Raw genomic sequence first — 57671 nt, 5'->3', positions numbered from 1 at the left:
ATACAGCGCAACGTCGGGAAGGGGCGCAAAGCGGACTTACTCCTTCAAGTCATCAAGGCGCATTCCCGTTCGGCCGTCGACCCTGAAGACTTGGCTTTCGCAATCCGGATCACCGATCTGCATCCAGGTCTCTTCCCATTCCACCGGGTCCTCCTGAGCCAACAGAAAGTCAGCCAAGGCTCTTGAGACGCTAGCGTTGCCCCGTTCGGCGAGCTGAAAGGCAATCAGAACCAGCAGCTCTGCCCTAGTGCACCACCGCGCCTTGCCTCCGATCTCAACCCGCAACTCTTCTCGCAAGATCATTGCGAGCAACTGCGCCCTGCTCTTGGGCTTCGCTGATTTTGGCTTGCGTGGTGGTGGCTTCTGACCCGGTTTAAACTGATGCTCGACCGGCGGTCGCTTGTAGCCAACGTCTCGGCGCTTCTTCTGGTAGGCCGGCATGAGCCCCTCCCCCTCAAGCGATCGCAAGCGCGCCGCCAATGTGAATGACCGTAATGGTGGGTGACTTTGCGGCGAGGCCCGGATCCTTGGCCATCATCTGCAGGAGCTTGATGAGCTCCCTAGTCTTCTGCGAAGCTGCTCGGTCGACCATGGCACGGAGAAGCGCCTCGACCCGTGTGATGGTTACGTCCTTGCCGTCAATCTTGCCCCGTCTAGGCTCGTCAGCAATCAGCGTTAGAAGGTCACCGAACCCTCCGTAATCTACTGTCTTGGCGTTGTGAGGCTTCCGGGCAGCACCGTGCCGGCGTCGTGTCTTCGTCATGCTCGGCCCTCCCTTTCGACTTGGGCGAACGAGCGACCATCGTTGAACAGAACGGCTTTCCCGCCGGTGTCAGCCTCCCAACGGCGAACAATTAGGTCCACGTACGCCGGATCGAGTTCCATCAAACGAGCGCATCGGCCGGTACGCTCAGCAGCGATGAGGGTGGAGCCTGAGCCGCCAAAGCAGTCGAGAACCACTCCTCCCTTTTTTGAGCAATCCTTGAGCGCTTCGCCGATCATCGCCACGGGCTTCACCGTGGGATGCATGCCAAGCTCGTCTGATCGACCTGGTGACCAGCCCGCCAGACCAGGATGGTCCCACACATTCGTGCGGCTTCGGCCTTTCTCTCCCAGCCCGAAGTTGTTGATGTGTCGTGCAGACCCCTTCTTCATGACCCAGATGAGCTCGTGCTGGGATCGATAGAAGGTGCCCATGCCAGCCGATTGCTTGTTCCAGCAGATGAGGTTCTTCATCTCGGCATACTGAGCCGTAGCCGCGGTCATCTCCGAAAGATGCCGCCAATCCATGAAGAGGTAATGGATCGAGCCATCGGCACTAAACTCTATGAGATGGCCGAAGGCACTTGTGAGAAAGATCGTGAAGTCGTCCTTCGTCATCTCACCTGAGGCCATGACAAACTCGCGGTGCTTGCCGCGGCCCGCGACATTTCCGTTGATCTTCACGTTGTAGGGCGGGTCGGTGAGTACGAGCTGAGCCCGCTCCTGACCCATAAGTGTCTCGAAGCTGCTCTTCTCGAGAGCGTTGCCGCAAAGAACCTTGTGCTTGCCCAAGCACCACAGGTCACCAACGCGGGTCACAGCTTCACCGTCACCGGGCGCCGTGACCTCGTCCTCGCCGCAGGAGGTCAGCCCGTCGATCATGATCTCGATGTCGTCCAAGCTGAAGCCGGTGTTGCTAATGTCGAACGAAGGATCGAGCAGGCGAATGGCTTCGTGCTCTAGGGCAAGGATCTTGCGATCCCAACCACCCGCAATCTCGTTCATGCGGTTATCTGCGATGATGTAGGCGCGCTTTTGAGCGGCAGTCATGTGGGCAATGCAAATGGTTGGTACCTGGGGCATGCCCAAGAGCATGGCAGCAGCAAGCCGGGCATGTCCGGCAATGACGCCACGCTGCTCATCTACAAGGATGGGGTTGGTCCATCCGTATGTCTGAATGCTCTTCGCAACAGCACGCACCTGCGCGGGCGTGTGGGTGCGAGCGTTCCGGTCGTATGGCTTCAGATCAGATGGGCTCTTGTACACGACGCCTAGCCGGGCGGAGTTTTGAACTGTCATAAGCGGCTCCCTTGTTGGCACGCCCAAGGACGTGACCTCGCGAATGGGCGGGCCCGCCGCGGAGGCAGGGACTTCAAGAGCAGCCACTCACTTTCCCCGTAGTGTCAGCGCTAAAAAAATTTTGTGCCCGCCGATGGGGCTCGTTTTTCGAGCCGCGGTGCCGTGACGGCTACCCCCGTGGTGCTCGCATTGGCGATCGTCAGGTTGTGAATTGAAGACCAGAATACGCTACAAATCGCGGCTTCCCGTGACTTCCAGACGAAATCCCGCTTGAAGCGGGGCCAATTCCCGCAAGGTCGGAAGCGGCTTCGGCCAACAGATTGGCGCATTTGAGCCGTTGAGCATGGAGCTCCATGCAGCCGCCATGGCTCAATTCACCGAAAATTCCCGCTAAAACGGCTCACAAGGGGAATTTACAGAGACCGGTTAGCCATGGAGTGGCTGCGTCACCATTTCCCAGATTCCTTTCGAGAATAAGGAAATGCCTGCAAGTCAGCGCTTCCTTCACCGCCCTTTGGTGAGAGATGAGGCGTAGGTTGACGCATTCCCATAGGCACGGCGCCCTGATGGAGCTTTGGCTACAAGCCCACGCGTGTGAGGCGCCGGATAGTGGCGAATAGTTGAAACCGGTCGCTCTCGCCTGAGAGCTCGATCAGCCTTGATCACCTTGCGATTGCCGCTGCCAGGAACCACCCGAGCCTTGCCGCTGCGATTGTCGGCTACGCGCCACGTTTGTCACCTGTACCTCAACGGTCATCTCCTCCTCGCCGCCACCACGGCGGGTACCCACGACGGGTGACACGTCGGCAAAATCGAGTCCGGACGCGACCCGCACGTACGCATCGTCGGCACAGATGCCATTGGTCGGATCGAACGCCACCCAGCCAAGATCATCGACATAGGCCTCGGCCCAAGCGTGGCTGGCAGGTTGGGTGCCGGCTCCGTCGCGGCGATACAGGTGGCCGGACACATAGCGGGCGGGAATGTTGCCGACGCGCGCTGCCGCGATGAAGATGTGGGCATAATCCTGGCAAACGCCGCGGCCGGCGGCGAAGGCCGTCGCCGCGTCGGTCGATATCGCCGAGCTGTCGACTTCGAACTTCATGCGCTCGGACAAGCTCGCGCTCAGGGCATGAAGGCGGTCGAGTGGGGCCGGCACCTTTGCCGCGATCGCTTGCGAGAAGTCGCGCAAGGCCTCGTCGGGAGTGGTCAATGGCGTTGGACGGAGGAACACGCCCGGCGGAAGGTCACTCGGCAGCCCGGATACGATCCCGGCGCGATCCTCGGTCACCACCTGGCCCTTGGCGGTGATGGTCAGGGTCGTGACGGGCTGGTCGACGTAGAGGGCCGTGAGGCAATTGCCGTAGCCATCGCGCGAGTCGCGCAGGCGGGCGTCGCAATCGACGTCGATCCGCCAATCGAGAACGGTTTGATTCAGGCTGCTGAGCGGGGTCAGGCGCAGCATCTGGATGGCGTCTGCAATCGGCCGGGTGAAGCGGTAGCGCGTACGATGACTGATCGTGAGGCGCATCAAGGAAACCGGAACTGGTGCGAGATGGCAGCGTCGATTTTCGCGTTCTCCTCGATCGAATCCTTAAGAAACTCGTGAAGCCCGCTGCGGAAGACATTGTCGATGTTGGTGTCGGTAAGCCGCGAGTGACGCAGGCGCGCGAGGCGGTCGGCTTCACCCTGCCGACCCGTGCGCCCACCGATCTCGGCCAGCAGATCCACGACTTCCGCGGATGAGCCGATAACCGAGCGCGGCAGTTCACTGCGGAACAACAGCAGGTCCGCGACCAGCCAGGGTTTCAGCGTGTCCTGGTATAACAAGCGGTAGGCGTTGCGCGCCGACACCGTGTGCAGGATCGCGGTCCACTGGTCGCGATCGAGCACGCCGCCGACCCTCTGTCCCTTGGGCAGGAGAAGATAATATTTGACGTCGAGCAATCGGGCACTGTTGTCGCCGCGCTCAACCGCCGAACCGAGGCGCATGAACCAGAAGCCTTCGTGGCGCAGCATGCGGACCAGCGCACCTTCGAACCCGCGGCTGTTGGCACTCAGCGAGTCGACCAGGGCCAGGGTATGCTGAACGCTACCGGGGCTGGTCCGCTCGGCGACGTCCAGCCAGACGCGATTAATCGCCTGCCACACTTCGGACGTGAGCGCGTTGCGCGCGGAACGGGCGTTATCGCGGGCCCGCGACAGGCAGGAGCGGATCGAGTTGGGGTTATCGAGATCGAGCGCGAGCGTTCGGCAAACATTGAAGGCGGTCGCGCCCGGCGCCGCTGTCTCGCCGGGGGCGGGGCCGCGACCGACGACCGCAAGCGCGCTTTCCCAAGCCGCGCTGGCAGCGTCGGCACCATAGGAGAGCGACGACAGGCGCAGGGTCGCCTCGATCAGCCGGGTGGTGAACTCGGCGCGCTCCATGTAGCGCCCGATCCAGTAAAGGTTAGCGGCTGTACGGGAGAGCATGCTGCTCCTCCTCGCCCGGTTCGCCAGGCGGGGCGATGATCAGACTGTCCTTGGTGCCTCCGCCCTGGCTCGAGTTGACGACGAGCGAACCCTTCTGGAGCGCGACGCGGGTGAGCCCGCCTGGGACGATGGTGACGCGCTCGGCGCCGCTCAGCACGAAGGGACGAAAGTCTACGTGGCGCGGTGCGACCCCGCTATCGGTCAGCGTCGGGACGGTCGACAGCGCCAGCGTGGGCTGAGCGATATATCGATGCGGCTCGGCGATCAGCGCAGCCCGGAAATCTGCGATCTCCCGCTTGGACGCGGTCGGTCCGACCAGCATTCCGTAGCCGCCCGAACCGTCGACCAGCTTCACCACCAGCTGCTCGAGATTATCGAGGGTATAGCGAAGCCCCTCCGGTTCACGGCAGCGGAAGGTCTCGACGTTGGGAATGCGCGCTTCTTCGCCCATGTAATAGCGGACGATTTCCGGCATGAAGCTGTAGACCGCCTTGTCGTCGGCAATGCCGGTGCCGGGCGCGTTGACGATGGTTACGTTCCCCGCGCGATATGCCGCCATCAGCCCGGGGACGCCAAGCCCGCTCTCCGGCTTGAACACCAGTGGATCAAGATAAGCATCGTCGATCCGGCGATAGATGACATCGACCCGCACGCGCCCTTCGATGGTGCGCATGTAGACGATGTCGTCCACCACTTCGAGATCGCGCCCTTCGACCAGTTCGATCCCCATGCTGTCGGCGAGGAAGCTGTGCTCATAGAAGGCGCTGTTATAGTGTCCTGGTGTCAGCAGCACGCACACGGGGGTCTGAGCGCCACGTGGGGCGACCGAATAGAGCATGTCGCGCAGCAGGTCGGGATAGGTGTCGATCGGCTGCACCGCGAGTTGCGCGAACAATTCGGGGCAGAGCCGCAGCATCGCCTCGCGATTTTCCAGCATGTAGGACACGCCCGACGGGGTGCGCGCATTATCTTCCAGGACGAAGAAGTCGTCGGCGCCGGTGCGGACAATGTCGATGCCGCAGATGTGGGTGTAGATGCCATGCGGCGGAGCGGCGCCGTTGGCAGGAATGCAAAATTGCGGATTGCCGAGGATGACGTCTTCGGGGACGACCTTGTCCCTGAGGATATGCCGCGGCCCGTAAACGTCGGCGACGAAGGAATTGAGCGCGCGTACCCGTTGCTCGAGCCCGAGCGACAGGTTGGACCATTCGGCGGCGGTGAACAGCCGGGGGATGATGTCGAACGGGATGATCCGTTCGCCCGCCTGCTCGTCGCCATACACGCTGAAGGTGATACCGAGGCTGCGGAAGGCAGCTTCGGCCATGGCCTGGCGGCGCGAAAGTTCGTTGACTGGAGTTTGGCGGAGCCAGTCGCCCAATTGCTCGAACCCCGGGCGTGAGGCGTCGCCTGACCCCTGCCCCCAAAGTTCGTCAAAAGCCTTGCGCACGGCCATGGTCAGGTCAGGCAGCGAGCACGAAGGAGCGCGCTTTCGTCCGGCTCACGGCCGCGAAACGCGACGAACGATTGCATCGGGTCGCGCGCGTCGCCCTGCGCCAGCACCTCGCGCCGGAGCCGATCGGCAAGTTCGGGATCGAACAGGTTGCCGGTAGCGGTGAACGCTTCGAAGACATCGGCATCAAGCACCTCGGCCCACATGTAGCTGTAGTAGGCGCTGGCGTAGCCGCCGTCGAAGACATGGGTAAAGTAGGCGAGCCGGTGGCGCATGCCGATGGCCTCGGGCACCTGAAGCGCGGCCAGCATGTCGTCTTCGAACGCGGCGATGTCGATTGGCGGCGGATCGGCTTGGTGAAGTTTCAGGTCGACGATCGCAGAGGCAAGAAATTCGACCGTCGCGAACCCCTGCCCGAAGGTTTCCGCCCGAGCCACGGCCTCTGCCAGTTCGGCCGGGATACCGAATGCCTGCAAGGCCTCGGGGGAGGCAACCCAATGCTCCATCAGCTTGCTCGGGAATTCGACGAAGTCGCGGGCGACGGCCGTCCCGGCAAGGCTGGGAAAGGTGACGTCCGACAGCAAGGCGTGAAGCGCGTGGCCGAATTCGTGAAACAGGGTGCGAGCTTCGTCCAGCGACAGCAGCGCGTCGTCTTCGCGCTCGGCGCGGGTGAAGTTCGCGACGGTGTAGACGATCGGGCGCACGGGAGCGTCGATCCTTTCCTGCACGCGCAGGCTCCCCATCCAGGCCCCGCCATGCTTCTCGGGACGGGCGAGATAATCGGTGAACAGCAGTCCGACCGGCGTGCCATCCTCATTGTCGACCGCCCAGGCGGTGACGTCGGGATGATAGACGGAAACATCGGGCTGGCGGGTGAAGCGCAGGCCGTAAAGGCGTTCGGCGGCAGCGAAGGCAGCAGCGCGGACCTTGCCGAGCGACAGGTGCGAGCGGATGGCGCCGGCGTCATAGGCATAACGCTCGCGCCGCACGCGATCGGAAAAATAGCGCCAGTCCCATGCCGCCAAGGTAAACTCGCCGCCGTCCCGATCGACGATCTGCTGCAGCGCCGCGGCTTCCCGTTGGGCTTGGAGCAGGCTCGGTCGCCAGACCCGGTCCATCAGCCCGGCCGCCGCCACCGGCGTCTTCGCCATCGAGTCCACGAGCGCGAATTCGGCGTAGGAGCCATAACCAAGCAGTTGCGCCTTCTCATCACGGAGCGCGACGATCTCGGCGATGAGCGGGTAATTGTCGTGAGGCCCCGACTGGCAGCGGCCGGTAAAGGCACGCCACACCCGCTCACGCACTGCTCGCACGTCGGCGAAGGTGAGCAGCCCCTCGTACGTGCCGCGATCGAGGCCGAACACGAGCTGACCTTTGAGGCCCCTGCTGGCAGCGGCGGCAAGGGCCATGGCGCGCAGGTCGCCGGGAATGCCCGCAGCCTCGTCTTCGGCGACGACGACCTCGGTCGCGTTGGTCGCGGCGAGAACATTCTGGCCGAATTTCACCCCGAGGGTGCCAAGCCGCTCGTTGATCTGGGCCAGCCGGCGCTTGGCCGCCGCATCGAGCGCAGCGCCACCGGCGACGAACCCCTTGTAGCTGTTGTCGACCAGCCGCGCCTGCTCGGGAGCGAGGCGATCACGGTTCTTCCAGACCTCGGCGACGCGGGTGAAGAGGGCGGGATCATGGCTGACCTCGGTCCCCCACGCGGTCAATCGCGCCGCCACCTCGGGCTCGATTGCGTGAATGCCTGCGTCTGCGTGCGCCGAGGACAGCATCCAGAAAATACGCCGCACGCGCGCCAGGACGGCGCCCGAACGCTCCAGGGCAGCGACCGTGTTGTCGAAGTCGGGCGCCGCTGGATTGGCGGTGATCGCCGCAAGCTCGGCGCGGCTGAGTGCAATGGCTTCATCGATCGCGGGCAGGAAATCCTCGGCGCGTACCGCCGCGAAATCGGGCGACTGTGCCGGTCCGGCCCACTCTTCCAGCAACGGGTTAGTCAATGCTGTCGACCTCGTCGGTGTGGACGTCGAACCCGGTCAGGATCGCCGAGCCGAAAGCGGTCGTCAGCGCGCAGTCGGTGGCGTCGCGCCCGCGGGCCATCAGGATCCGGCCGATCCGCGGGAAATTGTGCCGGGCATCGACCGTATGCCATTCGCCGCCGAGATAGGCTTCGAACCATGCGGAAAAGTCCATCGGGGCGTCGGCCTTAGGTACACCGATCTCACCAAGGAAGCCCGTGCAGTAGCGCGCCGGAATGTTCATGCAGCGGCACAGCGCAATCGCGAGGTGGGCATAATCGCGGCACACGCCACGCCGCTCCTGATGCGCTTCCCACGCGGTCTTGGTCGACCTAGCGTGCTGGTAGCCGAACTCGATCTGCTGGTGGGTGAAGTCGAGGATCGCCTGAAGCCGGTTCCAGCCCGGTTGGACGTGCCCGAACAATCCCCAGGCGGTGTCCGACAGGCGGTCGGTCTCGCAATAACGGCTGCCGAGCAGATAGACGAGAACATCGTCCGGAAGCTCTTCCACCGGATGCTGGATCGCATTGGGCGTGACCCGGTCGGGCTCGCCGCTGTCCTCGATCACAAACGTATTGGACAGCAAGGTCTCGCCTTCGGGCAGGACGAAGCGGGTCGCCACGTTGCCGAAGCCGTCCTTGTAATCGTGCATCGGGATCGCGGGGTCGCTCACCAGCCGGGGCTGGGTCTTGAGGTCCTGGTGGCGCGATTCATGGACCCCGAGAAGCGCCATCATCGGCGTCGGCTGGCGGCAGGTGAAACGGATATCGTAGCCGGCGCGGATCAACATCGTGGTTCTTACTTTCTCGAAACAGCGGCGGGGACCGCCGGGATAACAGGCTCGACTAGCTCATCGAGCGTGACGTCGACGGTGACTTCCATGCCGAGGTCGCTGGCCGGAAAGCCGCTCCACGTTCCGGAAATGGGAATGGCCTGGGCGGGATCGCGCGCGACGGCGACCCGGATCAAGCCCGAATTCCCGACGATCCCGTTGGTCGGATCGAACTCGACCCAGCCGGAACCGGGCAGGAAAATCCGCACCCACGCATGTGTACTGCCACCCCCAATGCGACCCGAAGTTCCTTTGGGATTATACAGATAGCCGGAGACGAAGTGGGCGGCGAGTCCCAGCGCGCGGCACGCTTCGATCATCAGCACCGCAAAATCGCGGCAGGTGCCCTGGCGCTTGTGCAGCGTCTCGATCGGCGACTGGGTGCCTTTCTCGGCGCGCGACAGATAGGTGAAGTCGCGGCGGATCGCGTTGGTCATCGCGGTGAGCATGGCCAACGTGTCGGTCTCGGCGCTCTTCTTGACGAAGCCGCGCGCCCAATGGTCGAGGATTCGCTCGGGGTCATGATGCTGCCGCTCCATCGAACGCAGCAGGTCGGGCAGTTCGTCGGGCGAGTAGCCGAAAGGGTAGCGCCGGGCGTAGGGCTCGATCTCGACCTCGCCGCGCAGCAGCGGGGAGTGCTTGAGGCGGATCCAGCTGTCGATCCGCAGCTCCTTCGCCCGCCGGTTGAAGGTCGCAAGCGCGAGCGAATTGCCGAACACATCCTGCGTCCAGCGCAATTCGGCAGGCTCGGGCGTGATATCCAGCCGCGCTTCCAGGAGATGCTGGTCATAGCTTTCGCGCGGACGCACGAATATGCGATGCTCGCCGAACGCCACGGGCTGCCGGTAGGTGTAACGCGTCACATGAGAAATGGTCAGGATCGTCATGCAAAATGGGCCCACCGTGGCAGCGTCACCCGTTTCTCCTATCTTGGCTGCCGATGAGCCGCCACCCGTCAATGTGCTGAACCCCGCGGCGCCTTCGCCGTTCCTGCTGCTGGGCGACCATGCCGGAAACCGCATCCCGCGGGGAATGGACGACCTCGGCCTCGACGAGGCGGAGCGGACCCGGCACATCGCGTGGGACATCGGCATCGCCGCCCTCGGCGCCGCGCTCGCCGAGCGGCTCGATGCCACCTTCATCCACCAGACCTATTCGCGGCTGGTGATCGACTGCAACCGTCGTCCCGGCGCCCCCGATTCCATCCCGCCGGTCAGCGACGGCACCGCCATCGCCGCCAATGCCGAGCTCGATCCGGCCAATGCCGCGGCGCGCGCCGAGGCCATCCAGGCGCCCTATCAGGCGGCGATCGGCAGCGATATCGAGCGCCGGCTCACGGCAGGTCAGGAAACAATCCTCATCTCCCTGCACAGCTTCACTCCCTCCATGCGCGGCATCGACCGGCCATGGCAGGTCGGCATCCTCCACGATAAGGGAGACAGCCGGTTCGCGCGGGCCATGCTCTCCTTTTTCGCACAAGATCCTGAGCTGCACGCGGGCGACAACCAGCCCTACTCGATGGACGTCATCGACTTCACCATCCCCTTTCACGCCTACGATCGCCGGCTGCCCTACGCCGAGATCGAAGTTCGCCAGGACCTGCTTGCCGACGAGCTCGGCATTGCCGACTGGTGCGACCGCATCGAGCAGGCGCTGAACTACGCTCGGCGAGAGTTCACTCGGCTTTGACCTCGCGCTCGGAACGCACGATCAGGTCCGTGCGCTTCGCGGCACAAGCCCAACATCATGCTCAAGAGCGAGACTGCGATTGTCTGACCGCCTGAAGGTGCTGCTTCAACATCTGCTGCCCAAGCAGGGCCTTACGTCCCTGGCGGGGCGCGTGGCCGGCGCGCGGGGCGGTCCGATCACGCCCCGTCTGATCCGCTGGTTCGTGAGCAAATATGGGGTGGACATGAGCGAGGCCGAGAATCCGGACCTCGGCAGCTATCAAAGCTTCAACGAGTTTTTCACGCGCCCGCTGAAGGCCGGGGCTCGACCGCTGGCCTCGGCCGACTTCATCTGCCCCGTGGACGGTGCCATCAGCCAGTTCGGCGCGATCGACGACCATCAGATCGTGCAGGCCAAGGGTCATCGCTTCACGACCACCGAATTGATTGGCGGCGACAAGGACTTGGCGGCCCAGTTTCGCCACGGCAGCTTTGCCAATCTCTACCTGTCGCCCAAGGACTACCATCGCCTGCACATGCCATGCGATGGCCGCCTGACGCGCATGATCTACCTGCCGGGGACCCTCTTCTCGGTGAACCCGGTGACCGCGCGCGGCGTACCCAACCTGTTTGCTCGAAACGAGCGTGTGGTCTGCGCCTTTGAATCGCCTGAGCACGGGCCGTTCGTCATGGTTCTGGTCGGGGCCACCATCGTCGGCAGCATCGCCACGGTCTGGCACGGCGTCGTCAATCCCAGGCGCACGGGCCGTATTTCGCAATGGGAATATGCCGACCAGGATATCGCTCTCGCGAAAGGCGAGGAAATGGGTCGCTTCCTCCTCGGCTCCACGGTCGTTCTGCTGTTCAGGAAGGACGCGATCACGTTCAACCCCAGTTGGGCACCGGAACGCCCTGTCCGCCTCGGCGAGGCGATGGGCGACCGCCCGAGCTGAAGACATCGAAACGCATCCGCGGCATCGCGGAGCATGTCGGAAGACTTTCTTGAGGCTGCTTTGCCAATCGAACAGATGTGACCGTTTCAGCGCCCTAAAGCGCAATAAACGTCCCCTGCTTCTTCTGGAAATCGCAGGGTGAGGCATCGGGCATGGCGGCCAAGAGGCGCACATCGCGGGGATGTGAGGACGTCCGCTCGAAATGAGATGCGAAGTTGGGCTTTCTCAAAGCGATACGAAAGGCCGACAAGGCCCGCTGATGGCGCGGGGTGGAAAGGGCGTCGTGCAACGTGTCGAGCCCTTGCTGGCCGAACCAATAGGCAGCCGCATCAGCCATCAGCAGGCGCATGTCCATATAATCGATGAGGCCGTCAGCATTTGTCTCGCCAGCGACCGGCGGCACCTCCACCCCTTCGATCGGCTGCTCCGCCCAACGACGGTAATAGCCAAGGTCGGTAGAGGATTCGCCGCCCGAGGAGAGCCGTTGGTCCCATGGTTTGAGCGTGAAGGGGAAACACCGGTTCGCACGGTAGGCGGCATCGCGCTGCGCTTTTTGCTGTTCCTCCTGGCGTTGACGGCTGGCGATGTTGGCGGCCAGCGCTGCCCTCGCCATGTCCGCCTCTTTCTGGGCAAACTCCTCGCTGCATTCGGCCGGTATCGCGCCTCCGCCAACAATCTTCTCGGCCCCGTGCAACTGGCATCTCGCCCCCAGCCAGGCGGCGTTCGCCATCTCCCGCGTTTCCTGGAAGCCAAGCGCTTGGCCGGTCATGTACCAACTGCCGCCCCATAGCGCCGCCGCGCCCGTCACGCAGACGAGTAACGCTCGCCGGGCGCGCCGACTCAATCCGAAGAGATCAAGTTCCGGATCGCGAGTTTGACGGAAGATCTGCCAAAAGCTCGGCCGCGACGCACTGGTGATCTCGGATAGAAGATCCTTGTCATTCGCACGGCGAAGGTCATCACGCTCGCGCTGCTCGGAGGGCCGGGTGTCGCGGCGTGACGGAGCATAGGCCATCGCCGGCCCGGTGGTCTGGATCAGGGCAGCAATCCGGTGAGCGATGCTGGGGTGGGTCGCATTCGGTCCACTTACGGCACCGGAAATCAGCATGGCATCGTGGCTCTCGGCCATGTCGGCAATGCGGTCATGACCGTCGATCTTCCTCAGGGCAGAAGTGAGCGCGGCCGGATTCTGGGTCAGTCGAACGGCCTCGGCATCGGCGATGAACTCGCGCGCGCTGCCAATTGCTGCGCGGGAGAAGTAGCCGATACGAAAGGCCAGCTGGCTGAAAAAGGTCATCAGCAGCACGACCGGGATGAACATCGGCAGCAGAACCAGCCCGGTAATGGAGCGACCCTCTTCGAGCTTGCGGCCGTTCCAACCCCGCTGATGCAGCCATTGCAGATTGCCGATGAAGGCATTGGCCGCCGCCATGAGCCGCGTGTCGCGGCACCTGATGTGGATCAGCTCGTGCGCCAGCACCGCCTCGAGCTCTTCGTCGTCCAGGCCCTCGATCAGCCCGCGCGTGACCACCACGACCATGTGGTCGTCGCGCACGCCCACCGCGAAAGCGTTGAGGGCCGGGCTCTCGATGACGCCGAGAAACGGCCGCCTGACGCCGGCCGCAAGGATCAACGGCTCGATCAGCCGAACCAGGCGCGGCTCATCGGTGCCATCGACGTATCGAAAGCCCGTCTCCCGGTGAACGGCGCTCACGTGCCACCAGTAGCGGAGGCCGAAAAGGACGGCGCCGGTTGCCGAAACCGGCAAGAAGTAGCGTGCCAGGTAGCTGGCTCTGCCCAGCAGCGGCAAATGCGCGGCATCGATCACGATCAACAGCGGCGTAAGCAGCGCCGCCGACATCAGGTGGAAAGCTAGCAGGAAGCCGGCAAACAGCTTGAGCGAGCGCCAGTGGTTGGAACGAACATGCTCATAAAGCCCGACAGGGCTGGCCATCGCCCGTACCGAAGACATCCGATTCATGGCCGCCCGAATTCCGGACTGGTCAGAAGTTTGCCGCGACGGGTTCGTCGATGAGGACTCGTTCAATGCCGAGGTCAAAGGGCCGGCGGGTGCTCAGCCGGCGCCGCTGGGCGATCTGGCTACCCGGGAATTGCCGGATCGAGGTGTTATACTCCTCCACCGCCAGATTGTAGAAGCGGCGCGAGGCTGTGACGCGGTTCTCGGTGTCGGCAAGCTGGGCGGCCAGGTCTCGGAAGTGACCGCTGGCCTTCAGTTCGGGATAGGCCTCCGCGACACTCAGCATCGTGTTGATCGACTGGCCCAGCTGTTGCTCAGCCTCCAGTCTCATCGCTGGTGAAGAAGCCTTGAGCGCCGCTGCTCGGGCCTGGGTGACCTTGTCGATTGCGTCTGTCTCGTGCCGGGCGAAGCCGCGAACCGTTTCAATGAGGTTGGGTAGGAGGTTGTGACGGTGCTTCAGATGCACGTCGATGTCGGCGAAGGCCGTGTCGCAACGGCTGTCGAGCGCCATAATCCGATTGTAGCTCGACCAGGTCAGCCAGATCGGCCCGACCACCACCAGCAACAACGCCACCAGCAAGATGGTGATCAGCATCGTCATCCCCCACGCACTCCAATCCTGTTCGTCACAAGCTGATGAGCGCAAGAGGTTGCGAATTGGCAAACGCCTTCGACTTAAGAACTTCTTAGCGCTTGCTGACCATGTTGGTGGCCTTGTCTTGCATGGGGCTAGTTGAGATGGCTGAATCCGTTTTCGCTCGAGTACGCCGGTTGCTTTCCGCACGGATCGAGGACACCGTCGATCAGATGGAGACCAATGGCGGCGACACCGTCATGCGCGAGGCCATCCGCGAGGTCGATCGAGCCATCGACGAGGTTCGTGGCCAGCGCGAAGCCTCGATGGCGCGACGCCTGCAGGCAGCCAAGCAGCAGGCCATGGTCGAAAAGCGCATTGCCGAACTGGGCGAAAAGGCGCGCTTCGCCATTGCCGAAGGCCGCGAAGACCTGGCCGAGGCCGCGCTGACCCGCCAGGTCGACTTCGAGACCGAGATCGGCAAGCTGGTCGCGGTTCAGCAGTCCACCACCACCGAGGAAGCAAAGCTGGAAGACAGCCTCGCCTCCCTGCGCTCGCGCAAGAGCCAGATGGAGGACGCGCTGCGTGCCTACACCGAGGCGCAGGCCGAAGCTGGCCTCGGCGGTGACAAGGGCTTCGAGCTGCAGCGCACCACCGAGCGCAAGGTAGAGCAGGCCGAGGCCGCGTTCGACCGCGCCATGGGCGGCGCCGGCGGCGTCAACTTCACCCGCGCCGACGCGAAGACCATCAACGCTGTCGCCGAACTCGACAGCATGCAGAAGTCAGCCAGCGTCAAGGATCGCCTCGCCGCGCTCAAGGCCGAAGCAGCCGGCAAGGCGGCGTGAGCCAGATCCGCAAGCCCACGTCGGCGGAGCGGGCCAGTCAACTCCGCCGCGTGGCCGATGCGACGATCGATACGGCCCAGGATCTGAAAGCGGGCGCGCAGGCCACCGCCAGGAAAGCCCAACGCGTCTTTGCGATGTTCATGCTCGGCATGTTCACCTTTGGCGCTCTGTCGGCCAGCAGTTTTGGCGCAACCCTCCTCGGCCTGCTGCTGCTCAGCCCCTTCTACTATCTCGCTTACCGCGGTTGGCGCAGGATGACCGCGTGAACCGCGCCTTTGGCAGGGCAACTCCTTCTGCGCTGCAAGCTGAGCCGAGGTTGATTACCAAGCCAGGCGCTTCGCCGCAGGACTCCGGCGCACGCAAGGCGGCGGGGCTGGTCATGCTGGCTACTGGAGCGACGGGACGCGGCTTGCGCTGGCTCGTGCTCGGAAGCCTCAAGCTTGTGCTCCTCTTTATCCTGTCGATCATGTTGTTCGGCTGGATGACAGGCTTTCTCTACCAGCTGCTCGAGACCGACAAGCCGATGGCCGCCATCAACGGTCTGCCAGTCGTCGCCGTCCTTGCTTTCCTGCTCTACCTCTTCCGTCCGAATTTTCTCCGTCGCGGCAAGACCAGGGCTTGATGGAAGTCGGGCGGCGTGGCCTGACTTCAGACACCAAGAGCAGGGTTCACGCCCCCTCTTTCAGCCTTCGGAAAGGCGCACCCTTGGTGATCAGGTCACAGGGCACGGCATCGGGCATTTCCGCCAGGATGCGGGCACTTTGCCCCATGCTGCCCTTGCTCTCGACGTAGGCGAGGAAAGCCGGCACGTTCAGCTTCTCGCGGAACAGCGCCACAGCGCGCTGGTGACGCGGATCCTCGTAGATCGCGAGGTAGGCCTTGTAGCCGTCCTCCCCAAGGAAATAGCGCGCCCGCTCCGCCCAGATCACTCGCGTTTCCATGTAGTCGAACAGCGCATCGGCATAGCTCTTGCCCGGTGCGAGTGGCGTCTCGATCCCGGGGATGGGATCCGCGGCATTCTCCTTGTACCAGCTCACGTCCCAGGTGCTGCGCTGCGAATAGTCGCGACTGCCGTCAGGGGTGCGATCCCAGCTGTAGTTAGACGTGTTGTAACAGCGATTCTCGCGGGAGAAGCGCCATTCTTCCTGGAAAGCAGCCTGCGCCTTCTCCGCCCGGGTCGTGTAGGCAAATCCAAGGCGGGCTGCCTCTTCCTTGATCTTCTTGTCGAGGTTTTCCTCGCTGCACTCCGCCGGGACGGTAGTCAGTTCAAGGATCATGCCGAGCACATGCGCCTGGCACGTCGTCTGGATGCGTACCGATTCCCCGGCCACCCGCAGGTATCGGAAGTCCACTTCTCTGCCCGTAAGCATGTAAACGCCGCCCCACAGCCCCACGAACCCAGCTGCGCCCAGCGACATGATCTTGGCCCCTTGCGGTCGGAGGCCGAAGATGTTGCGTTGCGGGTCTCGCGTCAGGCGAAAGAGGCCAGCCAGGCTCGGCCTTTGCGCGGCCCGCACGTCTTCGATCAACGACGCCCCAAGCGCCTGACCGAAGCCTGACTGCCTCCGCTGCTGGGGCGTCCGTGTGTCGCGGCGTATCGGCGCATAGCTCATCGCCGGGCCGGTGGTCTGGATGAGGGCGGCAATCCGCTGCGCCATGCTCGGGTGGGTCGCCGCCGGACCTTCCACCGAGCCGGCGATCAGCATCGCGTCATGGCTATCGGCCAGACCTGCAATGCGGTCATGTCCGCTCACCTTGCGCAGCGCGGAGGCGAGCGCGGCCGGGTTCTGCGTCAGCCGCACCGCTTCCGCGTCGGCGATGAATTCGCGCGCGCTGCCGATCGCTGCCCGGCTGAAGTAGCCGATGCGATGGGCCAACTGCCCAAGGAAACCGGTGAAGAGCAGCAACGGTAGCAGCCCGGGCAGAAGAGCCAGGCCGATGACCGCCGACGGCTCCTCGATCTTCTCCTCCTTCATCGAATGCCGTCGCAAACGCGACAGATTGCCGAGGAACGCATTGGCGGCCGCCATCAAGCGCGTGTCGCGGTTCCTGATGTGCATCAGCTCATGGGCCAGCACCGCTTCGAGCTCTTCATCGTCCAGGCCATCGATCAGCCCACGCGTGACCACCACCACCATGTGCTTTTCGCGCACGCCGATGGCAAAGGCGTTCAGCGCCGGATCTTGGATGACGCCTAGGAAAGGAGCTCTCACTCCCGCGGCAATGATGAGCGGGTCGATCAGCCGCACCAGCCGCGGCTCGTCCGTCGCGTCGACGTAGTGGAAGCCGGTGTCCTTGCGGACCGCCGACACGTGCCACCAGTAACGTACTCCAAAAATCAAGGCGCCGAACAGGGCCAGCGGCAGCAGGTAGCGCCCGATATAGCCGACGAAACCGCTGATTGGCGCATGGCTTTGGTCAAACACCTCCAGCGGAACGACCAGCACTGCCATGCTCATGACCTGTACGGCGATGAGAAACCCGCCAAAGAGCAGCAAGGAGCGCGCATGATTGGAGCGGACATGGGCGTAGAGCCCGACTGGAGCCGACATCGCTCGTGCCGGCATGCTCATCAGGTTCATCGGGTTACGCTCCAGGCAAACTGACAGCTGCTTTGGTGCCAGCGCGTGCGGACGCATCGGTGCGACGCAGGCTTAAAGGGCCGCGCAAAAGGCACTTGTGTCGCGGCCGGTGCGGCAAGCGCCGCCGACTGATCGAGATTTCCCAGGTCAGGGAACCAACGATTGTACTCTACCACCCAAGCCGCCCCCTCACGTTGAGGATAGAAGGCGGTGATTACCTTTTTGCGAACGCTTGCTTTGCTTGCGGCGATCCGGACGCTGGTCGACGTCGAATTTGACTGAGCCGCACCCGGCATCTCTGCCACTTCGCTCTAAGTCTTGAAGAGGTAAGTGCTGCCCAACGCGGCGGCGACCAACCTCACGTCGCAGCGCGTGTCCCGCCTATCTCGGCGGCGAGGAGACCATGCACCTGCCCCCGCGGCGGCTTGCAAGTTCGTCCCGCGCCACCTTCTGCAGTGCAACCGCCTGCTCATCGCTGAGGCCAAGCTCGTCGGCGGCCCGCTCGTCCTTGCCGAGGCTGGTCGGATCGAGCCCGCTGATCGCCCCGAAGACGACCAGCGCTTCGAGATAATAGCCGGCGACGCTGCCATGATAATGGTCGTACGCCCACAGCCCCATCGTCCCGAACCCGATCCCGTCATAAGGGTTCGGATCGGCAATCCTGGCGTCGAAGGCGCGGGTCCAGGCAGTCCCGACCGGAAGCACCCGCTGCACCGCACCCACTTCGCGACACACCGCTTCGCTGGCCTTCTGAAGGTCGCCCGCCATGGCCGCGATGTTGGTCCCCGACCAGCGCGAACCGGGCTTGTAGACAAGGTCCGCACGGCTCCACGTCGACATGAGGTTGATCCGGACCCGCGGGTTGCGGCGCTGGAACAGGTCGGCAAGCCGCTTCGTATCACGCGCCGTCGCCGCAGGATTACCGGGCTTCTCGCGATTAAGCGTGCTGAATTCCTGCAGCACCACCTCGTCCCAGGGCTTGTCGAACAGCGCGCGCCGCTCATCAAAGTGGAAGCCCAGCGACTTCCCGCCCTGCGTCTCGAGGCTGACCGCGTAATTGAGCCCAGCTTGCTCGGTGAAGGCCTTGAACAGGGCCGGGACCCCGCCATAGCCCGCACCATTGAGGTCGGTCACCGACCCTGCACGCCAGTTGCGCACTGCCGAATGCGCCCCTTGCGTGAAGCTGTTGCCGACGAACAGGATCGTCCGGGCCGGCGCGGCTGCCTGTTGTGTCGCCGCCGGCGCCGCGCTCGCCAGCAAGAGGGCGCCAAAGGTCGCAGCAAGGCCCAATTTCATTCTCAAAACTCCGTCGTCAGCGAGGTGTAGAGGTAACGGCCATAAGGATTGTAGAGCGACCCCAGATACCCCTCGGACGTCAGTGGCGGCTTTTCGTCGGTGATGTTGCGCGCACCGATGCGCCAGCGCACGTCGGCGCCTTCCTTCGCCCGCAGCAAACGGGCCTCGACGTAGAGGTTCGCGGTCAGCTGCGACTTGACCCGCCACGGGTTGCCGTTCGCATCGACAAAGCCGGTCTCGTCCACGCCGCCGGTGTAGCGGACGAAGCTGCCGACCCGGAAGCGACCCATGGTCCAGGTAAGCGAGCCGGTCCCGCGCCACTTGGGCCGGCCGTTGGCTTCGATCAGATCCTGCGTTTCCGGAAGCGGCGTCGCGATGTTGATCAGGCCCTGCTGGCGCGCTGCGACCAGAGCGTCCACCGCGTCACCCGGAGGGCGCGAGAATTCGATCAAGCGGGAGGCGTTGAGCGAGAAGTCGAACCGCCCGACGCTGGTCCGCGGCGTGGTCCAGTAGAGCCCGAAGTCGAGCCCTCGGACCGTCTGCGGAAGAAGGTTGATGAACCGGTCGCGCACCGCCGTGATCTGGCCGACGGGGTTGAGGCCGGTTCCGGCGAAGGCGGCGACGTCGTCGGCATTGGGGGCGGTGCGGATCACGTTGGGATTGGACGAGCCCTGCAACCGCAGCAGATAATCGAGCGCGATCGCGGTGTCGTTGCCAAGCACGCCGACGATTCCCTTCTGGCGGATCGACCAGTAATCGGCGGTGAAGGTGACCTTGCCGAGGCCGTCCGGAAGGAACTTGGCATCGATCACGGTGCCAAGGTTGTAGTTGGTGCTCTTTTCCGGCTGGAGGTCGGGATTGCCCGCTACCCGGCGCGAATAGCCGACATTGTTGCCGCACGCGCCAAAGCTCGAGATCCGCTTGGCCCGAAGATCAGCCTCGCAGCGGATGAAATCCTGGGTCGTCGACAGGCGGGCATATTCGACCGCGTTGACCTGCTCGAGGTTGGGCGCGCGGAAGCCCTTCGAATAGGATCCGCGCAGGCGCAGGCCATCGGTCAGGTCCCACGCCGCCGCGACCTTGGGCCGGGCAACGCTGCCAAAGTCGCTGTAATGTTCAACCCGCCCGGCAAGCTGGAGGTCGAAGCGGCGGACCAGCGGAATGTTCATCGTTTCGGAGACCAGGGGCACCGCAAGCTCGGCATAACCGGCCGACACGGTGCGCTTGCCGTAGGTGTCGGGGTTGTCGCTGACCGCCGCGGCGTCGCTGACAGTGATTTCGCCGGTGACGAGGTCGACGAACGGCGCCGAGCCGTCCACCGCCGCATCGCGGTCGTCGCGCTGGGTTTCGCGCCGCACTTCGATGCCGAGCGCCAAGCCGACGTCGCCGGCGGGCAGCGCGAACAGGCGCGAACGCGACGCGCGCAGATCGCCCATGGCGAGCGTCGTCTTCGAGCTGCGCTTCAGCTGGAAGCCGATGGCGTTGAGCGCGACCGGGCTGCTCGGGGTGCAGTCGCCGAAGCTCGGCGTCGCGCTGCAGCCGCCATTGAACGGATTGTAGGCGTCAGGCGTGCTGAGCGCGAGGCTGCGCTGCAGCGCCGAACTCTTCACCGCGAACGAGGAATCGACCGCCTTGGCGTCCGAGTAGGTGAAGGCGCTGTCCCAGCGGAAGCCCAGGGTCTCGCCCTTGATCCCGATCAGAGCGCGGCGCTGTTCGCCCGACACGTCGACCCGCTGCGGACCAGTATCGACGAAACGGTAATTGGTCAGCGTCACCGGAAGCCCTTCGGCCGGAACCCCGCTGAGGCCGGGGATACGGTTGGGATTCGGCTGGCCATTGATCAGCAGCGGCCCGAACGGATTGTAATAGTTGCTCGCCGGGATGGTGATCCGGTTGAGGTTGATGACCGGCGGCTGGATGCGGGTCGTGTCCGAATGGTAATAGCCAAGCTCGGTGAACAGGCTGAGATTGTCCGTCAGGTCGTAATGACCCGCGGCAAAGGCGTTGATCCGCTTCACTTCGGGATAGACGGTCGTCCCCACCGCCGTGTCATAGCGGACGTCGCGGAAGGCGCCGGTCGTCGCCAGCGCGGTGTTGACGAGGCAAAGGTCGGACGTCAGCGCATAGGTGCAGCCGCCGAACTGGACCGGGCGCACCGTGAAGGCGCCCGCGGCCGACGTGAGGTTGGTGGTTCCGCGCCGCGGGCGTCCCTGCGTGACCGGGACCGCAAGCGCGGGATAGACACCGCGCGTGGCCCTGGTGTCGGGCGCCGCCAGCCCGCCGAAGAAGGGATCAAGCGCGAACAGGGGCCGAAGGTCGGCCGACCGGGTGAAATCCTGGTCTTCGGCGCGCAGCGCATCGCGCTTGGTATACTCGATCGACGCCGTGATGTTGCCGCGCGCGAAGTTCTTTCCGACCAGGCCGCCGACCTGGAATTCGCGCAGGTGCGTGCCTTCCGCGCCGCCATATTGCGCTTCGAGGCGCAGACCGTCGTAATTGGTCTTGAGCACGGTGTTCACCACGCCCGCGACCGCGTCCGACCCGTACAGCGCCGCAGCGCCTTCGAGCAGTACTTCCAGCCGGCTGAGGCCGAGGGTGGGAATGGCGTTGCTGTTGAAGCTGAGCACCGGAACGGTCCCGGTATCCGACAGGCCCTGGCTCGCGGGGTGGGTCACCACGCGGCGACCATTCAAAAGGACGAGCGTATTGCCGACGCCGAGCGAGCGCAAATTGACCGAACCGACGTCGCCGCGCGCGGCATTGCTGGTCTGCGCATTGTTGCCGGGATTGAAGGTGACGTCGCCCATCTGCGGGATGGCGCGGATTAGCTCGTCGCCGCTGACTGCGCCGATGGCGTCGAGCTTGTCCTCGTTGACGACCACCACCGGAAGCGCCTCGGTGACGCGCGCGCCGACGATGCGGCTGCCGACCACCACGATCTCGCTGGCCGGGGCCTCGCCGTCGGCCGGCGCGGCGGCCTGATCGACCTCCCCGGTCGGGCTGACGACCGAGGGGTCATCCTGAGGCGGCGCGGGCGCCGGCGCGGGTTGAGCGGCCGGCGGTGCCGAGGGCGCGGTCTGCGCCGCCAGCGGGCTGGTCGCGGCACCGAAGACGGTGGCCAGTAGCAAGGTTTTGTAGGACATGGGTTCTCCTCCCCGTTCAGTCTTGCGGCGCGGCACCAAGTGACTGGAGCTCGCCTTCGATATGTTGTTTGGCGGGTGACTCGCCGGGCAGCGGGCGGACTGCCTCCCCGCTCAGCGCCGCGGCAAGCTGCTCGCGATCGAGCGCACCGTCCCAGCGCGCGACGACGATGGTCGCCACCGCATTGCCGATGAAATTGGTGAGGCTGCGGCATTCGCTCATGAAGCGATCGATGCCGAGGATCAGCGCCATTCCGGCGACCGGCACCGAAGGCACGATCGACAGGGTCGCGGCAAGCGTGATGAAGCCCGCGCCGGTGACCCCGGCGGCCCCCTTGGAACTGATCATCGCGACCAGCAGCAGCGCGATCTGGTCGCCCAGCGACAGGTCGACATTGCAGGCCTGCGCGATGAACAGGGCGGCCAGCGTCATGTAGATGTTCGTGCCGTCGAGATTGAACGAATAGCCGGTCGGAACCACCAGCCCGACCACGCTGCGGGCGCAGCCGGCGCGCTCCATCTTGTCGATCAGCGCCGGAAGCGCGGCCTCCGACGAACTGGTGCCGAGGACCAGCAGCAACTCGGCCTTGAGATAGCGAAGCAGCGCGAACAGCGAAAAGCCAGTGAACCGCGCGACGAGGCCCAGGACGACCGCGACGAACAGGAATGACGTCAGGTAGAAGGTCGCCAGCAACATGCCGAGGTTGGCCAGCGTCTGGATGCCATAGGCGCCGATGGTGAAGGCGATCGCACCGAACGCGCCGATCGGCGCCGCGCGCATCAGGATCCCGACCAGCCGGAACACCACGAGACCGAGGCGTTCGAGCATGTCGTGGACCGGCCGGGCGGGCTCTCCCACCAGCGCAAGCGCGATGCCGAACAGGATCGCGACCAGCAGAGTCTGGAGGATCGATCCTTCGGTCAGTGCCGAAACCATGGTGGTCGGGATGACCTCGAGAAGGAAGGCGGTGATGCTGCTTTCCTGCGCCTTCTCTGTGTAGGTCGCGATCGCGCCGGTATCGAGCGTGGCCGGGTCGATGTTCATCCCCGCGCCTGGCTGGATGACGTTGGCGACGATCAGGCCGATGATCAGGGCGAGCGTCGAGAAGAACAGGAAATAGGCAAAGGCCTTGCCCGCGACGCGCCCGACCGCGGCCATTTCCTTCATTCCGGAAATGCCGGTGACGAGGGTCAGGAAGATCACCGGGGCGATGATCATCTTCACCAGTTTGATGAAACCGTCGCCGAGCGGCTTCAGCGATTGGCCGAGGTCCGGCCAGAAGTGGCCGACGACCACGCCAAGCGCGATCGCGACCAGGACCTGGACGTAAAGGTGCCGGTAGAATGGCCGGTGTTCCGGTACGGCCGGCGACGGCTCCGCAATGGTAACGATGCTGGCTCTCCTCCGGACAGTCGCGCACTACTTGTCAGCGACCGCCGCCCGTGCATCCTAACCCCCCGGCCGAGCGCCACCATGCAAACGAAAGAATTGGTTCAACCCGTTGTGATTACAGGGCTTTTTGATCTGCATGGCCATCGGGGCACCGCAAAAGCGTGTGAAAATTCGCGCATTGCGCGGGCTCGCTGTGCGGAAAACCGCACATCATGACCGGACGCCCGCGGCGAGTCGGACTGGTGCTCGCAGTGGCGGTGGCCGCTGTGCTGGCCATTGCCTTTGCCGCCGCCGATCGGTGGAGCCGGGTGACCGCCCGCGACAATGCCGACCTGGCCGCGCAGGGCGCCGCGCGCACCAACCAGGGCCTGCTGATCAGCGAATTGCAGAAATTCCGCCTGCTGCCGCTGGTGCTCGCACAATTCCCCGACGTCGCCACCGTGCTGGCAACCTCGCGCCCTGAGGCGATCGCCGACCTCAACCGCCAGCTCGAACTTCTGGCAGAGCGGACCGACGCGGCCGTCATCTATCTAATCGGCCGTGACGGCGTCACGCGCGCGGCGAGCAACTGGCGCCTGCCGACCAGCTTCGTCGGCCAGAACTATGGCTTTCGTCCTTATTTCCGGGGCGCGATGCGGGATGGCGCGTCCGAATTGTTCGCGCTCGGCACGGTCAGCGGCCGGCCGGGCCTGTATCTGGCACGAAGGATCGACCAGGGCGGCGCGCCGCTCGGCACCATCGTCGTCAAGGTCGAGTTCGACCGGCTCGAACGGGCATGGGGCGCGAACGGCGGGATCGGCCTCGTCACCGATCCGCACGGGGTGATCCTCGTCACCAGCCGGCCCGAATGGCGCTTCCAGACCACCGCGCCGCTGTCCCGCCAAGCGCTCGACGATGCCGTGCGAACGCTGCAGTTCGGCCCCTCTCCTCCGGCCCGCGCGCCGCTGTCGCTATCAGGCAAGGAAGCAAGCGTCAGCGACGGCCGGCGGGCGGACACCTACGTCGCCGCAACCGTGCCGGCGCCGCTCGACGGCGGACGGCTGACGGCGATGGTCGCCCTTGCGCCCTATCTCGAGGAATCGCGCCGCCTTGCCCTGCTGTGGGCGCTCGCGATTCTGCTGGTGACGGGCGCGACGGTCGCGGTCCTGCTTCGGCAATGGGACCGCCAGCGGCTGCTGCTCCAGTCCCGTGCCGCGCTGTCGCTCGAAGTCGAACGGCAAACCGCCGAGCTTCGCGACACCAACGCGCGGCTGAGGATCGAATCGCAGGAGCGCGAGGAGGCGACCAGCAAATATGTCGCCGCGCGCGAGGACCTCGCCCGCGCCAACCGGCTCGGAACGCTGGGCCAGATCACCGCTGGCGTCGCGCACGAGATCAACCAGCCCGTGGCGGCGATCCGCACCTTTGCCGAAAATTCGACCAAGCTCATCACCCGCGGGCGGCCCGAGGAGGCGGAGGTCAATCTCGGCCGGATCATCGCGCTGACCGAGCGGATCGCTTCGATCACGTCGGAACTGCGCAGCTTCACCCGCCGCAAGACGCCCGTCCCGGTACAGGCGACGCTGGGCTCGATCGTCGACGGGGCGCTGCTTCTGCTCGGCGCCAAGGCCTCCTCGCAGATCGCGATCGCGGTTGGAGACGACGACCGGGAGCGGATCCTCGTCGGGGACCGCGTCAGGCTCGAGCAGGTGCTGATCAACCTCCTGCGCAACGCCCTCGACGCGGTCGGCAGGCGTTCCGGGGCGATCGACCTCAGCGCCCATGCCGAGGGCGATCGGATGATCATCAGCATCGCCGACCGTGGTCCCGGGATCGACCCCGCGATCCGCGAGCGACTGTTCACCCCGTTCGAGACGGCGAAGAGCGGCGGTCTCGGGCTCGGCCTCGCCATCGCACGCGACATCGCGCGCGAATTCGACGGCGACTTGTGGCTCCAGGGCGGTGACGGGCCGGGTGCCACCTTTGTTGTCTCGCTGAGGATCGCCCGGTGACCCCGCCCCCGTCGGTACTGTTCGCCGAGGATGATGATGCGCTTCGGCTTGCGACCACGCAGGCGCTCGAACTGGCGGGCTTTACCGTCCAGGCGTTCGAGCGGGCCGATGCCCTGTTGGCGAGCATCTCGGGCGCGTTCGACGGAGTTGTGGTGTCCGATATCCGCATGCCGGGCATGGACGGGATGGAGCTGCTTACCGCGGTCAAGAGCATCGATCGCGGCATTCCGCTGATCCTGGTGACCGGCCACGGCGATGTCCCGCTGGCGGTCAAGGCGCTGAAGGATGGGGCGTTCGATTTCCTCAGCAAGCCGTTTGCGATCGACCACCTGACCGCATCGGTCGCCCGCGCGCTCGAGCATCGCCGCCTGCAGGTCGAGAACCGCCGCCTGCGCGCCGCCGCCGAGGCGAACGATGCGACCGACCCGCTGATCGGCACCAGCATCGCGATGGCCCGCCTGCGCGCCTCGCTGCGGCAACTGGCGGCCGCCGATGTCGATGTCCTGATCGAGGGCGAGACCGGGGTCGGCAAGGAAGTCGTCGCCGCCCAGATCCATCGCTTCAGCAGGCGCGCCGGGCGCCCGCTCATCGCCGTCAACTGCGCGGCCTGGGTCGACACAAGCTTTGAGGTCGACCTGTTCGGCCATGCCAGCGACGCGGTCGCGCATCATCGCTCGGCCCGGCGCGGGATGATCGCGGCGTCGAGCGGAGGCACGCTCCTCCTCGACGAGATCGACAGTCTTCCGCTCGGGATGCAGGCGCGGCTGCTGCGCGTGATCGAGGAACGTGAAGTCCAACCGATCGGCGCCGAACGCCCTGAGCCGGTAAACCTCAAGGTCATCGCGACCAGCAAGACCGACCTTGCCGAGGCCGCGCAGGCGGGCGCCTTCCGCACCGACCTATACCACCGCCTTGCCGCCACCAGGCTCCGCGTTCCCCCGCTCCGCGAGCGCGGGGACGATGTCCGGCTGCTGTTCGACGTCTTCATCGATGAAGCGCGCGAGCTGTTCGGCAGGCCCGACTTCGAGGTTCCCGCCGACCAGCTTGCCGCGTTGCAGCTTCACGACTGGCCCGGAAACGTCCGCGAACTGCGCAACCGGGCCTTCGCCGCGGTGCTCCAGAACGGCGCCGACGAGCCCGGCGCAGCCCCCGCGACAAGCGACCTGCGGCTTCGGGTTGCCCTCTACGAAGCGGCGCTCATCAAGGAGGCGCTCCAGCAATGCGGCGGCCGCGTCCACGAAGCGATCCGGCGCCTCGGCCTTCCTCGCAAGACCTTCTACGACAAGGCAAACCGGCTCGGCATCGAGATCGACGCCTTCAGGCGCTGAAACGACCGCCGTTCGCGGGGACCTCTAAGGGCCGGGAACGTCCCCCGCCCTCAAGGGGTTCGGTCAAGGTGCATCCAACGATGCGCGTCCTCCTTTCAGAGCCGAGCAAAGGTGTTCGCTTGCCTGCCGACAATCGCCCATCGTCCCTAAACCCGTCCCCTGCCCCCGCGCCCTCTCTCGCGCGGCAGCGGTCTGCGGGGACCAGCGATGACTATTCGCGCCTCCACGACGTCCTGCTGGCCTCGCCTCGACACCTCGCCATCGTGCCGTGCAACAAGGTCAGCGAGGATGCGCTCGAAAAGGGGCAGTCGTCCTGCGGGGTTCGCGCCAGCGAGCAGCACCGGCGGCTGAGCGACGCCCTTGCAGCGGCCGGTGTGCGCGTGCGCACCGTGCGCCCGGTCGGCGGCCTTGCCGACCTCGCCTTCACCCGTGACACGAGCCTGATGACCCCGTGGGGGCTGATCGGCCTTCGTCCCGGCGCGGTCCACCGCCGGGCCGAGGTGGACGCCGTGCTGGATACCGTCCGGGCCGCCGGCCTGCCCGTCCTTGGCCGCATCACCGAAGGGCGGATCGAAGGCGGTGACATCTGCCTTCTTCGTCCGGGCCACCTGGTCATCGGCTTGTCCGGACTGCGGACCGACCTTGCCGGCGCGACCGCACTGGCCCGCTGGTTCGAACTGCGCGGCTGGACGGTGACGACGACCCCCGTCGATCCCGATCTCCTGCACCTCGACACCCACTTCTGCATGGCGGGACCCGACCATGCGCTGGCCTGCGTCGAGAAGCTGCAGCCCGACTTCGTCGCCATGATCGAGAGCCTCGGGATCGAGTTGCTCGCCGTGACGCCCGAGGAAGTCTTGGCACTAGGCTGCAATATCCTGGCGCTCGGCGACCGCCGGATCATCAGCACGGGATCGGCACCGCGCGTCGACGACCTGTTGCGGCAGCGCGGCTATGCGGTCGAGGCTGTGTCGCTCGACGAGTTCACGCAATGCGGCGGCGGGGTCCATTGCCTGACCATGCCGCTCCACCGCGGCAGCGGGGCGCACTGACGCCGCGGCAATAGTCGAGCCTTCACCCGCTTTTGCCGGCCGCACTTCTGTGCTCAAAGGCCGCGGTGAGCCACTGGTCCTTCGCCATCGACCGCGGTGGCACCTTCACCGACGTTATTGCCACCAGTTCGGACGGGCGGCAGCGCGTGCTGAAGCTGCGGTCCGAGCATCGCGAACGCTATGCCGACGCCGCGCTCGAAGCGATCCGCCGCGTTCTCGACGAGGAAGGCGGCACGGTGGCGAGCGTGCGGATGGGCACCACCGTCGCCACCAATGCACTGCTGGAACGCAAGGGCACCCCGACGGCCCTCATCACCACTCGTGGTTTCGCCGACGTGCTGCGGATCGGGACGCAGGCCCGGCCCGAAATCTTCGCGCGCCACATCATCCTTCCGACCATGCTCCATACGGCCGTGCGCGAAGTGGGTGAACGCGTCAGTGCAGGCGGCGAGATACTGGTGCCCCTCGACGAGGAGCAGGCCAGCGCCGCGCTTGCCGACCTTCGCGCGCAGGGGTTCGACAGCCTCGCCATTCTGCTGATGCACGGCTGGGCCTATCCCGATCATGAGCGGCAACTGCTGCAGCTCGCGCGGCACGCGGGCTTTGCGCAGGTGTCTGCCAGCCACGAGGTCGCGCCCCTGATCAAGTTCGTCAGCCGTGGCGACACGACGGTGGCGGACGCTTACCTTTCCCCGGTGCTTCGCCGCTACGTCGATCAGGTCGCCGCTGGCCTTCCGGACGATACAGAGCTCAGCTTCATGCAGTCGAACGGCGGGCTCGCAGCCGCTGGGGCCTTTCGCGGCAAGGATGCCATCCTGTCCGGCCCCGCGGGCGGGGTGGTCGGGATGGTCGCGGCCTCCGCGGCCCACGGCAGCGATCGGCTGATCGGCTTCGACATGGGCGGCACCTCAACCGACGTGTCGCATTACGCCGGCTCCCTCGAACTGGCCGAGGAAAGCCTCGTCGCCGGGGTACGGGTGCGCGCGCCGATGATGCAGATCCACACGGTCGCGGCTGGCGGGGGGTCGGTCTGCACCTTTGACGGCCTGCGCTTCCGGGTCGGTCCCGAATCCGCCGGCGCCCAGCCCGGCCCGGCCTGCTACCGCGGTGGCGGTCCGCTGACGGTGACCGACTGCAATCTCCTCCTCGGCCGGATCGTCCCCGAACTCTTCCCCGCGGTATTCGGACCGAACGGCGACCAGCCCCTCGACCGCGCCGCTGCCGAAGCGCGCATCGCCCAGGTCGCGCAAGCGCTGCTTGAGGCCACCGGCACGAGCTTGTCGCCTGAGGAGATCGCCCGCGGCTTCCTCACTATCGCCAATGAAAACATGGCGGCGGCGATCCGCAAGATCTCGGTCGCCAGGGGTCACGACGTCGGCAAATATGCGCTCGCCTGCTTTGGCGGCGCGGGCGGGCAGCATGCCTGCGCAGTGGCCGACCGCCTGGGCATGACGCGCATCCTGGTGCACCCGCTGGCCGGCGTTCTGTCGGCCTACGGGATCGGGCTTGCCGACCTCAAGGTGATCCGGGAGCAAAGCTGGCGCCGGCCGCTTGCCGAGCCGTTCGAAGAAGCCCTCGCCGAACTGACCGGGGAAGCGACCACGGCCCTCGCCGGCCAAGGTGTCGATGCGGCGCAGATCAGGATCGACCGCCGGGTCCGGCTTCGGCTCGACGGCAGCGATACCTCGATCGAGGTGCCGGCCGGCGAACGCGAGACGATGCTGCGCCGCTTCCACGCGCTCCACCGCCAGCGCTTCGGCTTTGAGGACGAGGGCGCCGAGGTGATCCTCGAAGCGCTGGTCGCCGAGGCGGCGGGCGGATCCGCCCTGCCCGCTGCGACCGCTGCCCCGGCCGGACGGGGCGCCGCCGTCGAAGTTCACGGCGACTGGCCCTGCTACCGCCGCGAAGAGCTTGCCGAGGGACAGGAGGTCGAGGGCCCGGCGCTGATCCTCGACGCGTCGTCGACCACGGTCGTCGATCCGGGCTGGCGCGCCGACCGCGTGGCGGACGGGACGCTCGTCCTGTCCCGCACCGTGCCGCTGACCGCGCACAAGGCCGCGGGCACCGACGTGGATCCTGTCCGGCTGGAGATCTTCAACAACCTCTTCATGGCGATCGCCGAGGAAATGGGCGTCGCGCTCCAGGCCACCGCTACCTCGGTCAACATCAAGGAGCGGCTGGATTTCTCCTGCGCGCTGTTCGACGCCGACGGCGCACTGATCGCCAACGCGCCCCACATCCCCGTCCACCTCGGTTCGATGGGCGAGAGCATTCGCACCATCCTCGACCGGCGCGGCGACAAGGCGGACGGCCGCGGCATTCAGCGCAGCGATGCCTATGTCCTGAACGACCCCTACCGCGGCGGAACGCACCTGCCCGACATCACCGTGATCGTGCCCGTCTTCCTCGGCAACGAGGAGCGCCCGTCCGCCTTCGTCGCGGCGCGTGGCCATCATGCCGATGTCGGCGGGATTGCCCCCGGCTCGATGCCTCCGGAAAGCCGCTCGATCCGCGATGAAGGCGTGCTGATCGACAACGAGCTGCTGGTCGACCGGGGCCATCTGCGCGAAGCCGCGATGATGGAATTGCTGACCGGCGGCGAATGGCCCGCGCGGCGCCCCGACCGCAACCTCGCCGATCTCAAGGCGCAGCTTGCCGCCTGCAGCCGCGGCGCTGACATGCTTGCCCGCACCGCCGCCGAATATGGCATCGCCACGGTTCGGGCCTACATGGGCCACGTCCTCGCCAATGCCGAGGAAGCGGTGCGCCGCCTGCTCGGGCGGCTTGACGATGGCGACTTCGCCTATGACCTCGACAATGGCGCGGTGGTGAAGGTCGCGATCCGGGTCGACCAGGCGGCGCGCTCCGCCACCTTCGACTTCACCGGCACCAGCGCGCAGCGCGCGGACAATTTCAACGCGCCCCGCGCCATCGCCCGCGCCGCCGCGCTCTACGTCGTGCGAACGCTGATGGACGACGACATCCCGCTGAACGACGGGTGCCTGCGCCCCGTCACTCTGGTCCTTCCCGAACGCTCGATGCTGAGCCCCGAATATCCCGCCGCGGTTGTCGCCGGCAATGTCGAGACCAGCCAGGTCGTCACCGACGCCCTGTTCGCCGCGACCGGCCGTCTGGCGCCTTCGCAGGGGACCATGAACAACTTCACCTTCGGCAATGCGCGTCACCAATATTATGAAACCATCGCCGGGGGATCGGGCGCAGGCCCCGACCATGACGGGACCGACGCGGTGCAGACGCACATGACCAATAGCAGGCTGACCGATCCCGAGATCCTCGAAACCCGGCTACCCGTCCGCCTCGACCGCTTCGCCATTCGCCGCGGCTCGGGCGGCGGCGGCCGGCATTCGGGCGGCAACGGCGTCATCCGCGAAATCACCTTTCTCGAACCGATGCGCGCCAACATCCTCGCCAACCGCCGCAAGGTCGCGCCGAGGGGACTTGCCGGGGGCGCCGACGCCCAGCCCGGCCGCAACTGGGTCGAGCGCGCCGACGGCCGTATCGAGCCCCTCGGCGCCACTGGCCATGCCGAAATGCAGCCCGGCGACCGCTTCATCATCGAAACCCCCGGCGGCGGCGGGTTCGGGAATGCGACATGAATTACTGGCCCCTCCTTGGCATCGCGCTGGTCGTCCTCGGCTTTGCGCTGCGCCTGAACCCGATGCTCGTGGTGACGGTCGCGGCGCTTGCGACCGGGCTGCTCGGCGGGCTCGACCCGCTGGCGGTGATCGCCACCTTCGGCAAGGCGTTCAACGACAACCGGATCATCGCCATCGTCTGGATTGTGCTGCCAGTGATCGGCCTGCTCGAACGCTTCGGCCTCCAGCAGCGCGCCGCCGCGGTCATCCGAAGCATGGAGCGCGCGACCACCGGCAAGCTCCTGATCCTCTACCTCCTCTACCGGCAGCTGACCGCGGCGATCGGCCTTTATTCGACCGCCGGCCAGGCCCAGACGGTTCGTCCGCTGGTGGCGCCGATGGCACTCGCCGCCGCCGAAAAGCAGCATGGCGAACTTGACCCCGCTACTGCCGACCAGGTGAAGAGCATGGCCGCGGCGACCGACAACGTCGGGCTGTTCTTCGGCGAGGACATCTTCTTCGCCATCGGCTCGATCGTGCTGATCCAGCAGACCCTGCTCACCTACAAGATCAACCTTGCCCCGCTTGAACTGGCGGTGTGGGCCATTCCCACCGCGATCATGGCCTTCATCCTTCACTCGGCCCGGCTCCTGCTGCTCGACCGCAAGCTCAAGGGAGCGCACCGATGATCACGCTCCACTGGCTCTACGTGCTGGCGGGCGCGATGTTCGCCGCCTTCGCGCTGCTGAGCGCGGCCGATCGCAGCAATCCCAAGCGCTTCGGCAATGCCGCCTTCTGGGGCCTGATGGCGATAAGCCTGCTGGCCGGCGACCTGATCGGCGACCTTGGCAATGGCTTTCTGGTGCTTGGACTCGCGGGCCTCGCCGGCTTCGGCTTCGTCGGGCGCGGAAGTCCGCCCACCACCAGCGAAGAGGAGCGGGAACGCTGGTCCGCCAGGCTCGGCAATCGGCTGTTCCTCCCCGCGCTGATCATCCCCGCGACCGCGCTCTTCGGTACTCTCCTCTACAATTACACCCCGCTCGGGCAGAGCGGCCTGTTCGAGGCCAAGCGCGAAACTTACGTCCTGCTCGGCCTTGGCGTCCTCCTCGCGCTTCTCGTCGTCTTCCTGTGGCTCCGGCCCCCGGCGCTCGCCCCGCTGCAGGAAGGGCGGCGGCTGATCGATTCAATCGGCTGGGCCGCGGTCCTGCCGCAGATGCTGGCCGCGCTCGGCGTCCTGTTCGCTGCGGCCGGCGTCGGCGACATCATCGGCGGCCTCACCCGCTCCTTCATCCCCGAAGGCAGCGTCTTCCTGACCACCGTCGTGTTCGCCGTCGGCATGGCGCTGTTCACGATGATCATGGGCAACGCCTTTGCTGCCTTTCCCGTGATGATCGCGGCGGTCGGCGTGCCGCTGCTGGTGCAGGCCTATGGCGGCAACCCGGCGGTGATCGGCGCGGTTGGCATGCTGGCCGGCTTCTGCGGAACGCTGATGACCCCCATGGCCGCCAACTTCAACCTGGTCCCCGCCGCCCTGCTCGAGCTCAAGGATCAGTATGGCGTCATCAAGGCCCAGGTCGCCACCGCGCTGCCGCTGCTCCTCTTCAACATTCTCCTGATTACGGTGATGGCCTTCCGATGACCCAGCTCGACCCCCAGCTTGCCCAGCGCTTCGCTCGCATCGCGCTCGGGCACGTCGCCCAGGAATACCCCCACAAGCTCGACCACGTGCTGGTCCGCGACGAAGACGCGGTGCCGCCGCGCGTGCTGCATCCGGTCTTCTACGGCAGCTTCGACTGGCATAGCTGCATCCACGGCTGGTGGACCCTGCTCACCATTCGCCGCCTGCATCCCGGCCTGCCCGAAGCGGAACGGATCACCATCCTCGCCGACGACAGCTTCACCGCCGACAAGCTCGGCGCCGAGCTTGCCTATCTCGCCCGCTCGCACTCCGCCGGGTTCGAGCGGCCTTATGGCTGGGCCTGGGTTCTGGCACTCCATGGCGAAGCGGTGCTGCACGACGATCGTTCTTGGGGGAGCCGGCTGGAGCCGCTGGCGCGCGCCTTTGCCGAGCGGCTGCGCACCTATCTCGACAAGCTGACCTACCCGATCACCGTCGGCACCCACTTCAACACGTCCTTCGCGCTGACGCTGGCGCTCGACTGGGCGCGCACTCACGACGCCGAGCTTGCCGCGATCATCGCGGCTTGGGCCGAACGCTGCTTCGCGGGCGAGCGCGACTATCGCGGGTGGGAACCGGGGGGCGATGAATTCCTCTCCCCTGCCCTCAGCGTCGCGCTGCTGATGTCGCGCGTGCGCGGTTCGGCCGACTTCACGCCATGGTTCGAAGGCTTCCTGCTCGACAATGGCGCGCTGGAACGGCGCTTCCAGCCGGCCTTCGTCTCCGACCGCAGCGACGGAAAGCTCGCGCACCTCGACGGGCTCAACCTCAGCCGCGCCTGGGCGCTTCGCTCGGTGCGAAAGGTGCTGGCGCCCCATCGGTCCGAGCCCGCTCTGCAGCGCCTCGCCGATGCCAACTTTGCTGCTGCGCTGCCTCACCTCAGCGGCGAATATGCCGGTGAGCACTGGCTTGCGACCTTTGCCCTCCTCGCGATGCTTGCCGACGCCTGACGTCTACAGCGCGGTGTCGATCGCCCGCTTGACCGCGACCTCGTCGTCGCGCGGTGCGGCCTTGGTGGTTCCTGCCGACTTGTAGTTGAGGAGATCGGCGTTACCCGGATCCTGCAGCGCCTCGATCCCCTTGACCGGGCCTGCCAGCGCCGGATTTTCCAGCGCGGGGCTCGCTTCCGCCATCGCTGCGACGGCTGGTTCGACGGTGGGCTGGGTCAGCAGCCGCTCCTTGCTCTGCTCGATCCCGCTATACGCCTGGCTGAACGCGGCGGCGCTGCCCGGGACGCCCTTCCAGCTGTAGAAGACGTGGCCGCCGATACGGCCGATCATCGCCACGCTCGACGCCCAGTAAGGGACCATCCAGCTGGCATGATAATGGGTGGCATGCCCGACGGGCGCATAGACCTCGCCGTCGAGGGCGCGGCGGGCCACTTCCATCGCGCGCCGCCAGCCCGTGACCGAAGGCACCCGCGCCAGTGATCCGTCGCAGGTGAAGGTGAACTGGCAGCCGGTCGTCCGCTCCGACCCCTGATAGACCACGCCGCACACCGAATTGGGGAAGGCGGCGTGGCGGACGCGGTTCAGCACGACCTGCGCGACCGCGCGCTGGCCGTCCTCGCTCTCCGACCCAGCCTCGTAATAGACCGCCTCGGCAAGGCACTTTTCGGCCCGTTCGCGCGAAATGGTGTCCGCGGCGGTGAAGCTGAAGGGCGTCGCCGCGCCAAGCGCACTGGGCTGGACACCGCGCTCGGCCGCCTGTTCGGGCGTGATCTGCATCACCGCGGCCTGGCGGACGGCGGCGGGACGCGGGAGCGAGGCCCAGGCGCGGTCCTTGGCCGAAGGCTCGAACAGGAACAGGCCGGCAGCCCCAAGGCCGAGCAGCGCGACCACGGCGCTGGAACGCAAGCCGGGGCGCGGACGGCCTTCCGCACCGCCCGGCCACGCCTTCGCCACTCCCGCTTTCAGCCTGCGCAACGACAACCCTTTGTTACTCCCCGTCCCGGCGCCGCGCGCCAAGGCTTGACCATATCGCGAGCGTTCGTCCAAGGCGTCACCCGACACGCTTGACCGAGCGCGAACCGAACCTCTTCCGCACCCTCGTCATCTATCGTCCGGGCGCCCGTATACTGAAGGAATTCGCAATGAGCGAGAGCAGCATCACCCTTGAAACTGTTGAAGAAGTTCGCCCCGGCGCCGATGCCCACATTCGCGCCAACAAGCTGCCGGTTATGACGGGCACCGATGAAGGCGACCTGAATTGCGGCAAGTGCGGCAAGACGATCGCCGAGAAGACCACCCCCGCCAGTTTTCGCCGCAAGATCCAGACCGATCAGCGGCTGATCGTGGAATGCCCTTGCGGCGCCCTGAACGTCGTTCCGAAGTCCTGATCGCCGCCTAGTCGACGACGCCGAGGCGGCGCCAGGTCGGCAGGGTCTTCTCGGTGAAGAACCCGGCCTGACGCTGCGCTTCTGCCACTTCTTCCTCGTCCGTCAGCGGCTTGCCCTCGCGGGCGAGCTTGCGGCCCAATCGCGCCAGGCCCTGCCGAAGGCCCGCAGCGGCCTTGACCTCGAACCCTGCCGGGTCGCCGGCGTGGAGATCGAGCAGGATGAGGTCGCTTTCGCTCGCCGCGACCGCCGAGCGGAGATTTCCCGCGGCAAGATGCCGGTAAGGCGCGCCGACCCCGGCCAGCGCGGCGACCTTGCGGTTGACGGGGGCGCATCGCCCCGCCCCCTCAGCCTCCCCTCGCGAGCAGCCGAGCCAGCCGCCGTGAAGCAGCAGGAGGAGCTTGCGATTGAGGATGCTGGGGTCCGCGGCGATCGCCGGCACCCTCGCCAGCTCCCCAAGGGTGCGACTGCCCTCGCCGATCGCATCCATCAGTACAGCCACGCTGTCGCGCTGGAGGGTCACCGAGCCGAACCCGCTCGACACCGTAACCTCGGCCGGCATCGGGCCCGGCTTGGCGCGCCAGAAGCGATAGTCTTCGGCGCAGACCGATTGCGCGACGTGCCGCTGCCGTACCCCGCGGACGAACAGGTCGCGGCGGAAGGTCTGGTTGATCAGGCAATCGGTCACGTCTTCGCGCAGCTTGGGGTCGCTCCGCGTCTTGAGAATGTCCTGGAAGGCCGCCGGAAGGATCGCCGGCATCAAATTCTCGGCGATGGTCGCGCTGGCCGCGAGGCTGAGCTTGGCCTGCCCAAGCTCGGTCATCACCTTCGAGCACCATAGGGGATGCCAGTTTTCGTGGAGATATTCCTGCACGAGGTAGGGCGCGGGCTTCGTGCGCGTGCTCTCGATCCGCGCCTTCAGCGCCGGAAGCGCTGCGGTCACCCCGCTGCCCGCGGCCTCCATTTGCTCGAATAAGGCCCGCCCCGCCTCGACCGCGCCGATCCCCTTCGCCAGTCCTTCGCTCTCGTGCAGGCGAAGGAGGTGCTGGAACGGCTGGGTCGAGACCCATCCGGGCATGGCATTGTAGGATACATAGACTGCGGCGCCCGGATTGGTGGCGGCCGACAGGATGTCGACGATGCTGTGGCGGATCGCCAGCGGGATCCATGAATAGATGCCGTGAAGCGCGACATAGTCGAAGCGACCCAGGTCGTCCGGCCACGCGGCGCCGAGCGTACCGAAATCGCCTTCGACGAAGCGGACATTGGCAAGGCCAAGCTCGCTCGCCAGCGCCGTCGCATGCGCGGTGTGTTCCGGGCTGAAGTCGACGCCGACGAACTCGCCCTGCGGATTGGCGGCGGCGAGGAGGCAGAGGCCGAAACCCTGCCCGGAACCGAGCTCGAGGTAGCGAAAAGGATCGCCGCTGCGCTGGCGCGGTGCGACCACGCCCCGGGTCGCCAGCGCGAAGTCGATCCAGTCGGGCGCCATCTCCCGGTAGAAGCCGAAGGTATAGCCCATCGACACATTATAGCCGTGTGACCAGTCGGTCATGTCCCCCCCGTTACCGCTCGGCGCGCCCCCGCGCCCCGCCCATGAAAAAGGGGGCCCCTCGCGGTGCGAGGAGCCCCCAATCTCTTGAGCCTTTAGCTCAGCTTACGCGATGTGCAGCGACTGGAAGTCGTTGGTGATCTGCAGCTGGGCATACTGGCCAACCACGCCGAGGCCGTGGCTGTATTCCTGAAGCATCGGGAACTCGCCGTTGCTTTCCGGACCAGTGACCAGGTGCGGGTTCTGCACGTCGGTCGCGGTCAGGGTGCCAACCTTGTTGGTGAACAGGATCTGCAGGTCGTTACCGTCCAGCTGACCGTTGTTGTCGACGTCGACGAACAGGATCGACTTGCCACCGAGGTCGCGAACGAACGCCACATCGAGGAAGCCGTCGCCCGAGGTCGAACCGACCGCGGCCTGCGCTTCGGCGTAGGTCTGGAACTCACCGTTGAAGCGGATCGTCTGACCAACCGCGGCAGTGATCTGCGTGAGATCAATGACGTCCTGACCAGCGACGAAGCCGTCGATGGTGTCGCGCTGATCGTCGGCAACGCCCGAGGTCTGGATGAAGCGGCTGTCTTCGGTCGAGTAGTAGACGAACCGATCCGCACCGTCGCCGCCCGACAGAAGGTCACCCTTCAGGCCGCCGATGATGGTGTCGTTGCCAGCGCCACCGTTGATGGTGTCGTTGCCGCCAACCGAAGCATTGTAAGCCTGCAGCTGGGTCTGGAGACCGACCGGGATCGCGTCGAAGTAGGCAATGTCACCGAACAGGGTGTCATTGTTATCTTCGCCGTTGATCGTGTCGTTGCCAACCTGGCCCTTGACGAAGTCGTCACCAGCACCGCCGTTGACGGTGTCGTTGCCCGAACCCGACAGGACGCTGTCGTTGCCACCGCCGGAGCTGACGAGGTCAGCGCCCGAACCGGTGTTGATGGTGTCGTTGCCGAGACCACCGGTGACGTACAGCTTGGCCGCTGCGCCCGCGCCGTTGAGGGTGAGGGTATCGGCCGAGGTCGAACCATTCACCACCACGTTGACGATGCCGCCGTCAGCTTCCGCCACCGTGGTGTCGAGGAAGACCGTGGTCGCCTCCGCACCGACTGCGACGTTGTTGACGCTGACGTTTTCCACCTTCGAAACGTTGGTGAGGTCGGCAGCGCCGCCCGCAACGATGTCGAGCCGGTCGTTGGCGGTGGTGCCACCGACCAGGAAGTCGGCCGAGGTGTAGTCGCCAGCGGTCGGAGCCGAGAAGGTCAGCACCGCACCCGAGTTCAGCGCGTTGATGTTGTCGTTACCAGCACCAAGCTGAACAGCCAGGTTGTTGGTGAAGCCAGCGCCAACGGTCAGGAAGTCATTGGCGTTCGTGCCGACGACCGTGTTGATGCCAGCGCGATTGGCCTGCGACCCGAGGACCGCGTTGATGTTGCCATCCGCACCCAGCACTTCGACCGAGGTCAGGCCGACGAAGCCGTCATCGGTGAGCTGCGCACCCGTGATCTGGATGATCCGGTCGTTGCCCGCACCACCGTTGAACGTCACCGTGGAGCCCGCATCGAACCCAGCGATACGCAGCGTGTCGACGCCCGTGCCACCGATGAAGTTGATGTTGCTGTTCACGAAGAAGTTCTGCTTCTCGACGATAGTTGCCGTCGACGAGCCGATGATGGTGAACGAGTAGTCGCTGTCCTGAACGTTCGGCCCGATGATGACCGAGAGCGAGTCAGCGGTATCCGTCAGCGCCGAACCGTCGATGGTGATCGGGGTAACGCTGGTCACCGGGTCAAACGTCGACTGGGTGAAGGTCAGGATGTTGTTGTTGGTGTCCGTACCCGGGCCGGTGTCGCCATTGGCGAGCACGCGGTAGAGTTCGACACCGCTGACGCGAGCCAGATCGACCGTACCGATCACCGTGTTGGTGGAGTTGTCGAGCTCGATGACATCGTTGCCGAGACCACCGTTGATCGAGTCCGAAGCGTCAAGCGACGTCGTACCCGAGAAGCGGATGCTGTCGTCACCGCTGCCGGTGTTGACGTTGACCGAACCAGTGCCACCGAGGTTGAGGATGTCGTTACCCGAACCCGTGGTGATGCTGTCGTTGCCGCCAGCCGAGTTGACCGTCAGGCCAACCGTGTAGGCCGAAGCGACGAGCGTGTCGGCACCGGTGTTGTTGAGGTTCACCGTGGTGATGCCGAGGCCACCATCCTGCGCTTCCGCGCCGAGGGTGATGTTGGCGACACCGCCGTCTGCACGGCTGGTGAGGGTCTCCACGCCGGTCACGTTGGTGAACTGCGCGTCGGTGTAGGTCGCACCGTAGACTTCGATCGTGTCGCTGCCGGTGCCGCCGCTGATGGTGTCAGCGGAGGTGAGCAGGGCACTGGAAGCGATACGGAAGGTGTCGCTGCCTTCATCACCCGACAGGTTGTCGTTGCCGGTGCCAGCCAGGTTGGCCGGAGCTTCGACGTCGGTCGAGCCGAGGATGATGAGGTCGTTGTCGAGACCGCCGCTGACGACGTTGTCGCCATTGCCGACCGTGATGGTGTCCGCACCCGCACCAGCGATGGCGCGGTCGCCACCGGCGACGACGAGCGTGTCGTTGCCACCACCCGAAGTAACCGTGTCGGCCACACCGTTGTTGGTGAACACGGTGTCGTTGCCTTCACCCGAGGTCACGTTGACCGAGTAAGCGGTCACCGCGGTCGAGCTGAAGTTCAGCGTCTCGGTGGTGACGAAGCTGCCGGCGTTGACCGTCAGAACGTTGCCGGTGCTCGGCGCATTGCCGTCGCCGACGCTGAGGACCTGATCTTCGCCGTCAGCGTCGCTGACGTAGTTGATCACTTCGATGCCCGAGAAGGCAGCGCCACCAACGTTGGTCGCGCCATCGGTCACGTTCAGCGTGTCGACGCCCAGGTTGCCCTGGAGGAGGTCAGCGCTGTCGAACGACGAGGTGTTGATCGTGTCGTTGCCCGAACCGAGCTGCACGGTGTCGGTGCCAAGGGCGCCGCCGAGGTTGACCGTCAGGCCGCCGGTGTAGTCGGTCGCGACCAGCAGGTCGTTTCCACCGAACACGCCATCGACGTTGAGGTTGACCGTGCGGATGCCAGCGGCCTCCGCGAGGCTGCCGCCACCGTTGTTGCCAAGGTTGGTGCCGCCGCCGACGTTCGAACCGATCGTCAGGACCTCGACGCTGCTGAGCTTGGTGTAGTCACCTTCGCTCGAGCTCTGGTTCAGGACCAGGGTGTCGGTGCCGTCGCCGAAGGTGATCTTGTCGTTGCCGTTGAAGCCACCAGCAGCGAAGGCGATCACGTCGTCGCCGATACCGGCGTCGACCGAAACGTCACCAGCACCGTTGAGGTTGATGGTGTCGTTGCCCGAACCGGCATTGATGGTGTCGTTGCCGCCCTCGTCGTTGATGAGGTCGTTGCCGCCGCCAAGGGTGACATTGTCGGCAGCCGCGCCCGAACGGACAACGTCGTTGCCGCCCGAACCGGTGAAGGTCACGCCTTCGCCAGCACCGTCATTGTTGCTGAAGTCGATCGTGACGCGGCCAGCAGTGGCCGCATTGACCGTGCGGACAGTGTTGGACAGCGGGTCGTTGATCGTGATGTCGCCACCCGAGATGTTCAGGGTGGTGAGCAGCGTGTCGAGGCCGTTGATGGTCGACGGAACGCTGTTCGTGACCGACAGGTTGACGGTCTCGATGCCGGTGATGCCCGCACCGACGGTGCCGAGGATGATCCGGTTGGCGTTGGTGTTGTTGACCGACACGTCGACGGTGGTGTTCGCACCAGCGGTCACCGGCGCCTGGTAGAAGGCGATGACGTTGGCGGTCGTGCCCGTGACGTTGTCAAGGATGACCTTCGAGTTCGAGGTCAGCTGGTCGAAGAAGACGGTCGACGAGCTGTTGATCGACGACACGGTCTTGAGACCGGTGGCACCCGACAGGTCGAGCGTCACCACACCGTTGGAGTCATTGGTGACTTCCAGGTTTTCGATGTTGGTGAGCGTGAAGCCGCCGAAGTTGCGCGGGCCGACATTGCGGTCGACCGAGAGCGACAGCGTGTCGTTGTCGGTGGTGCTGGTGTCGACGAGCTTGTCGCCGGCGCCCAGGTTGTTGTTGGCGGCGTAGAAGCCGTCGTTGCCGGCCGAACCCTGAAGGTTGTCGGCATTGGCGGTGAGCGCCACTGCAACGTCGTCGTTCTGGATCGTGCCGACCAGCGTTTCCGCACCGTTACGCAGCTTGGCGCCGGAGAGGACGAGGTTCACGGTCTCGTTGAGTTCCGGCAGCGTGTCGCCGTTGACGATCACGGTGACGGTGGCGACCTGCTGGCCGACCGCGAAGGTGACGGTGCCCGCACCAGCGACATAGTCGGTCGCCGAGTCAGCCGGGTTGGTCGTCCCGTTCTGGGTCTGGTAGTTCAGCGTCAGCGGACCGTCAGCGGCAGTAACCGGACGATCGAGCTTGATGGTGAACACCAGCTGGCGGGTGCCGCTGTCGCCCTCGGCGACGGCCGCGGTAATCGTGTTGTCGACGTCGTAGCCGACGATGACCGGACCGGCCGGGGTCAGCGCCGTTTGCGCGCCCGAGCTGGTGCTGATGGTCTGGCCGCCGATGGTGGCTGCAGTGCCGTTAAACAGCAGGGTGCGCGAGTCACCGCCATTGAACTGGATCTCGGTGCCGTTTCCGCCAACCGGGATGCGCAGCGTGGTGGTGCCGTCGAGACGGGTGAAGATCACTTCACCGCCCGAGCGGTAGGCGGTGTAGTTCGACGCGTCGCCCGGAAGGATGATCGTGTCGCCGCCCTGGTTGAACGACGGGTCAAGGCGGATGTTTCCGCTGACCACCGTGATGACCTCGCCCCCGGCGGAGGTACCAATAACCTGAACGTCAGCGCCGCCGACGATTACGTCTTCGCCCGCCTGACTGAGTGTGACCCGTGCCATTAAAAACTCCTGCCCCTGGATTTGAACACTGAAATCCGCACGCCCTTAAAAACGGCGATCAGATTGTTACGTAGCGAAATTTAAATTTCACGCAAACTGGAAATAATCGAACCCGCCAAGAGCGGCTTCCGCCTGTGCTTCGGTGAACACAACCGCGTTTGGATCAATGACATTCTTGATGACAATGTCGCTGACAACGCCGCCCTTGTTGATGGTAATGTTGAGGTCGTTCGCGAACCCGTCGTTGTCGAAATCGATGTTCGCGTAGGACACGTTGTTGGCGGTGATGTTCGAGAAGGTGATGCGGTCGTTGGTGCCGAAGTTCAGGATCTGAACCGTGTTGGCGACGTCCGCATTGTCCGTGAACCCGAAGCCCGCCGTCCCCGCATCGAAGCTCGCGCGGGTGTTGAGGTTGCCGTCGTTATCGACATCGAGGTTCGATGCCGTGGTGCCCGGCGTCGGCGGCGGCGGCGGGGTGATGACGGTGCCGCCGAACACGAAGTTCGCGAAACCGGCACCGATCGCCGCGTCGGCCTGGGCCGCGTTCGACACGAACGTGCCGTCCGCAACCGCGTTGGTCAGGACGATGTCGCTGACCACGCCGCCATTGTTGGTGGTGATGCGGATGTCGTCCGCGGCACCGTCGGCATCGTAGTCGCCGCTGGCGAAGCTGACGTTCGCCGCCGCCGTGTTGAACGTGATGGTATCGTCACCACCGAAGTTCTGCACCAGCACCGTGTTCGCGAAGTTGCCGTCGTCGGTGTAGGCGAAGGTGCCCGTGTTGGCCGACACCGGCAGCGTGTAGCGGCTGGTGAGGTTGGCGTCGTTGTCGACGTCGAGCGACACGCCGGTCGGCGTCGCGCTCTGCGTGGTGGTGCGGAAGTTGTCGAACCCAGCACCGATCGCCGCATCGGCAGCCGCTTCGGTCGAGATGACCAGCTGCGCCTGCGCGTCGGTCAGCACGTTGCGCAGGATGATGTCGCTGACGACACCACCGTTGTTGGTGCTGATCCGCAGATCGTTGGCGATCCCGTCATTGTCATAGTCGATGTTGGCGAACGACGCCTGGCCCGCGCCGCTGAACGGCGCGTTCAAGGTCAGATAGTCGTCGGCGCCGAAGTTGTTGACGACCACGGTGTTCGCAACATTGCTGTCGTCGACCAGCGCATAGTCGGTGTTCAGCAGGTCGAACACGCGAGCCGTGTTGAGGTTGGCGTCGTTGTCAATGTCGATGTTGAGCGTCTCGACCACACCGGTGACGTTGATCGTCAGCGTCGAGGTCGCCGTGCCGCCCTTCCCATCCGATACCTGGTAGTTCACCACGACCGGAAGCACCTGACCCTGCGTGAGGGTTTGATAGGCCGCGTTGGTCGGATCGAAGGTGTACGCACCGTTGGCGTTCAGCGTGAAGCCGGCCGGCGGCGTGCCGACCACGGTGTAGGTCAGCGTATCACCGGTATCCGGATCGGTCGCCTGCAGGGTCCCGGTCAGCGGAGGCGTGGCGTCTTCCGTCACGGCAGCCGTAGCGGCCACTGCAACCGGCGCATCGTTGGTGCCGGTGACATTGAAGGTCACGGTGCCCGTTCCGGACGCTCCCTGCGCATCCGTCGCGCGGACGTTGACCACGACCGGGAGGACCTGGCCAGCCGCAAGCGAATTATAGGCGGCGTTGGCCGGATCCAGTGTCACCACACCGGTGTTTGCGTTGATCGTCACACCGGCGACGGGGTTGACCAACGAATAGGTCAGCACTGCATTCTGGTCTGGGTCGGTCGCGGCCACCGTGGCACTGACCGCAGCGCCGCCTTCGGTGGCTGCCGGGCCCGCCACGGCCGTCACCACCGGCGCGTCATTGGTGCCGGTCACGGTGATGGTCAGCGTCGAGGTAGCGGTGCCGCCCTTGCCGTCGGCCGCGGTGTAGTTGGCGGTGACGGTTTGGACCTGGCCTGCTGCAAGCGAGTTGTAGGCAGCGTTGTTGGCGTCGAAGGTATAGGCACCGTTCGCGCTGAGGGTCAGGCCCGCAACGGGAGCGTTCAGCGTGTAGGTCAGCGTATCACCGGTGTCGGGATCGCTGTCGTTGCTGGCGACCGTTCCGCTTGCCGTCGAGCCTTCGTTTACCGCAGCCACGTCGGCGACCGCAATCGGCGCGTCGTTGGTTCCGGTGATCGTGATCGCGAGCGTCTGATTGACCGTGCCGCCCTTGCCGTCACTGACCGCGATGGTGGCGGTGACAGTCTGGGTCTGCCCGGCGGCCAGCGCCTGATAGGCCGGCTGCGCGGCGTTGAAGGTGTAGGTGCCGTTCGAATTGACGGTCAGACCGGCCGGCGGGGTGCCGACGACGGTGTAGGTCAGCGTGTCGTTGGTGTCCGGATCGCTGTCGTTGGTGCGCAGGTTGCCGGTGATCGAGGCATCCTCGTTCACCGCCGCAGTGTCGTTCGCCACGACCGGCGCGTCGTTGGTGCCAGTCACGACGATGCTCAGCGTCGAGGTCGCGGTGCCGCCCTTGCCGTCCGACGCCGTGTAGTTGGCGACGACCGTCTGGGTCTGCCCAGCCGCAAGCGCGTTGTACGCCGCATTGTTGGCGTCGAAGCTGTAGGTGCCGTTGGCATTGAGCGTCAGGCCCGCAACCGGAGCGTTCAGCGTGTAGGTCAGCGTGTCGCCGGTGTCGGGATCGCTGTCGTTGGTGGCGACCGAACCGGTCACCGTCGCGCCTTCGTTCACCGCATTGGTGTCGGCCACGACCACCGGAGCATCGTTGGTGCCGGTGACGACGAAGGTCACGGTGCCCGTGCCGGCGCCGCCCTGGGCGTCGGTCGCGCGGACGTTGACCACGACCTGCTGGGTCTGGCCCGCGGCCAGCGCATTATAGGCCGGGTCGGACGGGTTGAGCGTCACCACGCCGGTGGTCGCGTTGATGGTCACGCCGGCAACCGGGTTGACCAGCGAATAGGTCAGCACCGCACCCTGGTCGGGATCGGCCGCATTCACGGTCGCGGTGACCGAAGCGCCGCCTTCCGTGGCCGCCGGGCCGTTGACCGCGGTCACCACCGGAAGGTCGTTGGTGCCGGTGACGGTGATGGTGAGGGTCGACGAAGCGGTTCCGCCCTTGCCGTCCGACACGCTGTACGGAACGGTCAGGGTCTGGACCTGGCCCTGAGCCAGGCTGTTGTAGGCGGCGTTGGCCGGGTCGAACGTGTAGGTGCCGTTGCTGTTGAAGGTCAGGCCGGCCGGCGCAGTGCCGGTCAGCGTGAAGGTCAGCGGGTCGCCGTTGGGATCGCTGTCGTTGGTCGCGACCGAGCCGCTGGCGCTCGCGGCGCCTTCGTTAACGGCCAGGGTGTCGGCGTTCGCAAGCGGCGACGCGTTCGGCGGGGTCTTGTCCTTGCTGCCGCCACCGGAGGCCGCGAGAACGCCGACGCCAACCGCGGCGAGAACACCGGCGCCGATCAGCAGGCCGGTGTTGCCACCGCCGCTACCGCCGCCGACTTCGGCCACCGGCGCAACCGCGCCGCCGTCCTGGGGAGCTGCAGCCTGTCCGGTCTGGGGAAGGACGCAACCGTCCGCGGGCTGGCTGAGGTTCTGGTCGGCATCACCCGGCGCCTTGGCATGATCGTCGTCATGCTTCTTGTCGCTGTCGTCGTGATGCGCCTTCTTCTTGGCGGGCTTGCAATCGGCCGCGGCAGCGGCGGGTTGCGCGAAAGACACAGCGGCCGGGACCACGGCGGCTGCCGGGGCAGCAGCGGCAGCGGCGGCGGCCGCAGCAGCCGGGGCTGCGGGAAGCGGAGCAGCAGCAGCAGGCGCCGCCGGTGTCGCAGGGGCAGCAGCCGAAGCCGCAGCAGCCGCTGTCGCCGCCGTTGCCGCCGTTGCCGCTGTCGCTACCGCGGCAGCCTCGCCCGTCGGAGCGGCCTGGTTTCCACCGGTCTGCGTTGCGCCTTCACTCATGTCTGGTCCTTCCCCTATGATGTCCACATCCCGGCTTCCCGGGCGCATGATTCACGGCAACCACATAAAGCGGTCACCTCTGTCTAGCCTCGGCTCATCTTAAATGGGCCAAACCAAAGCGCAAGGCCCCTCTACACCGCAAATCGAGGCGTTTAGCCCTGTGGCTCATGGAGTTAAGCAATGGTAAACAGATTGCTTCGCCAGCCATTTATTCCTCGCCTCTTGTAAACTCTGGTGATAGTGGCGCGGCGATAAGGTTCCATGACGGCTCGGGGGGCGCGTCGTTTTGGAAAAGGGCGGGCAGCACCGATCACATCGACAGGCTTGGGCCACCCCTTGCACCCGAGGTCGATCGATGCTGTGAGAACAGGGCTAGAGCGGGTCGTTTTCTTCTATGTCTCAGGTTCTTAGCTCACGGTTGCCTGCACCCGTCCGATGGGGTGCGCTTACCATCGTCGCCGCTGGTCTCGGCAGTTTCGCCGCCGCTACCAGCGTGTTCGGCCAGCAACAGTCCCCTCAAGAAAGCGCCACGACGGCCCAGCCGGCGCCTCCTGCGGCAACCATCGCGCCTCCCGCGGCTGCAAGCGCGCCTCAGGCCGCACCCGCTCCAGTAGCCGCGCCAAAGTATGGTCCGCCTGCACCCACCGCCGCCGCCGCGACGGTCCCGCCGGGCATCGATCCGCTCCTTGCCCGAGCCGCCGACCTCGCGATCACCCGCTATCCTTCGCTGAAGGCGGCCAATGCGCTGGTCCGCGCGACCGAGCAGGACGTGCGCGCCGCCAAGTGGCTCCGCTTTCCCAGCGCCAGCGTGTCGGCAGCGACCCGCGGCTACGAGATCGACCCCCAGCTCGAAATCTTCCAGCCGCTCTACGCCGGGGGCCGGATCGACGGCTCGATCGAGCGCGCCGAAGCGGTCAATTCGGTCAGCCGCGCCGAAGTCGGGGTGACCGCGTTCGAAATCCTCAACCGCGTCGCGCGGGCTTATTATGGCGTGGTGCGCGGGATCCGCGTCGGAGCCATATTGGACGAAAGTCTTGCCGAGCATCAGCGGCTGGTCGAATCCATGGAGCGCCGGGTCAGCCAGGAAGTGAGCCCGCGCTCCGACCTCGACCTCGCCCGCTCGCGCACCGCGCAGGTCCGCCAGGACCTGAGCGTCGTCACCGCCCAGCGCTACGCCGCCCTCCAGCAGCTGCGCGAACTGGTCGGCGATCCGACCTTCGAGGTTGATCCCCTGCCCGTCTACGACAAGGCCAGGCACCACCCGCGGACCGAGGACCTGGTCCAGGCCGCGCTGACCTGCGACCCCTCGATCCGCCGCCTCCAGGCCGAGACCGAGGTCGCCGAAGCCGACCGCAAGCTCGCCAAGGCCGGGCTGTTCCCCAAGGTCGGCGTCCAATATTCGCATGACCGCTTCCGCGGCAGCGCGGTGGGTCTCGCGGTCCAGGCCAACACCAATGGCGGCCTGTCCCCCGTGGCCGCGGCAAGCGCCGCCGCCGCACGGACCGGCGCGGCGCGCTTCCGCGTCACCGTCGCCGAGCGCGAGGCCCGCGAGGCCACCATCCTCGACATCGTCGAGAACACCGCGGCCGCGCAGCAGGTCGAAAGCAGCAGCGATGCCGCGACCTCCTCGTCCAGCGTCACCGACAGCTTCATGCGGCAATTCATCACCGGGCGCCGGACCTGGCTCGACGTGATGAACGCGGTTCGTGAATCCAACGGCGCGCGGATTGCGCTGGTCAATGCCGAAATCTCTGCAATGTCGAGCTCTGCACGATTGCTGATCCGCAGCTGTCAGTGGCAGGCCACGGAAATCAGGGCGGACTCCGCACGATGAACAGCTTCCTCGACCTCGTCGATCGCTTCGCCTCCCGCCAGTCCGCCGAACTGGCGCCCGACTGGCGCACCCGGGCCGGCGATCCCGACAGTTTCTCGCTCCACGATGCCGGCAGCCTCAAGCGGGTCGCGTCGCGGCTCGGCTGGCGCAAGCCGACCGACGTCGGCCATCGCCCGCGTGCCCACCAGTTCCCGCTCTTCATGTTCGACGAGACCGAAGGCTGGGCGATCGCCGAGCAGTTCGAGACCGTCGATGCGGTCCGCGTCGTCTCGCCGTCCTTCAACGGCCTTCGCGAGATCCAGTCGGGCACCCGCTTCTACCAGCCGCAATTGCCCCAGCTCAACGATCGCAACCAGAACGAGCGCGCGATCAACGTGTTCGGACGCTCGCTGCTGCTGCGCAAGAAGGTGCTGTTCTCCGCGGTCGTCGCGACGGTGGTGGTCAACCTCATCGCGCTGGCGACCTCGCTCTTCTCGATGCAGGTCTACGACCGCGTGATCCCGCGCAGCGGCTTTGCCACCTTGTGGGTGCTGACCGTCGGCGTGGTGATCGCCCTCACCCTCGACTTCATCCTGCGCACCACCCGCTCTCTGATGATCGAGCGCGAGGCGGCCAAGGTCGATATCGAGGTCTCCGAAGTCTTCTTCGCCCGTTCCCAGGCCGTCCGCCTTGATGCGCGGCCGCCGTCGATCGGCACCATGGCCGCGCAGATCCGCGGCTGGGAGCAGATCCGCGGCCTGCTCTCCTCGGCCTCGCTGTTCCTGCTCGCCGACCTTCCCTTCGCGATCTTCTTCATCATCGTCATCTCGTGGATCGGCGGTCCGCTGGCTTTGGTCCCGATCGTCTCCTTCCCGCTGGCGCTCATCCTGTCGTGGATCTTCGCGCGCCTGATTAAGGACGATACCGCCAAGGCACAGGCCAACGGCAACCGCAAGAACGGCCTGCTGGTCGAAGCGCTCGACGCGGCCGAGACGATCAAGGCCAATCGCGGCTCGTGGCACATGCTCGCCCGCTGGAACCAGCTGATGGAGGAAGTCCACCTCCACGAGGACGGCGTGAAGCGCTGGTCTTCGATCGCCAACTCGCTGTTCGGCGGCCTCCAGCAGCTCGCCTACGTCCTGATCATCGCCTTTGGCGCGATCCTCGTGTCCGACGGCCAGATGACGCCGGGCGCGCTCATCGCCTGCTCGATCATCGCCGGACGCGTCAACGGCCCGCTGCTCGCCCAGCTTCCCGGCCTGCTCGTCCAGTGGGGCTATGCCCGCTCGTCGCTGTCCGGCCTCGACTCGCTGATGCGGCTCCCGCTCGACACTGCGCCCGACACCGAGGCGCTGCGTCCCGCCCAGCTCGCTCCGGCGCTCCAGGTCAGCGACCTCAAGTTCGGCTACACCGCCGAGCGGCCGAGCGTCGACGTCCAGCGGCTCGAGATCCGCGCCGGCGAAAAGGTCGGGATCATCGGCGGCATCGGCTCGGGCAAGTCGACCCTGCTCCGCCTCCTTGCCGGCCTCTACGCCCCGATGGAGGGCCAGGTCCGCATCGGCGGGCTCGAAATGCGCCAGATCGCGCCCGACGTCCTGCGCCGCAACATCGGCTATCTCCCGCAGGATACCCGCCTCCTGAACGGCACCATGCGCGAGAACATCCTCATGGGTCTGAGCGACCCGGGTGACGACGCGCTGATGGGCGTGATCGATGAGATCGGCCTGGCCCAGATGGTGTCCTCGCACCCGATGGGGGTCGACCTTCCCATCGCCGAGGGCGGCCGCGGCCTGTCGGGCGGCCAGCGCACGCTGACCATCCTCACCCGCCTGCTCCTCGCCGAGCCGCAATTGTGGCTGCTCGACGAGCCCACCTCCAACCTCGACCAGGCCACCGAAGCGCGGCTGGTTCAGTCGCTGCGGCGGCGGATTTCTCCGGAAAACACGCTGATCCTCGTCACCCACCGAATGAACCTGCTCACCCTCACCAACCGCCTGATCGTGATGAACAACGGCCGGATCGTGATGGACGGGCCGACGCAGGCGGTCCTCGCCAAGCTTCGCGAAGCGCAGCAGCCCACGCAGCCGACGCCGCCGCAACCGCAGCCGTCGCCCGTGAAGCTGGCCACTGGCGCCTAAGGAACTCCGAATGAATTTCCGCCTTCGTCAGTCCACCCAGATCATCATGATGTCCGCGGTCGCCGTGGCCGCCTTCGTGATCTGGTCGCTGTGGGCCAATATCGATCAGGTTACCCGTGCCCGCGGCGAGGTCATCCCGAGCGGCCGCACCCAGGTGGTGCAGAGCGAGGACGGCGGCACCATCGCCGCCATCCTCGTCCAGGAAGGCGACCGGGTGAAGAAGGGCGACCTGCTGGTCCGCCTCGATGAAACCCGCCCGCGCGCCGCGGTGGAGGAAAGCCAGGCCCAGGTCGCGGCACTCAAGGCCCGCATGGCCCGCATCCAGGCCGAGCTCTTCAACAAGCCTCTCGTCTTTCCGGCCGAGGTCAGCACCCATCCTGAATTCGTCGCCAGCCAGCGCGAACTCTACACCCGCCGCCGCCAGGCGCTGGCCAGCCAGATCCAGAGCCTCGAGGCGATGCTCCGGCTGACCAGGCAGGAACTCGACATGAACCTGCCGCTGGTCACCAGCGGCGACGTCAGCCGTTCCGAAGTCCTGCGCATGCAGCGCGCCACCTCGGACCTGCAGGGCCAGATCACCTCCCGCCGCAGCGAGTATCTGGCCGAACTCCAGACCGAATATGCCAAGACCGAGGAAGACCTTTCCAGCGCGACCGAGCAGCTGACTCAGCGCTCGGCCATCCTGCGCGGATCCGAGCTTCGCTCGCCCGCCGACGGCATCATCGTCGCGATCAAGTACAACACCGTCGGCGGCGTGCTTCGCGCCGGCGACGAGGTGCTTCAGCTGGTTCCGACCAACGACAAGCTGGTGATCGAAGCGCGCGTGTCGCCATCCGACATCGCCTTCATCCGTCGCGGGCAGACCGCCAACGTCAAGTTCGATGCTTATGATTCGAGCATTTACGGCTCGGCCGACGGCATGGTCACGCACATCAGCGCCGACACCCTGTCCGAAGAAACCAAGGACGGCCGCCGCACCTATTACCGCGTGCTGCTGAACGCCGATCCCTCGCGCCTGCGTCCGCGCCACGAGGGCGAGAAGATCGTGCTCCAGCCCGGCATGACCTCCGTCGCGGAGATTATCACCGGCCAGACCACCGTCTTCAAATATCTGACCAAGCCGATCCTCAAGACCACCGGCGACGCGCTGGGCGAACGCTAGGCTCGCCCGTCCTCGTCATTGCGAGCGCAGCGAAGCAATCCACGGCGCCAGCCCTGGACTGCTTCGCTGGCTCGCAGTGACAAACGGCTACGGCGCCAGCTGCGCCCTACAGGACGTAGCGCACCCGCACCTGCTGCACGGTCGCCGTCGCCGGCATGGTGAAGCGGATCTCCTCCCACTTGGGCGCGCGCGGCTTCATCGCCGGATTGTTCGAAAAGCCGAAGCCCTCGCGGGGAATTCCGAACATCATGTCGAGCTTGCCGTTGCGGTTCTCGTCATGGACCACCAGCAGTGCATAGGTGCCGGCCTTGACCGCTCCGAGGTCGAGCCGTCCCGCCGACCCGGCCGGGATCGACCGCGACACGGACGACGGATCGTCCTTGCACTTCAGATAAGTCGCCGGATTGGCCGACAGGCAGAGGTAGACCGTCCCCTTGGCCGAGCGCAGCCCGCTCAGCTGGACCTGCAGGTCGGCCCCCGCTCGTGGCCCCGGCGCGCCGGCACCGATCGTCGCCACCGCGGCCAGCAGCGCTGCCGCCACCTTGATACCCATCTTGTCCATGGCCTCCCCTGCCACCCAAGCCCTTTTTGCAGGATTAACGGACCTTGGCCGGGGTCGCCAGCGCCGATCCGTGCCGCTAAGGCAACGAATGAAGATGCGAGCTCTCGACCTGGTAATCGTTGGCGGCGGGCTTGCCGGTGGTCTCAGCGCACTTGCGCTCCGCCGCCGAAGGCCGGACGTCAGGCTGCTGCTGGTCGAACCGGGAAGCAGCATCGGTGGCAACCACCTGTGGTCCTTCTTCGAAAGCGACGTCGCGCCGGGCAACCGCTGGCTGACCGATCCGCTGGTCGGCCACCGCTGGCCTGCCTACGAAGTCCTGTTTCCCGCCCACCGCCGCCATCTCGACCAGGTCTACCAGACGATTGAGAGCGAAGCGCTCGACCGGGCCGTCCGCGCGGCGCTTGCACCCGACGAGATCATGCAGGCCGAGGTGACAAGTCTTGGCCCCACCCACGTCCTCCTCGCCGATGGCCGGCGGATCGAAGCCCCCGCCGTGCTCGACGCCCGCGGCGGCAAGGCCGAGGGGCTGGAGCTTGGCTGGCAGAAGTTCGTCGGCCAGCTCCTCACCATCCCCCAGGGCCACGGCCTCGCCCACCCCATTGTGATGGACGCGACGGTCGAGCAGCATGACGGCTACCGCTTCGTCTATTGCCTGCCCTTTTCCCCGACCGAGCTGTTCGTCGAGGACACCTATTATTCCGACGGGCCCGAGATCGACCACGACCTGCTGGCGACCCGCATCGGCGATTATGCCGCTGCCCGCGGCTGGCAGGTGGCTTCCCGCTCCCGCGAGGAACAGGGCGCCCTTCCCGTCGTCACCGGCGGCGACTTCGACCGCTTGTGGCCGAAGCACGACCCCGTCGCCCGCGCCGGCGCCCGCGGCGGCTTCTTCCACCCGCTGACCAGCTATTCGCTGCCCGACGCCGTCCGCTTCGCCGTCTGGCTGGCCGATAAGGCCCCGCTCGACGGCCGGCTCGGCGCGGCCACCCGCGCCCGCGCCCGCCGCCACTGGAAGCGCGGCGCCTTCTACCGCCTGCTCACCGCCTTGCTGTTCCACGCCGCCGACCCCCATCAGCGTTACCTCGTGCTGGAGCGCTTCTACCGCCTTTCCGGCCCCTTGATCGCACGCTTCTATGCGGGGACCAGCACGGGGCTGGACAAGGCGCGCGTGCTGTCCGGCAAACCCCCCGTGCCCTTCTTCCGGGCGCTTCGCGTGTTGAAGGACAGTCTGTGACCACTTCCCCCTACAAGAGCGCGATCGTCATCGGCGCCGGTTTCGGCGGCCTCGCGCTGGCCATCCGCCTCCAGTCGGCAGGCGTCCAGACGACCATCGTCGAAGCCCGCGACCGCCCGGGTGGCCGCGCCTATGTGTGGGAAAAGGACGGCCACGTGTTCGATGCGGGGCCCACCGTCATCACCGATCCCGATTGCCTCCAGCGGCTGTGGAAGCTCAGCGGCCATGACATGGCTCAGGATGTCGAGCTCGTCCCGGTAAAGCCCTTCTATCGGCTCAGCTGGCCCGACGGGACGGTGTTCGACTACACCAACGACGACGTCGAATTGAAAGCCGCAATGGACGCGCTCAATCCCGACGACTGGGCCGGCTACCAGCGCTTCCTCGCCTACAGCGCGGGGGTCTTCAACGAAGGCTACGTCAAGCTCGGCACCAAGGCGTTCGAAAGCATCGGCGACATGCTGAAGGCCGCGCCCGCGCTGGCCAAATACCAGGCCTGGCGCTCGGTCTATTCGATCGTGTCGAGCTTCGTGCAGGACGAGCACCTGCGCCAGGCGCTCTCCTTCCACACCCTGCTGGTCGGCGGCAATCCAATGACCTGCTCGTCGATCTACGCCCTCATCCACAAGCTCGAGCGCGATGGCGGCGTATGGTTCGCCAAGGGCGGCACCAACCAGCTGATCGCCGGCATGGTCCGCCATTTCGAACGGATCGGCGGCATCATCCGCCTTGGCGACCCGGTCACTGCCATTACGGCTGAGAACGACCGCGTCACCGGCGTCCGCACCGCCTCGGGCTGGAGCGCCACCGCCGACGCGGTCGCCTCCAACGGTGACGTGGTGCACAGCTACGGCCTGATCGAGGGCTCCAGCCGCGGCCCGCAACAGGTCCGCGCCCTCAAGCGCAAGCGCTTCTCGCCCGGCCTGTTCGTGCTCCACTTCGGGCTCGAAGGCACCTCAGACATCGCCCATCACACCATCCTGTTCGGGCCGCGCTACGGCGGCCTCGTCAACGACATCTACAAGACCGGCAAGCTCGCCACCGACCCGGCGCTTTACCTCCACCATCCGACCATCACCGACCCGTCGATGGCGCCTCCCGGCTGCTCGACCTTCTATGCGCTCGCCCCCGTCCCCAACGCCGCCCGCGCCGATGTCGACTGGGCGGTCGAAGGGCCAAAATATCAGGAAGTCGTGCTCGACACGCTGGAGGAGCGCCTGATCCCCGACATCCGCTCGCGCATCCGCACCATCTTCCATTACACGCCGGCCGACTTCTCGACCGACCTCGCGGCCCATCTCGGCAGCGCGTTCAGCCTCGAACCGGTGCTGTGGCAATCGGCCTGGTTCCGCACCCACAACCGTGACGACAAGCTCCGCAACCTGTACTTCGTCGGCGCGGGCACGCATCCGGGCGCCGGCATCCCGGGCGTCGTCGGCAGCGCAGAGGCAACCGCGGGACTGATGCTGGCGTGATCACGGTCGAGGAGCGGGCAAGGCTGGTTCAGGGCGCGCTGGAGAGCATCTCCGCGGGCTCCAAGAGCTTTCGCTTCGCCAGCCAGCTGTTCGACCTTCCCACCCGCGAACGCAGCTGGCTGCTCTACAGCTGGTGCCGCGCCTGCGACGACATCACCGACGGCCAGACCCTCGGCCACGACGCCGAACGCGTCGCCGACCCCGCCGCGCGCATCGCCTTCCTCCAGGAAAAGACGGCCGCCGCCTTCGCAGGCGAGGAAACCGGCCTCCTCCCGTTCGAGGCGCTCCGCGTCGTCGCCGCCGACTGCGCCATCCCGCAGGCGATCGCCGCCGACCATCTCGCCGGGTTCGAACGCGACGCGGCGGGCTGGCGGCCGCGCATTACCGACGATCTCCTGTCCTATTGCTACCAGGTCGCGGGCGCGGTCGGGGTGATGATGGCCCACGTTATGGGGGTCGATCCAGCCGATACGGACACGCTCGACCGCGCCGCCGACCTCGGCATTGCCTTCCAGCTCGCCAACATCGCCCGCGACATCGTCGAGGATGCCCGCGTCGGCCGGGTCTATCTTCCCTCAGACTGGCTGGAGGCAGAAGGCCTCGCCGATGCCGACCTCGCCGCGCCGCAGCACCGTCCCGCCCTCGCCCGCCTCGCGCACCGCCTCGCGACCATGGCCGATGAATACCGCCGCTCGGCCCGCATCGGCGCTGCCCGCCTGCCCTTCCGCAGCCGCTGGGCGGTGCTCTCGGCTAGCGGCATCTACGGGGAAATCGCCACCCGCGCCGCCGCCCTCGGCCCCCGCGCCTGGGACCAGCGGATCAGCACGTCGAAGGCCGAAAAGGCCGCGTTGGTGATGGAAGCCTTCTGGGAGGCGCTGTGGCCGGTCAGGCCCGTTCCGAGGAGCGGGCTGTGGACCCGCCCGAATGCCGTCGCCCCGGCAAAGGCCGGGGCCTTAGTCGACTAAGGCGCTTCCACCGTCAGAGGTCCGGGCCTCCGCCGGGACGACGGACTTGGAAAGACCCTTCGCGGCCCTCACTCGCGCCGCCGCACTGCGTTTGAGCGCCTGCTTCAGCGCGTCCACCGGGGGCGCGTAAAGGAAGCCATAGCTGACCGCCCCGTCGCGGCTTTCAACCGCGTGATGCAGCTTGTGGGCCTGCACGATCCGCTTGAAATAGGTCGATCGCGGGACGATCCGGTGCGGCAGGCGGCCATGCACGATGACATCGTGGAAACCGAAATAGATCACGCCATAGAAGGCGACCCCGGCACCGGTCCACGTCGCCCAGTCGCCCCACCCGCCGTTCAATCCGCCCCAGATCAGCAGGATCGACGGCAGCGCGAACACCACGGCGTAAAGGTCGTTGCGCTCGAACCAGCCGTCGCGCTCGCGGTGATGGCTTTCGTGCCACGCCCAGCCCCACTTCGAATGCATCACGAAGCGGTGCAGGACGTACGCGAAACCCTCCATCACGAGGACGGTGGCGGCGAACAGGAAAAGGCCGGCAAGCCAGGTCATGGGCGCGATATAGGGGGCCGGCGACCGGGCGTCACCCGGACCAATCGTCCTAGCCCCGTTCGGCGATGAACCGCATCAGTTCGGCCAGCGTGCTTTCCATCTGGTCCTGCATCTGGCTGACCAGCTCGTTCTCGCGCATGCCTTCATGGTCGAGCGGCTTGGAATAGCTGTCGCTGAAGGCCTTGAGGTCGCTTTCGTCGAACACCCCGCGCGCGACCAGCTTGGCCAGGATCACCAGCAGCCCGTTGGTATTGGCGATGGTCCCGGCGACCAGCGCCTCGTCCACCATCGACAATTGGGTCCGCTCTTCGCCCTCGGTCTCTTCTGCCTCGTCAGCCATGCCCTGCTTAGAGAAAAGCTGCGCGCCCCCGTCAATCGAGAAAGGCTTTGAGCGCGCTCCAGCGCCCTGCCTTCCCGGCGAACGGCAGCGTGTAGGCAGGGCTCGACGACGGCAAGTCGATCAGTTCCAGCCCCGTTCCCTTGAGCGCCCTGCGCCCGATCTTTGCCGCCGTTGCCCCATTGAACGCCACCGCCCGAAGCTCGGGCAGCCCGGCGACGAACCCGCGCAGGTCGCGTTCCTCTACTTCGCTGATCGCCTGGTCGAGGCTCCCCTCGCGCCGCGCCGCATGGATAACGTCCCACAGCGCGATCCTGCGCGTCAGCAGCCGCTCGACCCGCTGCGCATAATCCAGCGCAGCCAAGGGTTCGCCCAGCGCCTCGCCAAGCAGCCGCCAGAACTGGTTCTGGGGGTGCGCATAATAACGCGCCGCCTTGAGGGACGCTTCGCCCGGCAGGCTGCCGAGCACCAGCAGCCGGGCATCGGCGCGCATGATCGGCGGCAACCCCAGCTTCTTCGTCATTGCAAGCGCTGCGAAGCAATCCACATCACGCGCTGGATTGCTTCGCTACGCTCGCAATGACAAGGTTGGGGAAGATGCCCCGTCCCTTCCACCTTGCCGTCCTTGGCCTGCTCGCGCTTCTGCTGACCCGCAGCAGCCGTGATTGGACGAAACCCACCACGCTTCGTTAAAGGGCCCCATGGCTCCCGAGGACCTTCGCATCGCCCTTGTCTCGGGCAATTACAATTATGTGCGGGATGGCGCGAACCAGGCGTTGAACCGGCTGGTCGGCTTCCTGCTGCGCCAGGGCTGCAAGGTCCGCATTTATTCGCCGACCGTGCCCTATCCCGCCTTTGCGCCGACCGGGGACCTCGTCTCGCTGCCCTCGATCCCCGCGCCCGGCCGGCCCGAATATCGCATCCCGCTCGGCCTCACCCGCGCGGTCCGCAAGGATTTGGAGGAGTTCGCGCCCAACATCGTCCATATCGCCAGCCCCGACATCAGTTCGCACCGGGCGGTGAGCTGGGCCCGCGCGCGCAAGATCCCGGCGGTCGCCTCGGTCCATACCCGGTTCGAAACCTATCTTGCCTATTACCACCTCGAACTGCTCGAACCGAGCGTCCGGGCGCTGCTGCGCCGGCTATACCTGCGCTGCGACGCGCTGCTGGTCCCGGCCGAATCCACCGCCGCCGTGCTCCGCGCCCAGCGGATGAACCGCAACATCGCCATCTGGTCGCGCGGCGTCGACCGCACCCAGTTCAACCCCGAACGCCGAAGCCTCGAATGGCGCCGCAGCCTTGGCATCGGCGATGACGAACTGGTGGTCGCCTTCCTCGGCCGGATCGTCATGGAAAAAGGCCTCGACGTATTCGCCGCCGTCCATGACGAACTGGTCGCCGCCAACGTGCCGCACCGCGTGCTGATCATCGGTGAAGGCCCTGCCCGCCCGTGGTTCGAAAAGGCGCTGCCCGACGGTGTCTTCGTCGGCCACCAGGAAGGTCCCGACCTCGCCCGCGCCCTCGCCAGCGCCGACATCTTCCTCAATCCCTCGATCACCGAAACCTTCGGCAACGTCACGCTCGAAGCCATGGCCTGCGCCATGCCGGTGGTGGCCGCCGCCGCGACCGGCGCGACCAATCTCGTCCGTGACGGGGAAACGGGCACCCTCGCCGAACCGGGCGATATCCCCGCCCTTGCCGCCGCCATCGCCGCCTACGGTGCGGATCCCGACCTTCGCGCCCGCCACGGCGCCGCCGGG

43 protein-coding genes (1 of these 43 cut by a window edge) are annotated in these 57671 nt (G+C 66.0%); 20 read left to right on the top strand and 23 right to left on the bottom strand.

Annotated features, from left to right (window positions below):
- Positions 1–36 precede the first annotated feature (36 nt).
- From ABD729_RS07095 to ABD729_RS07055, 9 genes are all read right to left on the bottom strand, one after another.
- The gene (locus tag ABD729_RS07095; RefSeq protein WP_344709457.1) at positions 37–441 is read right to left on the bottom strand and encodes a DUF5681 domain-containing protein; all 405 of its coding nucleotides are present in this window, start codon (positions 439–441) and stop codon (positions 37–39) included.
- 13 nt (positions 442–454) lie between these two features.
- On the bottom strand, positions 455–763 hold the full coding sequence (locus tag ABD729_RS07090; RefSeq protein ID WP_344709456.1) for a hypothetical protein: 309 nt from the start codon (positions 761–763) through the stop codon (positions 455–457).
- The gene (locus tag ABD729_RS07085; RefSeq protein WP_344709455.1) at positions 760–2061 is read right to left on the bottom strand and encodes a site-specific DNA-methyltransferase; all 1302 of its coding nucleotides are present in this window, start codon (positions 2059–2061) and stop codon (positions 760–762) included. The genes ABD729_RS07090 and ABD729_RS07085 overlap by 4 nt, the downstream gene beginning before the upstream one ends.
- Before the next feature lie 652 nt (positions 2062–2713).
- Positions 2714–3592 carry a transglutaminase family protein gene (locus ABD729_RS07080; RefSeq protein ID WP_344709454.1) on the bottom strand — a complete coding sequence of 293 codons (879 nt, stop codon included), beginning with the start codon at positions 3590–3592 and terminating at the stop codon, positions 2714–2716.
- Entirely contained in the window at positions 3592–4533 is a 942-nt protein-coding gene (locus ABD729_RS07075; RefSeq protein WP_344709453.1) for an alpha-E domain-containing protein, read from the bottom strand. The genes ABD729_RS07080 and ABD729_RS07075 overlap by 1 nt, the downstream gene beginning before the upstream one ends.
- Positions 4511–5986 carry a circularly permuted type 2 ATP-grasp protein gene (locus ABD729_RS07070; protein ID WP_344709452.1) on the bottom strand — a complete coding sequence of 492 codons (1476 nt, stop codon included), beginning with the start codon at positions 5984–5986 and terminating at the stop codon, positions 4511–4513. Before ABD729_RS07070 ends, ABD729_RS07075 begins: the two co-directional genes overlap by 23 nt.
- Positions 5987–5988: 2 nt before the next feature.
- The gene (locus tag ABD729_RS07065; RefSeq protein WP_344709451.1) at positions 5989–7983 is read right to left on the bottom strand and encodes a M3 family metallopeptidase; all 1995 of its coding nucleotides are present in this window, start codon (positions 7981–7983) and stop codon (positions 5989–5991) included.
- Positions 7976–8791, bottom strand: a complete 816-nt coding sequence (locus ABD729_RS07060; protein WP_344709450.1) for a transglutaminase-like domain-containing protein — start codon at positions 8789–8791, stop codon at positions 7976–7978. The genes ABD729_RS07065 and ABD729_RS07060 overlap by 8 nt, the downstream gene beginning before the upstream one ends.
- 8 nt (positions 8792–8799) lie before the next feature.
- On the bottom strand, positions 8800–9720 hold the full coding sequence (locus tag ABD729_RS07055; protein WP_344709449.1) for a transglutaminase family protein: 921 nt from the start codon (positions 9718–9720) through the stop codon (positions 8800–8802).
- Positions 9721–9763: 43 nt separating this feature from the next.
- Here ABD729_RS07055 and ABD729_RS07050 point away from each other — a divergent pair, with 43 nt between their 5' ends.
- The gene (locus ABD729_RS07050; protein WP_344709448.1) at positions 9764–10522 is read left to right on the top strand and encodes an N-formylglutamate amidohydrolase; all 759 of its coding nucleotides are present in this window, start codon (positions 9764–9766) and stop codon (positions 10520–10522) included.
- Between the two features lie 79 nt (positions 10523–10601).
- On the top strand, positions 10602–11453 hold the full coding sequence (gene asd / locus ABD729_RS07045; RefSeq protein WP_344709447.1) for an archaetidylserine decarboxylase: 852 nt from the start codon (positions 10602–10604) through the stop codon (positions 11451–11453).
- 94 nt (positions 11454–11547) lie between these two features.
- Here the strand turns inward: asd and ABD729_RS07040 are convergent, their stop codons facing one another.
- The gene (locus ABD729_RS07040) at positions 11548–13407 is read right to left on the bottom strand and encodes a M48 family metalloprotease (RefSeq protein ID WP_344709446.1); all 1860 of its coding nucleotides are present in this window, start codon (positions 13405–13407) and stop codon (positions 11548–11550) included.
- 49 nt (positions 13408–13456) lie between these two features.
- Positions 13457–14026 (bottom strand): LemA family protein, encoded by a 570-nt coding sequence (locus tag ABD729_RS07035; protein WP_344709445.1) that lies wholly within the window; start codon positions 14024–14026, stop codon positions 13457–13459.
- A gap of 143 nt (positions 14027–14169) precedes the next feature.
- Here ABD729_RS07035 and ABD729_RS07030 point away from each other — a divergent pair, with 143 nt between their 5' ends.
- Genes ABD729_RS07030 through ABD729_RS07020 form a run of 3 tightly spaced genes read left to right on the top strand, consistent with a single transcriptional unit; the run spans position 14170 to position 15472 of the window.
- Positions 14170–14850 (top strand): PspA/IM30 family protein, encoded by a 681-nt coding sequence (locus ABD729_RS07030; RefSeq protein ID WP_344709444.1) that lies wholly within the window; start codon positions 14170–14172, stop codon positions 14848–14850.
- The gene (locus tag ABD729_RS07025; protein ID WP_344709443.1) at positions 14847–15116 is read left to right on the top strand and encodes a hypothetical protein; all 270 of its coding nucleotides are present in this window, start codon (positions 14847–14849) and stop codon (positions 15114–15116) included. The genes ABD729_RS07030 and ABD729_RS07025 overlap by 4 nt, the downstream gene beginning before the upstream one ends.
- Entirely contained in the window at positions 15113–15472 is a 360-nt protein-coding gene (locus ABD729_RS07020; protein ID WP_344709442.1) for a hypothetical protein, read from the top strand. Before ABD729_RS07025 ends, ABD729_RS07020 begins: the two co-directional genes overlap by 4 nt.
- A gap of 46 nt (positions 15473–15518) precedes the next feature.
- Here ABD729_RS07020 and ABD729_RS07015 read toward each other — a convergent pair whose 3' ends face one another.
- The 4 genes from ABD729_RS07015 to ABD729_RS07000 form a co-directional block, all read right to left on the bottom strand.
- On the bottom strand, positions 15519–17432 hold the full coding sequence (locus tag ABD729_RS07015) for a M48 family metalloprotease (RefSeq protein WP_344709441.1): 1914 nt from the start codon (positions 17430–17432) through the stop codon (positions 15519–15521).
- Positions 17433–17813: 381 nt separating this feature from the next.
- A complete protein-coding gene (locus ABD729_RS07010; protein ID WP_344709440.1) occupies positions 17814–18728 on the bottom strand; it encodes an SGNH/GDSL hydrolase family protein in 915 nt (304 codons plus the stop codon).
- Positions 18729–18730: 2 nt separating this feature from the next.
- Positions 18731–21871, bottom strand: a complete 3141-nt coding sequence (locus ABD729_RS07005; protein ID WP_344709439.1) for a TonB-dependent receptor domain-containing protein — start codon at positions 21869–21871, stop codon at positions 18731–18733.
- Positions 21872–21887: 16 nt separating this feature from the next.
- Positions 21888–23261 (bottom strand): dicarboxylate/amino acid:cation symporter, encoded by a 1374-nt coding sequence (locus ABD729_RS07000; protein WP_344709650.1) that lies wholly within the window; start codon positions 23259–23261, stop codon positions 21888–21890.
- Positions 23262–23473: 212 nt separating this feature from the next.
- On the opposite strand from ABD729_RS07000, the gene ABD729_RS06995 reads away from it, so the two are divergent.
- From ABD729_RS06995 to ABD729_RS06965, 7 genes are all read left to right on the top strand, one after another.
- Positions 23474–25252 (top strand): sensor histidine kinase, encoded by a 1779-nt coding sequence (locus ABD729_RS06995; RefSeq protein WP_344709438.1) that lies wholly within the window; start codon positions 23474–23476, stop codon positions 25250–25252.
- Positions 25249–26580 carry a sigma-54-dependent transcriptional regulator gene (locus ABD729_RS06990; protein ID WP_344709437.1) on the top strand — a complete coding sequence of 444 codons (1332 nt, stop codon included), beginning with the start codon at positions 25249–25251 and terminating at the stop codon, positions 26578–26580. Before ABD729_RS06995 ends, ABD729_RS06990 begins: the two co-directional genes overlap by 4 nt.
- 119 nt (positions 26581–26699) lie before the next feature.
- Positions 26700–27632, top strand: a complete 933-nt coding sequence (locus ABD729_RS06985) for a dimethylarginine dimethylaminohydrolase family protein (RefSeq protein ID WP_344709436.1) — start codon at positions 26700–26702, stop codon at positions 27630–27632.
- A 65-nt stretch (positions 27633–27697) separates the two neighbouring features.
- A complete protein-coding gene (locus tag ABD729_RS06980) occupies positions 27698–31249 on the top strand; it encodes a hydantoinase B/oxoprolinase family protein (protein ID WP_344709434.1) in 3552 nt (1183 codons plus the stop codon).
- Positions 31246–31917 carry a DUF969 domain-containing protein gene (locus ABD729_RS06975; protein WP_344709433.1) on the top strand — a complete coding sequence of 224 codons (672 nt, stop codon included), beginning with the start codon at positions 31246–31248 and terminating at the stop codon, positions 31915–31917. Before ABD729_RS06980 ends, ABD729_RS06975 begins: the two co-directional genes overlap by 4 nt.
- Entirely contained in the window at positions 31914–32867 is a 954-nt protein-coding gene (locus tag ABD729_RS06970; protein WP_344709432.1) for a DUF979 domain-containing protein, read from the top strand. The genes ABD729_RS06975 and ABD729_RS06970 overlap by 4 nt, the downstream gene beginning before the upstream one ends.
- Positions 32864–33856, top strand: a complete 993-nt coding sequence (locus ABD729_RS06965) for a DUF2891 domain-containing protein (protein WP_344709431.1) — start codon at positions 32864–32866, stop codon at positions 33854–33856. Before ABD729_RS06970 ends, ABD729_RS06965 begins: the two co-directional genes overlap by 4 nt.
- 3 nt (positions 33857–33859) lie before the next feature.
- Here ABD729_RS06965 and ABD729_RS06960 read toward each other — a convergent pair whose 3' ends face one another.
- Positions 33860–34762, bottom strand: coding sequence for a cell wall hydrolase (locus tag ABD729_RS06960; protein WP_344709430.1), 903 nt, complete (start codon positions 34760–34762; stop codon positions 33860–33862).
- A 158-nt stretch (positions 34763–34920) separates the two neighbouring features.
- Between ABD729_RS06960 and ABD729_RS06955 the strand changes: the two genes are divergently transcribed.
- The gene (locus tag ABD729_RS06955) at positions 34921–35244 is read left to right on the top strand and encodes a hypothetical protein (RefSeq protein ID WP_344709429.1); all 324 of its coding nucleotides are present in this window, start codon (positions 34921–34923) and stop codon (positions 35242–35244) included.
- Positions 35245–35251: 7 nt separating this feature from the next.
- Here ABD729_RS06955 and ABD729_RS06950 read toward each other — a convergent pair whose 3' ends face one another.
- The 3 genes from ABD729_RS06950 to ABD729_RS06940 form a co-directional block, all read right to left on the bottom strand.
- Positions 35252–36793: a methyltransferase regulatory domain-containing protein gene (locus ABD729_RS06950; protein ID WP_344709428.1), complete on the bottom strand. Its 1542-nt coding sequence runs from the start codon at positions 36791–36793 to the stop codon at positions 35252–35254.
- A gap of 102 nt (positions 36794–36895) precedes the next feature.
- The gene (locus ABD729_RS06945; RefSeq protein WP_344709427.1) at positions 36896–41734 is read right to left on the bottom strand and encodes a beta strand repeat-containing protein; all 4839 of its coding nucleotides are present in this window, start codon (positions 41732–41734) and stop codon (positions 36896–36898) included.
- An 87-nt stretch (positions 41735–41821) separates the two neighbouring features.
- A complete protein-coding gene (locus ABD729_RS06940) occupies positions 41822–45673 on the bottom strand; it encodes an Ig-like domain-containing protein (RefSeq protein WP_344709426.1) in 3852 nt (1283 codons plus the stop codon).
- A 418-nt stretch (positions 45674–46091) separates the two neighbouring features.
- Between ABD729_RS06940 and ABD729_RS06935 the strand changes: the two genes are divergently transcribed.
- Genes ABD729_RS06935 through ABD729_RS06925 form a run of 3 tightly spaced genes read left to right on the top strand, consistent with a single transcriptional unit; the run spans position 46092 to position 50786 of the window.
- Positions 46092–47507: a TolC family protein gene (locus tag ABD729_RS06935; RefSeq protein WP_344709425.1), complete on the top strand. Its 1416-nt coding sequence runs from the start codon at positions 46092–46094 to the stop codon at positions 47505–47507.
- On the top strand, positions 47504–49624 hold the full coding sequence (locus ABD729_RS06930) for an ATP-binding cassette domain-containing protein (RefSeq protein WP_344709424.1): 2121 nt from the start codon (positions 47504–47506) through the stop codon (positions 49622–49624). Before ABD729_RS06935 ends, ABD729_RS06930 begins: the two co-directional genes overlap by 4 nt.
- A 10-nt stretch (positions 49625–49634) precedes the next feature.
- Positions 49635–50786, top strand: coding sequence for a beta-barrel domain-containing protein (locus ABD729_RS06925; RefSeq protein WP_344709423.1), 1152 nt, complete (start codon positions 49635–49637; stop codon positions 50784–50786).
- Between the two features lie 106 nt (positions 50787–50892).
- Here ABD729_RS06925 and ABD729_RS06920 read toward each other — a convergent pair whose 3' ends face one another.
- Complete coding sequence (locus ABD729_RS06920) at positions 50893–51348, bottom strand: DUF2141 domain-containing protein (RefSeq protein WP_344709422.1); 456 nt, start codon at positions 51346–51348, stop codon at positions 50893–50895.
- Between the two features lie 94 nt (positions 51349–51442).
- Between ABD729_RS06920 and crtY the strand changes: the two genes are divergently transcribed.
- The 3 genes from crtY to ABD729_RS06905 are packed head-to-tail and all read left to right on the top strand — an operon-like array spanning position 51443 to position 55022.
- On the top strand, positions 51443–52582 hold the full coding sequence (gene crtY / locus ABD729_RS06915) for a lycopene beta-cyclase CrtY (protein ID WP_344709649.1): 1140 nt from the start codon (positions 51443–51445) through the stop codon (positions 52580–52582).
- On the top strand, positions 52579–54057 hold the full coding sequence (locus tag ABD729_RS06910; protein ID WP_344709421.1) for a phytoene desaturase: 1479 nt from the start codon (positions 52579–52581) through the stop codon (positions 54055–54057). The genes crtY and ABD729_RS06910 overlap by 4 nt, the downstream gene beginning before the upstream one ends.
- Entirely contained in the window at positions 54054–55022 is a 969-nt protein-coding gene (locus ABD729_RS06905; RefSeq protein WP_344709420.1) for a phytoene/squalene synthase family protein, read from the top strand. Before ABD729_RS06910 ends, ABD729_RS06905 begins: the two co-directional genes overlap by 4 nt.
- Here ABD729_RS06905 and ABD729_RS06900 read toward each other — a convergent pair.
- Genes ABD729_RS06900 through ABD729_RS06890 form a run of 3 tightly spaced genes read right to left on the bottom strand, consistent with a single transcriptional unit; the run spans position 55011 to position 56434 of the window.
- Positions 55011–55574, bottom strand: a complete 564-nt coding sequence (locus ABD729_RS06900; protein WP_344709419.1) for a sterol desaturase family protein — start codon at positions 55572–55574, stop codon at positions 55011–55013. The genes ABD729_RS06905 and ABD729_RS06900 overlap by 12 nt on opposite strands.
- 49 nt (positions 55575–55623) lie before the next feature.
- Positions 55624–55914, bottom strand: coding sequence for a hypothetical protein (locus ABD729_RS06895; RefSeq protein WP_344709418.1), 291 nt, complete (start codon positions 55912–55914; stop codon positions 55624–55626).
- Between the two features lie 31 nt (positions 55915–55945).
- On the bottom strand, positions 55946–56434 hold the full coding sequence (locus ABD729_RS06890; protein ID WP_344709417.1) for a DNA-deoxyinosine glycosylase: 489 nt from the start codon (positions 56432–56434) through the stop codon (positions 55946–55948).
- Positions 56435–56612: 178 nt separating this feature from the next.
- On the opposite strand from ABD729_RS06890, the gene ABD729_RS06885 reads away from it, so the two are divergent.
- Positions 56613–57671: the 5' portion of a glycosyltransferase family 4 protein gene (locus tag ABD729_RS06885; RefSeq protein WP_344709416.1), read on the top strand. The gene runs 108 nt beyond the window's last position; only the first 1059 of its 1167 coding nucleotides appear in the window; it begins with the start codon at positions 56613–56615; its stop codon lies off the right edge, out of view.

Source organism: Sphingomonas humi (assembly GCF_039536725.1).
Taxonomy (GTDB): Bacteria; Pseudomonadota; Alphaproteobacteria; order Sphingomonadales; family Sphingomonadaceae; genus Sphingomicrobium; species Sphingomicrobium humi.
Note: the sequence above shows the minus strand (reverse complement) of the source record. Positions and strands in the feature narration are given on the sequence as shown.

Coding starts and splice junctions, on each gene's coding strand:
- ABD729_RS07070 (WP_344709452.1), bottom strand. CDS start 5,986: ATGGCCGTGCGCAAGGCTTTTGACGAACTTTGGGGGCAGGGGTCAGGC.
- ABD729_RS07075 (WP_344709453.1), bottom strand. CDS start 4,533: ATGCTCTCCCGTACAGCCGCTAACCTTTACTGGATCGGGCGCTACATG.
- ABD729_RS07015 (WP_344709441.1), bottom strand. CDS start 17,432: ATGAACCTGATGAGCATGCCGGCACGAGCGATGTCGGCTCCAGTCGGG.
- ABD729_RS07090 (WP_344709456.1), bottom strand. CDS start 763: ATGACGAAGACACGACGCCGGCACGGTGCTGCCCGGAAGCCTCACAAC.
- crtY (WP_344709649.1), top strand. CDS start 51,443: ATGCGAGCTCTCGACCTGGTAATCGTTGGCGGCGGGCTTGCCGGTGGT.
- ABD729_RS06895 (WP_344709418.1), bottom strand. CDS start 55,914: ATGGCTGACGAGGCAGAAGAGACCGAGGGCGAAGAGCGGACCCAATTG.
- ABD729_RS06950 (WP_344709428.1), bottom strand. CDS start 36,793: ATGACCGACTGGTCACACGGCTATAATGTGTCGATGGGCTATACCTTC.
- ABD729_RS07095 (WP_344709457.1), bottom strand. CDS start 441: ATGCCGGCCTACCAGAAGAAGCGCCGAGACGTTGGCTACAAGCGACCG.
- ABD729_RS06965 (WP_344709431.1), top strand. CDS start 32,864: ATGACCCAGCTCGACCCCCAGCTTGCCCAGCGCTTCGCTCGCATCGCG.
- ABD729_RS06925 (WP_344709423.1), top strand. CDS start 49,635: ATGAATTTCCGCCTTCGTCAGTCCACCCAGATCATCATGATGTCCGCG.
- ABD729_RS06890 (WP_344709417.1), bottom strand. CDS start 56,434: ATGACGAAGAAGCTGGGGTTGCCGCCGATCATGCGCGCCGATGCCCGG.
- ABD729_RS07060 (WP_344709450.1), bottom strand. CDS start 8,791: ATGTTGATCCGCGCCGGCTACGATATCCGTTTCACCTGCCGCCAGCCG.
- ABD729_RS06975 (WP_344709433.1), top strand. CDS start 31,246: ATGAATTACTGGCCCCTCCTTGGCATCGCGCTGGTCGTCCTCGGCTTT.
- ABD729_RS06930 (WP_344709424.1), top strand. CDS start 47,504: ATGAACAGCTTCCTCGACCTCGTCGATCGCTTCGCCTCCCGCCAGTCC.
- ABD729_RS07005 (WP_344709439.1), bottom strand. CDS start 21,871: ATGTCCTACAAAACCTTGCTACTGGCCACCGTCTTCGGTGCCGCGACC.
- ABD729_RS06945 (WP_344709427.1), bottom strand. CDS start 41,734: ATGGCACGGGTCACACTCAGTCAGGCGGGCGAAGACGTAATCGTCGGC.
- ABD729_RS06940 (WP_344709426.1), bottom strand. CDS start 45,673: ATGAGTGAAGGCGCAACGCAGACCGGTGGAAACCAGGCCGCTCCGACG.
- ABD729_RS07085 (WP_344709455.1), bottom strand. CDS start 2,061: ATGACAGTTCAAAACTCCGCCCGGCTAGGCGTCGTGTACAAGAGCCCA.
- ABD729_RS06995 (WP_344709438.1), top strand. CDS start 23,474: ATGACCGGACGCCCGCGGCGAGTCGGACTGGTGCTCGCAGTGGCGGTG.
- ABD729_RS07040 (WP_344709446.1), bottom strand. CDS start 13,407: ATGGCCAGCCCTGTCGGGCTTTATGAGCATGTTCGTTCCAACCACTGG.
- ABD729_RS06970 (WP_344709432.1), top strand. CDS start 31,914: ATGATCACGCTCCACTGGCTCTACGTGCTGGCGGGCGCGATGTTCGCC.
- ABD729_RS07055 (WP_344709449.1), bottom strand. CDS start 9,720: ATGACGATCCTGACCATTTCTCATGTGACGCGTTACACCTACCGGCAG.
- ABD729_RS06920 (WP_344709422.1), bottom strand. CDS start 51,348: ATGGACAAGATGGGTATCAAGGTGGCGGCAGCGCTGCTGGCCGCGGTG.
- ABD729_RS07030 (WP_344709444.1), top strand. CDS start 14,170: ATGGCTGAATCCGTTTTCGCTCGAGTACGCCGGTTGCTTTCCGCACGG.
- ABD729_RS07010 (WP_344709440.1), bottom strand. CDS start 18,728: ATGAAATTGGGCCTTGCTGCGACCTTTGGCGCCCTCTTGCTGGCGAGC.
- ABD729_RS07035 (WP_344709445.1), bottom strand. CDS start 14,026: ATGCTGATCACCATCTTGCTGGTGGCGTTGTTGCTGGTGGTGGTCGGG.
- ABD729_RS06900 (WP_344709419.1), bottom strand. CDS start 55,574: ATGACCTGGCTTGCCGGCCTTTTCCTGTTCGCCGCCACCGTCCTCGTG.
- ABD729_RS07080 (WP_344709454.1), bottom strand. CDS start 3,592: ATGCGCCTCACGATCAGTCATCGTACGCGCTACCGCTTCACCCGGCCG.